Annotated in this window: 36 protein-coding genes and 1 pseudogene (2 of these 37 running past the window's edge); 23 read left to right on the forward strand and 14 right to left on the reverse strand. The window is 74.7% G+C overall.

Going from position 1 to position 57,671, the window contains the following annotated elements; translation table 11 throughout:
- Nucleotides 1-23, forward strand: partial view of a hypothetical protein gene (locus WMF43_RS36815; RefSeq protein WP_437672010.1) — the final stretch only. It extends 973 nt beyond the left edge of the window; 23 of the gene's 996 nt are visible here — the last part of the coding sequence; the start codon falls outside the window, past its left edge; it ends in the stop codon at nt 21-23.
- Between the two features lie 100 nt (nt 24-123).
- Here WMF43_RS36815 and WMF43_RS36820 read toward each other — a convergent pair whose 3' ends face one another.
- Nucleotides 124-1,209, reverse strand: coding sequence for an aldo/keto reductase (locus WMF43_RS36820; protein WP_437672012.1), 1,086 nt, complete (start codon nt 1,207-1,209; stop codon nt 124-126).
- A gap of 245 nt (nt 1,210-1,454) precedes the next feature.
- Here WMF43_RS36820 and WMF43_RS36825 point away from each other — a divergent pair, with 245 nt between their 5' ends.
- Both WMF43_RS36825 and WMF43_RS36830 read left to right on the forward strand, forming a co-directional pair.
- Nucleotides 1,455-1,910 carry an ABA4-like family protein gene (locus tag WMF43_RS36825; protein WP_437672014.1) on the forward strand — a complete coding sequence of 152 codons (456 nt, stop codon included), beginning with the start codon at nt 1,455-1,457 and terminating at the stop codon, nt 1,908-1,910.
- A gap of 277 nt (nt 1,911-2,187) precedes the next feature.
- Complete coding sequence (locus tag WMF43_RS36830; protein ID WP_437672016.1) at nt 2,188-4,020, forward strand: hypothetical protein; 1,833 nt, start codon at nt 2,188-2,190, stop codon at nt 4,018-4,020.
- 135 nt (nt 4,021-4,155) lie between these two features.
- Here WMF43_RS36830 and WMF43_RS36835 read toward each other — a convergent pair whose 3' ends face one another.
- On the reverse strand, nt 4,156-5,910 hold the full coding sequence (locus WMF43_RS36835; protein WP_437672018.1) for a glycosyltransferase family 39 protein: 1,755 nt from the start codon (nt 5,908-5,910) through the stop codon (nt 4,156-4,158).
- 301 nt (nt 5,911-6,211) lie between these two features.
- Here WMF43_RS36835 and WMF43_RS36840 point away from each other — a divergent pair, with 301 nt between their 5' ends.
- Both WMF43_RS36840 and glyA read left to right on the forward strand, forming a co-directional pair.
- Nucleotides 6,212-7,567 carry a dihydrolipoamide acetyltransferase family protein gene (locus WMF43_RS36840; RefSeq protein ID WP_437672019.1) on the forward strand — a complete coding sequence of 452 codons (1,356 nt, stop codon included), beginning with the start codon at nt 6,212-6,214 and terminating at the stop codon, nt 7,565-7,567.
- Nucleotides 7,564-8,835 (forward strand): serine hydroxymethyltransferase, encoded by a 1,272-nt coding sequence (glyA, locus tag WMF43_RS36845; RefSeq protein ID WP_437672021.1) that lies wholly within the window; start codon nt 7,564-7,566, stop codon nt 8,833-8,835. Before WMF43_RS36840 ends, glyA begins: the two co-directional genes overlap by 4 nt.
- A gap of 72 nt (nt 8,836-8,907) precedes the next feature.
- Here glyA and WMF43_RS36850 read toward each other — a convergent pair whose 3' ends face one another.
- A complete protein-coding gene (locus WMF43_RS36850; protein ID WP_437672023.1) occupies nt 8,908-9,744 on the reverse strand; it encodes a hypothetical protein in 837 nt (278 codons plus the stop codon).
- A 206-nt stretch (nt 9,745-9,950) separates the two neighbouring features.
- On the opposite strand from WMF43_RS36850, the gene WMF43_RS36855 reads away from it, so the two are divergent.
- Both WMF43_RS36855 and WMF43_RS36860 read left to right on the forward strand, forming a co-directional pair.
- Complete coding sequence (locus WMF43_RS36855) at nt 9,951-10,298, forward strand: hypothetical protein (RefSeq protein ID WP_437672025.1); 348 nt, start codon at nt 9,951-9,953, stop codon at nt 10,296-10,298.
- A 125-nt stretch (nt 10,299-10,423) separates the two neighbouring features.
- Nucleotides 10,424-11,059: a hypothetical protein gene (locus tag WMF43_RS36860; RefSeq protein WP_437672027.1), complete on the forward strand. Its 636-nt coding sequence runs from the start codon at nt 10,424-10,426 to the stop codon at nt 11,057-11,059.
- A gap of 148 nt (nt 11,060-11,207) precedes the next feature.
- Here WMF43_RS36860 and WMF43_RS36865 read toward each other — a convergent pair whose 3' ends face one another.
- From WMF43_RS36865 to WMF43_RS36875, 3 genes are all read right to left on the reverse strand, one after another.
- The gene (locus WMF43_RS36865) at nt 11,208-11,552 is read right to left on the reverse strand and encodes an HU family DNA-binding protein (protein ID WP_104984568.1); all 345 of its coding nucleotides are present in this window, start codon (nt 11,550-11,552) and stop codon (nt 11,208-11,210) included.
- A gap of 422 nt (nt 11,553-11,974) precedes the next feature.
- A complete protein-coding gene (locus WMF43_RS36870; RefSeq protein ID WP_437672028.1) occupies nt 11,975-24,208 on the reverse strand; it encodes a hypothetical protein in 12,234 nt (4,077 codons plus the stop codon).
- A 301-nt stretch (nt 24,209-24,509) separates the two neighbouring features.
- Complete coding sequence (locus WMF43_RS36875; protein ID WP_437672030.1) at nt 24,510-25,697, reverse strand: cytochrome P450; 1,188 nt, start codon at nt 25,695-25,697, stop codon at nt 24,510-24,512.
- A gap of 159 nt (nt 25,698-25,856) precedes the next feature.
- On the opposite strand from WMF43_RS36875, the pseudogene WMF43_RS36880 reads away from it, so the two are divergent.
- The 8 genes and pseudogenes from WMF43_RS36880 to WMF43_RS36915 all read left to right on the forward strand — a co-directional run.
- A pseudogene (locus WMF43_RS36880) lies at nt 25,857-26,876 on the forward strand (sigma 54-interacting transcriptional regulator); the annotation flags it as partial.
- Nucleotides 26,877-26,964: 88 nt separating this feature from the next.
- Nucleotides 26,965-27,084: a helix-turn-helix domain-containing protein gene (locus WMF43_RS36885; protein ID WP_437684164.1), complete on the forward strand. Its 120-nt coding sequence runs from the start codon at nt 26,965-26,967 to the stop codon at nt 27,082-27,084.
- A gap of 309 nt (nt 27,085-27,393) precedes the next feature.
- Nucleotides 27,394-27,930 carry a hypothetical protein gene (locus WMF43_RS36890; protein WP_437672032.1) on the forward strand — a complete coding sequence of 179 codons (537 nt, stop codon included), beginning with the start codon at nt 27,394-27,396 and terminating at the stop codon, nt 27,928-27,930.
- A gap of 191 nt (nt 27,931-28,121) precedes the next feature.
- A complete protein-coding gene (locus WMF43_RS36895) occupies nt 28,122-29,261 on the forward strand; it encodes a sensor histidine kinase (RefSeq protein WP_437672034.1) in 1,140 nt (379 codons plus the stop codon).
- Nucleotides 29,262-29,441: 180 nt separating this feature from the next.
- Nucleotides 29,442-33,452: a serine/threonine-protein kinase gene (locus WMF43_RS36900; protein WP_437672036.1), complete on the forward strand. Its 4,011-nt coding sequence runs from the start codon at nt 29,442-29,444 to the stop codon at nt 33,450-33,452.
- 468 nt (nt 33,453-33,920) lie between these two features.
- Nucleotides 33,921-34,544: a hypothetical protein gene (locus WMF43_RS36905; RefSeq protein ID WP_437672038.1), complete on the forward strand. Its 624-nt coding sequence runs from the start codon at nt 33,921-33,923 to the stop codon at nt 34,542-34,544.
- Nucleotides 34,545-34,736: 192 nt separating this feature from the next.
- Nucleotides 34,737-34,901 carry a helix-turn-helix domain-containing protein gene (locus WMF43_RS36910; RefSeq protein ID WP_437672039.1) on the forward strand — a complete coding sequence of 55 codons (165 nt, stop codon included), beginning with the start codon at nt 34,737-34,739 and terminating at the stop codon, nt 34,899-34,901.
- Between the two features lie 60 nt (nt 34,902-34,961).
- Nucleotides 34,962-38,882: a protein kinase domain-containing protein gene (locus WMF43_RS36915; RefSeq protein WP_437672041.1), complete on the forward strand. Its 3,921-nt coding sequence runs from the start codon at nt 34,962-34,964 to the stop codon at nt 38,880-38,882.
- A gap of 19 nt (nt 38,883-38,901) precedes the next feature.
- Here the strand turns inward: WMF43_RS36915 and WMF43_RS36920 are convergent, their stop codons facing one another.
- The 3 genes from WMF43_RS36920 to WMF43_RS36930 form a co-directional block, all read right to left on the reverse strand.
- Nucleotides 38,902-40,548 carry a sigma 54-interacting transcriptional regulator gene (locus tag WMF43_RS36920; RefSeq protein WP_437672043.1) on the reverse strand — a complete coding sequence of 549 codons (1,647 nt, stop codon included), beginning with the start codon at nt 40,546-40,548 and terminating at the stop codon, nt 38,902-38,904.
- Between the two features lie 97 nt (nt 40,549-40,645).
- Nucleotides 40,646-41,236, reverse strand: coding sequence for a terpene synthase family protein (locus WMF43_RS36925; protein ID WP_437672045.1), 591 nt, complete (start codon nt 41,234-41,236; stop codon nt 40,646-40,648).
- A 338-nt stretch (nt 41,237-41,574) separates the two neighbouring features.
- On the reverse strand, nt 41,575-42,483 hold the full coding sequence (locus tag WMF43_RS36930; protein WP_437672047.1) for a hypothetical protein: 909 nt from the start codon (nt 42,481-42,483) through the stop codon (nt 41,575-41,577).
- Between the two features lie 433 nt (nt 42,484-42,916).
- Here WMF43_RS36930 and WMF43_RS36935 point away from each other — a divergent pair, with 433 nt between their 5' ends.
- Nucleotides 42,917-44,632: a CotH kinase family protein gene (locus WMF43_RS36935; protein WP_437672049.1), complete on the forward strand. Its 1,716-nt coding sequence runs from the start codon at nt 42,917-42,919 to the stop codon at nt 44,630-44,632.
- A gap of 127 nt (nt 44,633-44,759) precedes the next feature.
- On the opposite strand, the gene WMF43_RS36940 is transcribed toward WMF43_RS36935, so the two are convergent.
- Entirely contained in the window at nt 44,760-45,530 is a 771-nt protein-coding gene (locus WMF43_RS36940; protein WP_437672051.1) for an SDR family NAD(P)-dependent oxidoreductase, read from the reverse strand.
- A 118-nt stretch (nt 45,531-45,648) separates the two neighbouring features.
- Here WMF43_RS36940 and WMF43_RS36945 point away from each other — a divergent pair, with 118 nt between their 5' ends.
- From WMF43_RS36945 to WMF43_RS36970, 6 genes are all read left to right on the forward strand, one after another.
- Nucleotides 45,649-46,560 (forward strand): LysR family transcriptional regulator, encoded by a 912-nt coding sequence (locus tag WMF43_RS36945; RefSeq protein WP_437672053.1) that lies wholly within the window; start codon nt 45,649-45,651, stop codon nt 46,558-46,560.
- A 75-nt stretch (nt 46,561-46,635) separates the two neighbouring features.
- Nucleotides 46,636-47,334 (forward strand): hypothetical protein, encoded by a 699-nt coding sequence (locus WMF43_RS36950; RefSeq protein WP_437672055.1) that lies wholly within the window; start codon nt 46,636-46,638, stop codon nt 47,332-47,334.
- Nucleotides 47,335-47,352: 18 nt separating this feature from the next.
- On the forward strand, nt 47,353-48,603 hold the full coding sequence (gene murE / locus WMF43_RS36955; protein ID WP_437672057.1) for a UDP-N-acetylmuramyl-tripeptide synthetase: 1,251 nt from the start codon (nt 47,353-47,355) through the stop codon (nt 48,601-48,603).
- Complete coding sequence (locus WMF43_RS36960; RefSeq protein ID WP_437672059.1) at nt 48,600-50,108, forward strand: PEGA domain-containing protein; 1,509 nt, start codon at nt 48,600-48,602, stop codon at nt 50,106-50,108. The genes murE and WMF43_RS36960 overlap by 4 nt, the downstream gene beginning before the upstream one ends.
- A gap of 108 nt (nt 50,109-50,216) precedes the next feature.
- The gene (locus WMF43_RS36965; protein WP_437672061.1) at nt 50,217-50,900 is read left to right on the forward strand and encodes a hypothetical protein; all 684 of its coding nucleotides are present in this window, start codon (nt 50,217-50,219) and stop codon (nt 50,898-50,900) included.
- A gap of 287 nt (nt 50,901-51,187) precedes the next feature.
- Nucleotides 51,188-51,718 (forward strand): hypothetical protein, encoded by a 531-nt coding sequence (locus WMF43_RS36970; RefSeq protein ID WP_437672063.1) that lies wholly within the window; start codon nt 51,188-51,190, stop codon nt 51,716-51,718.
- Nucleotides 51,719-51,730: 12 nt separating this feature from the next.
- Here WMF43_RS36970 and WMF43_RS36975 read toward each other — a convergent pair whose 3' ends face one another.
- Nucleotides 51,731-52,714 carry a DUF5050 domain-containing protein gene (locus WMF43_RS36975; protein WP_437672065.1) on the reverse strand — a complete coding sequence of 328 codons (984 nt, stop codon included), beginning with the start codon at nt 52,712-52,714 and terminating at the stop codon, nt 51,731-51,733.
- 327 nt (nt 52,715-53,041) lie between these two features.
- Between WMF43_RS36975 and WMF43_RS36980 the strand changes: the two genes are divergently transcribed.
- Nucleotides 53,042-55,240, forward strand: coding sequence for a TOMM precursor leader peptide-binding protein (locus tag WMF43_RS36980; protein WP_437672067.1), 2,199 nt, complete (start codon nt 53,042-53,044; stop codon nt 55,238-55,240).
- Between the two features lie 148 nt (nt 55,241-55,388).
- On the opposite strand, the gene WMF43_RS36985 is transcribed toward WMF43_RS36980, so the two are convergent.
- The 3 genes from WMF43_RS36985 to WMF43_RS36995 form a co-directional block, all read right to left on the reverse strand.
- Complete coding sequence (locus tag WMF43_RS36985; protein WP_437672069.1) at nt 55,389-55,817, reverse strand: VOC family protein; 429 nt, start codon at nt 55,815-55,817, stop codon at nt 55,389-55,391.
- A 183-nt stretch (nt 55,818-56,000) separates the two neighbouring features.
- Nucleotides 56,001-56,633 carry a glutathione S-transferase family protein gene (locus WMF43_RS36990; protein WP_437672071.1) on the reverse strand — a complete coding sequence of 211 codons (633 nt, stop codon included), beginning with the start codon at nt 56,631-56,633 and terminating at the stop codon, nt 56,001-56,003.
- 49 nt (nt 56,634-56,682) lie between these two features.
- On the reverse strand, nt 56,683-57,671 hold the 3' portion of the coding sequence (locus WMF43_RS36995) for a hypothetical protein (protein ID WP_437672073.1). Its footprint extends 574 nt past the window's final position; only the last 989 of its 1,563 coding nucleotides appear in the window; its start codon lies beyond the right edge, outside the window; its stop codon occupies nt 56,683-56,685.

The raw sequence follows: 57,671 nt of genomic DNA on the forward strand, positions 1-57,671 counted from the left end.
CCATCCCGCCCGACATCAACTGAAGCCGCCCGGCGTGGCCCGGCTGCGCGGTTCGGCTGCGCGGCCGCCCGCCGGAGGTCCCGGGGGGCGCCGCGCCGCGCGCGCCCGCGAGCAGGCCGGAGATCAATAACGCTCGCTGTCTTTCTGGGGCGCCATCGGCCACACGGGCGCGTCCTCGCCGTTCACGACCAAGCCGCCGTGGGTGAACACCCCGGTCATCTTCAGGAAGTCCGCGGGGAAGTTCAGCGTGGGGCGGGAGATCTCGTCGAGCGCCGCGACGTGCTCGGGCCGGAGCTTGACGTCGAGCGCGGCGAGGTTGTCGTCGAGCTGCTGGAGCGACCGGGCGCCGAAGATGGTCGAGCTCACCCCCGGCCGGCCCTGCACCCAGGCGAGCGCCACCCGGGCGGGCGTGGTCTCGAGCTCCTTGGCGATCGTGATGAGCTTGTCCACGATCGCATACGTGCGCTCGCCGAGCGCGCGCTCCACCCAGGCGCCCCGGTCGGCCTTCACCTTGCCGGCGTTCTCCCGGGTGTACTTCCCGCTGAGCGCGCCGCTCTTGAGCGGCGACCACGGCGTGACGCCGAGCCCCATCTCGAGCGCCATGGGGATGAGCTCTCCCTCGACCGTGCGCTCCAGGAGCGAATACTCGATCTGGAGGGCGATGAGCGGCTGCCACCCCCGGAAGCGGGCCGTCAGCTGCGCCTCGGCGACCTTCCACGCCGGCGTGTCGGAGAAGCCGATGTACCGCACCTTCCCGGAGCGGACGAGGTCGTCGAGCGCCGCCATGGTCTCGTCGATCGGCGTGAAGCGGTCCCAGCAGTGCATCCAGTAGAGATCGATGTAGTCCGTCTGGAGGCGCCGGAGCGACTGCTCGCAGGCGGCGATGAGGGACTTGCGCCCTGCGCCCCCGCCGTTCGGATCCCCGGGGTAGAGGTTGGAGAGGAACTTGGTGGCGATGACCACCCGGTCGCGCCGGCTCGGGTGGCGCCCGATGTGATCGCCGATGATCTTCTCGGAGTGGCCTCGCGTGTACGCGTTGGCCGTGTCGATGAAGTTGCCGCCGCGCTCGATGAAGCGGTCCAGGATCGCGTTCGACGTCTCGACGCTCGACCCCCAGCCGAGGTCCTCGCCGAAGGTCATGGCGCCGAGACAGAAGGGGCTGACGCGCAGGCCGGACCGGCCCAGGGTGATGTAGTGGTTGAGCGGCATCGGGTTCTCTCCTTGTGAAGACCGCGCGAGTCCGCGCGGGGTCGACCGGGAGGGTGCCACCGGAGGCGAGGAGGGCGAAAGGAGAAAGCATGTCGCGGCGCCACGGGATCCGGACGGTCGGTCCGCCTCCTGCCTTTGCGCGGGCGATCCGCCCCTGCCGCGCCGCCTCGCCGGCCTCGTGGCCCGCCCGGGCGGCGCGCGGCCTTTGCCCTCGCGGGGCGGTTCACCTACCCTGCCCGGCAGCCATGGACCTGGAGACGGTGTTCTCGATCTGCAATACGGCGGTCCTCCCCGGATGGCTGCTGCTCGCCTTCGCCCCGCGCTGGCGGTGGACGCAGCGCATCGCCGCGGGGATCGCGGCGGCGCTGGCGCTCGTGTACCTCATCGCGATCGTGCCGACCTTCGGCAAGGGCGAGGGAGGGTTCGGCTCGCTGCACGACGTCGAGCAGCTGTTCGCGCGCAGGGAGGTGCTGCTGGTCGGCTGGATCCATTACCTCGTCTTCGATCTGTTCACGGGCTCCTGGGAGGTGCGCGACGCCGCGCGGCTACGGATACCGCACGTGCTGGTCGTGCCCTGTCTGGTCCTGACGCTGCTCTTCGGGCCCATCGGCTTCCTCGCCTATCTGGTGCTCCGGGCCGCGCTGCGGCGCCGCCTGGATATCGAGGAGACGACCTCGGTCGAGGCGCCCGCGACCAGGTAGCGGTCGCGTCTGCCGGAGCGCGCGCGTCGAGGCGGGGAGATCATCGACCTTCCTTCAGCCTCCCCCCCGCCCCTCGACGCGGCGGAGGTCGGCGGCGGGGCTGGCCGAGGCCGGTGCGGCGCTTTCATCGCGCGTCCCGTCCGTCTAGGATGCCCGGCCGCTCGTCCCTTCGCGAGGGGCAGCGGCGTGAGCGTCGAAGATCGGAGCGCCCACAGCCCAACCTGCACACAGGTGGTCAATGAGATCGAGATCGAGTCGATATGGATCCGCGCTCGCCTTGAGCCTTTCGTTTCTGGCCACATCGGGCTGCGAGCTGATCACGATGCCCGATCGCAGCCTGATCAACGGGGACGGCGGGGCGGGGGCCGCAGGAGGCCAGGGCGGGGATGGCGGCGTCGCCGGGAACGGCGGCAATGACGCCGGCGGCGGCGGCACCACCGGCACGTCCGGCGGCGGCAGCGGCGGCGACGGCGGCAGCACCGGCACGTCCGGCGGCGGTGGCAGCGGCGGCGACGGCGGCAGCACCGGCACGTCCGGCGGCGGTGGCAGCGGCGGCGACGGCGGCGGCAGCGCGACCAGCTCCGCGAGCTCCGGCGGCGCCAGCGGCGGCTCCGGCGGCGACGGCAGCGCGACCAGCTCCAGCAGCTCCACGAGCGCCGGCGGCGGCGACACTGCCAGCTCCAGCAGCTCCACGAGCGCCGGCGGCGGCGACGGCGGCGGCGGCGCTGCCAGCTCCAGCGGCTCCAGTGGCAGCGGCGGCGACGGTGGCAGCGGCGGCGACGGCGGCTCCGGCGCCTCCAGCGGCAGCGGCGGCCCGACCTGTACCTCGGACGCAGAGTGCCCCGCGCCCGCGAGCGAGTGCGCCACGACGAGGTGCCTCGACGGCGCGTGCGTCACCACGAACGTAGACGCGGGCACGCTCGCGGAGACGCAGATGGACGGCGACTGCGTCACGCGGGTCTGCGACGCCGACGGCGCGGTCGTCGAGGTGGACCAGGACGACGACGTGCCCAACGATCGCAGCGAGTGCACGATCGACGCGTGCGTCGATGGCTCCCCGCGGAACGAGCCGGTCGAGGTCGGCACCGTGTGCTCGCTGCCCGACGGCGGCCTGTGCAACCCGCTCGGCGTCTGCGTGCCGTGCCTCGTCGACACGGACTGCCCGAGCGAGGTGTGCGTCGAGTACGCCTGCCAGGCGCCCAGCTGCACGGACGGGCGCCTGAACGGCGACGAGGACGGCATCGACTGCGGCGGCACCTTCTGCACGACCTGCGAGGCGGCGCCCACGGTGACCTCGGTCGACTACCCGGTCATCGCCCTCGGCGGCGCGCTCGTGCTCACGGGCACGGACTTCACCGGCGCGACGCAGCTCACCGTGGACTACTGGCCGCAGCCCTTCACGGTCGACTCCGACACGCGGATCACGATCCCCGCGCTCACGGGCGACATTCAGCCCGGCGTGCGCGACATCCTGGTGAGCCGGCCGGGCGCGCTGAGGTCGACGTTCCGGGTGACGGTGATCCGGCTGCAGATCAACGAGATCGAGGCGGACACGCCCACGACGCCGCTGAACGACGATCGCGAGTTCGTCGAGATCAGCACGGGCGTGAGGAATGTGAGCCTCGCCGGCTACACGCTCGTGCTCTTCAACGGCGGCCTCTCGGGCGATCCGTCGTACCGGGCGGTGGAGCTCACCGGAACGACCAACGCGGCCGGCCTCCTGCTCGTCGGCAACCCCGCCGTGACCCCTGAGCCCGCCGTGCGCTTCGACCCGGTCACCGTCTCCAACAACATCCAGAACGGCCCGGACGCGGTCGGCCTGTACCAGGCGCTGCCCGCGGCTTTCCCCTCGGGCACCCCGGTCACGGCCACGCACCTCATCGACGCCGTGGTCTACGGCGCCGGCCACGCGGCCGACGAGGGGCTCCTGAACGCGCTGATCTCCCGCGATCCCGAGGCGCCCGAGCGCGTCCAGGCCGACGAGGGGGACACCGGCGCGCTCTCGTCGACGCAGTCGATCCAGCGCTGCGCCGACGGCCTCCGCGACGGCCACGTCTTCCGGGCCGCGGCGCCCACCCCGGGCGCGGTCAACACCGTCCGCTGCCCTTGAGCCCGCGAGGCGCGCGGGGCGGCCCGACGGGCACGCCCCGCGCTGCCCGCGCGGCCGGCGCTCGGCGCTCGACCCTCGCGGCCGGCGCTCGGCGCCCGCCCCTCGCGGCCGACGCCCGGCGGTCGCCGCCGGCGCTCAGCGCTCGAGGTAGATCTCGAAATCCTCGATCATCACCGCGAGCTCGTAGCGATCCGCGAGCAGCCCCGCGAGCTCGGGGAACCCGTCCAGCGTGTCGCGCGAGTCGAGCCCGTCGCCGGTGACCGACGGGAACACGTCGCGGCGCTCGACCACGATCGCGGCCGGCCGGCTCGCGTCGAGGTCGCGCATCAGCGCGGCGCGCGCCTGCTCCCGGGCCCACGCCGCGCGCTGCGGGACGTTGTAGAGGTAACGCGTCGCCGGCGCGCGATCGGCGAGGTCGTAGATCACCGGCTCGAAGCCCCAGACGAAGATCGGCCGCTCCGGCGCGACCCGCTCGCGCACCCACGCGGCGACCGCGCGGTTCGCCGCGGCGTTCACGTCGGCGACCGACGCGAGGCGATCGAGCCGGCCCAGGTCCTCCGCGCCCGACGCGATCAGCGCGAGCCGCTCGGCGCAGCGATCGACGTAGAAATCGGCGAGATCCTTCGTCGCGGAGCGCGCGAACGCCGCGGCGACGAGCGACGCCCCGAGCGCCGCGGCGGCGAGCGCGCCGCGCCGCACGCAGCGCTGCCACGCCTTCCAGAAGCCCAGCGCGGCGAGCATCGCGGCGAGCGGCCAGGTCGCGCCGTAATGGTACGGGAAGAACTTCGCCTGCATCACCACGCCCGCGAGGTGCACCGCGATCACGCCCGAGAGCAGCGCCACGCCCGCCCGCTCGCGGCGATCCGGGTGCAGCGCGACCAGGCAGACGAGGCCGAGCGCGACCGGGCCGGAGTAACGCACGAGCCACTCGCTGACGCCGTGCCACGTCATCTCGAGCACGCCCGCGCCGCGCCACCCGAGCGCGGTGTAGTGCGGCGTGAAGACGAACAGCACCTCCCACAGGTCGCCGAGCGCGCCCCGCGCGGCGAACCAGGCCACGCAGGCGAGCACGGGGAGCGCGCCGCCCAGCGCGATGAGCAGGCCGGGCCGGAGCGCGGCCCAGAGCAGCGCGCGCGCCGCGCCGGCCCCGGGGGAGGCGCCGTCCCGCGCGCGCCCGAGGCCGAGGCGGCGGCGCGCGAGCTCCGCGAGCCCCGCGAGCGCGGGGGCGCCGAGCGCCACGGCGAGCACGGCGCCGCCGCCCGCGAGCGGGGGCTTGAGCAGCCCGGCGGCGCCGAAGAGCGCGCCGGACACGACCAGCGCGGCGGCCCCCGGCGCCGGGCGCGGCGCGCCGGCGCGGGCGCGCGGCGTGGCCGCGAGCAGCGCGAGCACGGTGAGCATGCCGCCGAACGACTCGGGCTGCGCCGTGTGCCAGAAATCGAGCTGGGCATGGACGAGCACGGCGAGCGCCGCGGCGACGACGCCGATCCGGCGCTCGCCGAAGGTGCGCCCGGCGAGCGACGCCATCGCGACGCACATGCCGGCGAGGCCGAGCACCTCGAGCGCGCGGATGCCCCACTGCGCCGGGCCGAAGAGGGCGCGCGCGAGCGCGTAGATCACGAAGATGCCGGGCGGCTTGAAGTCGAACGCGTCGCGGTAGGGCATGCCGCCCTCGAGCACCACGCGCGCGACCATGGCGTAGATGCCCTGATCGCGGCCGTAGCCATAGATCAGGATCTGCAGCAGCAGGAACGCGATGACCCCGAGCGAGAGCGCCTCGATCGCCGCCGCGCCAGGCACACGCGCCGGCATTGGAGCGAGGCGATCGCGCGCGGCCTCGCTGGGGGTGGCCCCGGGAGAGACCTCGGTCGCATCCGCCGCGACGTCACGCACCGGGGTCTTTTACCGGCTCGGGCATGGCAGCGTCTACGTAGGATTCCGGTCCTCCTGCTCCGGGGCGCCGCGGCGCCGGACCGCGCGGCCTCGCCGCGGCGGCCCCGGCGGCTGGCCGCCGGATGGGCCGGGCCGCGCCGCCGGGGCCTCGCCGGCGCCGCTCCAGCGACGTCCCGGCGAAGGATGCACGCCGGACGAACATGCGTCGTTGCCCTCGAGGGGCGGGAGGCGTATACGACCGTGCCGCCTTGCCCTGAGAAACGGGCGCTCCCGGCGGCGCGCGTTGGAGGAGCGAGAAGCGATGGTCGATGTTCGCATGCCGCAGCTCGGCGAGAGCGTGCTCGAGGGGACCGTCTCGAGGTGGCTCGTGCGCGAGGGCGATTTCGTCAAGCGCGAGCAGCCGCTGCTCGAGGTTGCGACCGACAAGGCAGACACGGAGATCCCGGCGCCGATCGCCGGCCGTGTCGCGCGGATCGCGGTGTCGGAGGGGACCGTGGTCGCCAAGGAAGGTCTGCTCTGCCAGATCGACGAGGCCGCGACCGAGTCCCAGGCAGCGCCCCAGCAGGGCGCGGCCCCCGCCGCCGCCGAGGCGCGGCCGCCGGCGCCAGCGCCGGCCCCGGCGCCGGGCAGCAACGGCCACGACGAGGGCGCCCGTCCGCTGACGAGCCCGTCGACGAAGAAGCTGGCACGCGAGGAGGGCGTCGACCTGCACGCCGTGCAGGGGACCGGCGAGCACGGCCGCATCACCCGCGACGACGTGCTGCGCGCGAAGCAGAGCGCGGCGCCCGAGCCGGCGCGCCAGGCCCCGAGCGCGAGCCAGGCGCCGGGCGCGAGCCAGGCGCCGGGCGCGAGCCAGGCGGCGGAGCTGTCGCAGCTCATCCAGGCGAGCGGCGGGTTCGTCCCGCCGGTGCCCGGCGTCGGGTTCGGCGCGTACAAGGTGCCGCCGTACACCCCGAAGCCGGGGGACAAGGTGGTGCCCTTCAGCCGGCGGCGCCGCATCACCGCGGATCACATGGTCTATTCCAAGGTGACGTCGCCGCACGTGGTGACGGTCGCCGAGGTCGACCTGCACGAGACGTCGAAGCTCCGCGAGGCGCACAAGGACGAGTACAAGAAGGCGGGCGTCTCGCTGACGTTCCTGTCCTTCATCTGCGCCGCGGCCGTCCGCGCGCTGCGCGAGCACCCCGAGTTCAACGCGCGCGTGCTCGAGAACTCCTACGTGGTGCTGCGCGACGTCAACCTCGGCGTGGCGGTGGACACGCCCGGCGGCCTCATCGTCCCGAGCATCAAGCACGCCGACGAGCTGGCGCTGCGCGGCATCGCGCGCAGCATCGACGAGCTCGCCGGGCGCGCGCGGTCCGGCAAGATCACGGCGGACGATCTCGCCAATACGACCTTCACCGTCTCGAACCCCGGCCTGAAGGGGAACCTGTTCGGCGGGGCGATCATCTCGCAGCCGAACGTCGGCATCCTCAGGATGGGCGAGATCAAGAAGCGCGTCGTGGTGGTCACGAAGGACAAGGAGGACTCGATCGCGATCCACCCGGTCATGTTCCTCGCGCTGTCCTACGACCACCGCATCATCGACGGGGTGTTGGCGAACTCGTTCCTCTGGCGCGTCACCGACATCCTCACACGCGGGGAGTTCGAAGTATGAGCGTGAAGAGCGACGTGAAGGGCCTGAGGCCGCTCGACGAGGTCGATCCGGAGATCGCCGAGCTCATCCGGAAGGAGGAGCGCCGGGAAGCGGACACGCTCCGGCTGATCGCGAGCGAGAACTACGTGTCTCGGGCGGTGCTCGAGGCGACGGGCTCGGTGCTGACGAACAAGTACTCCGAGGGGTACCCGCACAAGCGGTATTACGAGGGCCAGCAGCAGATCGACGTGGTCGAGGAGCTGGCCAAGTCGCGGGTGGCCAAGCTGTTCGGGGCCGAGCACGTGAACGTGCAGCCCTACTCGGGGAGCCCGGCCAACCTGGCCGTCTACCTCGCGTTCGCGAACGCGGGCGACACGATCATGGGCCTCGGCCTGCCCGCGGGCGGGCACCTGACCCACGGCTGGTCGGTGAGCATCACCGGCAAGTACTTCAAGAGCGTGCCCTACGGCGTGCGCGAGAGCGATCACCGCATCGACATGGACCAGGTCCGCGACCTGGCGCGCGCGCACCGCCCGAAGCTCCTCTGGTGCGGGACGACGGCGTACCCGCGCACGATCGACTTCGCCGCGTTCCGGTCGATCGCCGACGAGGTGGGGGCGATCCTGGCGGCGGACATCGCCCACATCGCGGGCCTCGTGGCCGGCGGGGCGCACCCGTCGCCGGTGGGCATCGCCGACGTGGTGACGTCGACGACGCACAAGACCTTCCGGGGCCCGCGCGGCGCGATGATCCTGTGCAAGAAGGAGCACGCGAGCGCGATCGACAAGGCGGTCTTCCCCGGCCTCCAGGGCGGGCCGCACAACCACACGACCGCGGCCATCGCGGTCGCCGCGAAGGAGGCGTCGGAGGACGGCTTCCGCGACTACGCGCGGCAGATCGTCGAGAACGCGAAGGCGCTCGCGCGCGCGCTGGAGTCGCGCGGCTTCCGGCTGATCACGGGCGGCACGGACAACCACCTCCTGCTGATCGACATGACCCCGAAGGGCGTCGCGGGGAAGCCGTACGCGCAGGCGCTCGATCGCGCGGGCATCGTCGCCAACTACAACTCGATCCCGTTCGATCCGCGCAAGCCCTTCGACCCGTCGGGCCTCCGCATCGGCACGCCGTCGGTGACGTCGCGCGGCATGGGCCCCGCCGAGATGGAGCGCCTCGCGGGGTGGATGGACGAGGTCGTCCAGCACGTGAACGACGAGGCGCACCTCGCCCGCATCGCCGCCGAGGTCGAGGAGCTCTGCCGCGGCTTCCCGGCCCCCGGCATCCGCGTCTGAGCGCGCCCCTCGCGCCCTGACCGCCGAGGACGCCCGGAGTGAACCTCCCGGCGTCCTCGGCGTTTTGTGGGGTCACTTCACGTAGATCTGGGCGGCGGCCACGCCGGAGCCGGCGGTCGCCTTGACGACGACCTTGGCGTTGATGCCGACGGGGAGCGACCAGCGGTAGCAGCTGCCCCGGCCGCCGAGCGAGGCGTTGGCGCCGGACGAGTTGTCCTGGGCCAGCACGGACGAGCCCATCGGGATCGGGGTCAGCGCGATGAGCTGGATGTCGAGCTCGGTGATCCCGGCGCCGACGCCGAGGATCGTGTAGCACTTGCCGGGCATCAGCTGGAACTGGTGCTCGAGGGTCTGGCCGGCGGTGAACTGACCTGCGATCGGCCCGCCTTCCTTCGTCATGCCCTGCGCCTCGTTCGCGGCGTAGGCGTTCAGCGGGATGGTCGCCGCGGAGGCGAAGTTCGGGTCGATCGCCGTGGCGCTCCCGGCGGTCGTCCCGCCGCTCGGCGCGGGCTGGCCGCCAGTCTGCCCGCCGGTCTGCCCGCCGGTCGTCTGGCCGGGGATCGGGAACGGCCACGGGAAGCCGCCGGGCTGCTGCGGCGCAGGCTGCTGCGGCGCGGGCTGCTGCGGGGCAGGCTGCTGCGGCGCGGGCTGCTGCGGCGCGGGCTGCTGGTAACCCGGCTGCTGATACCCCGGCTGCTGGTAGCCGGGCGGCGGGTAGCCCTGCTGATACCCCGGCTGCTGGTAGCCGGGCGGCGGGTAGCCCTGCTGATAGCCCGGCTGCTGGTAATAGCCGGGAGGCGGCTGGTTCGCGTAGTTCGGCGGCGCGGAGGCCTCTCGCTGTTCGTGACAACCAGCAGCGAGGGCTGCGGTGAGGACCATGGCTGGCAAGACGCCAATCGTACGGAGCAAAAGAACCTCCTCGAATTTCCGGCGGAACGGCGCGTTCATTCCCACTGACGGGCTCGCGACGCAACGGGTCCCTCGCAAGGAGCGCCCCGCGGCGATCCCCCCGGCGCCCGGTTGACCGAGCTCCGAGGTCGTCCGCCGGATGTCGCTTTGGACGTGCCACGCCCGCGCTTCATCGAGCCCCCCGGGAGAATGATGCGGCTCCTGCCATGATTTCCCGGATCCAGGGCGGTGAGCCGGGCTGGTCAGGAGACAAAAGTGAGGTAGCCTACGGCATGACCGACCACGGCTCCCGCGCGAGGTTCGCGCGTCCCGGAGAGTTTGTGCGGTGGTTTCTGGATCGGGAGATGCTGGCGAGCGCGGGCATGGGGCTCGCGCCGGACCGGGCGCGGCTGCACCTCGGGCGCGCGGTCGCGTTCCTGGAGCTGGGCATGCTGCGCGAGGCGCTGGCGGAGGCGAACTCGGCGGCGTACCTCGACGACGCGGTGCGGCCCGAGGCGCTGCTCGTCGCGCGGATGTGTGTCCTTCGCGAGCTCGCGGGCGGGCCCTCCGGCTGAGAGCGGCGGCCGGCGCCTCCTGCATAGCCCCCCGCCGCCGTCGGGTGTATGAGCGCCCGCGTGCATGGCTGTCTCACGACGAGGGGTCGCGATCCGCGGCCAAGCCGTGCGCGAGGAGGGCACGGATGATGGTGACGGGTAGGCTGCTCGGTTCAGCAATGCTCCTGGCGCTCGCGGCGGCGGCGCTGGGCTGCGGCGGCGGCAAGGAGCCGGAGTTCGCAGACGAGCCGCCCGCGGACGCGGGGCCGCCGCCGCAGCCGCAGCCGATAACGTCCGTCCCGCCCCAGGACGCCGGCGTGCCCACGCCGGCGGCGCCCACGACGGCGCCCTGCGATGGAGTCCAGTCGCTCGCGATGACCACGATGTTCCAGGGTCGCGCCCCGGGCGAGGCGCCCAGGATGCAGATGGAAGGGGCGCCCGTGTGCGGCGTGGTGCCCGAGGGGCAGACGGTCTCGGGGCAGACCTTCATGCTCCAGCCCGGCAATTGCTACACGTTCCTGGCGCAGGCGCTCCCGACGGTCACCGAGGTCGATCTCCAGCTCGAGCTCGACCTCAACGCGGGCGGGCAGCCGGCGCTCGCCGCCTTCAACCTGAAACCGGTGCTCGCCGTCGACTCGGACACCGGCCCGACAGCCGCCATCGGCGCCAAGCAGAGCTGCTACCAATGGCCCTTCCCGCTCCCCGGGACGGTCAAGCTGGTCGTCAAGGCGCGCACCGGCTCGGGGCCGGTCGCGGCGCAGGCCTACAGCCGCAAGAAGTGACCGCGGCGCGGGCCGCCCAGGCCACCTAAGCCGCGTAGACCTCGACGCGCCCCGCCCCTGGACGAACGCCCGTCCGGGGAGCGGGGCTATGGAGCAAGAACGGCCACGTCGCCGTGGCCGCTCTGCGCTCGCTGCGAGGACTGTAAGCTTACAGGAGCGCGTCCTTGATGGCCTTGATCGGCCGAGCGCGAACCGACTTGCTCGCCGGCTTGGCGGCGAACGTCATCGGCTGCTTGGTAAACGGGTTGATCCCCTGGCGCGCCTTCGTCGCAGGACGCTTGACCACCCGGAACTTCGCGAAGCCGGGCAGCGTGAACACGCCCGACTTCTTCAGCTCGCGATGACCGATCGAGATGAGGGACTCGAGGACGTTCTTCACCTGCTTGCGGCTCAGCTCATCACCGGCTGCTTCGGTGATGGCCTGGATCAAGCCGCTCTTGCTCAACGTCTTCTTCCCGCCGCCGCCGCCACCCGACGTCTTCTTAGCTGCCATGGCACTCTCCTCAGGACATGAGCTCGCGCGCGACACCTCGCCGCGCACAGCCTAAAGCGAGCCTTGCACACGACACCGGACAAAAAAAGACAAAAATGCGGGGGGAAATCGCGATTTTTGAGATCGGGCATCGCGCGGACCCCTGAAAGGCCGCGGCGGAGCGCCGCGACGGAGGGGGAGCGCGGCGCGTCGCACCGCCCGGCCGCGCCGCCAGCGCGGCGCCGCGGGGCGGCCCCGCGGCGCAAAAAAGCGAGGAAATACGCAGGGAATCGGGCGCTTCCGCGGCCTCCTCGGAGCCGCCTTGGGCGGCCGCGAGGGGCGCGAGTGCGACCCGGGCAGCGCGAGCGCACGCGGAGCGCCGCTTGGAGGGACGCGCGGGAGGCGCGGGAGGCGCGGGAGGCGCGGGAGGCGCCGGAGGGGGTTTAGCCGGCGCGGATCTCGTCGAGGAGCGCGCGGGCCGCCTCGAGGGAGCCGTCTTCGGAGACGGACTTGTCGAGCATCAGGCGCGCTTTGCGGCGGTCGCCGGCGGCGAGCGCCATCGATCCGAGGTGGTAATAGGCGAGCGCGCGCGCGGTGGGCGTGGTGCCGCCCTCGCTGGGCTCCGAGGCGATCTTCATCAGCGTGACCGCGCGGTAGGCGCGCGCGGCGAGCTCCTGCTCGCCGAGCTCGAGGGCGCGCTCGCCGACCTCCATGGCGAGCGCGCCGTTCTGAGGATCGTTCTCGAGCGCCCTCGAGAGCGCCGTGAGCGACTCGCGCGTGTTCCCCTCGGCGGCCTCGATCCGCGCGAGGCGGTGGTAGACGCCGCCGAGGAGCCGCGAGCGGCGGCCCTTGCTCGCCGCGATGAGCTCCGCCGTGACCGCGCGCGCCTCCGCGGGCTTGCCCGCCCCCGTCAGCGCGTCGACGAGCGCGAGGGCCACCTCGTGCTCCTCGGGTCGCAGCGAGCGCGCCTCCCGGAGCGGCGGGATCGCCTGCGCCGCGTCGCCGGCCTCGAGGAGCAGGCGGCCGGCCCTGACGAGCAGCGCGAAGCGGCCGGCCACGTCCGACGCGGCCGCGGCGTCCTCGAGCGCGATCGCGGCGAGCTCGCGGCTCGCGCCGATCTCGGCGTAGAGCGCGCGCAGGCGATCGCGGATCTCGGCGTGGCCCGGCGCGGCGCGGAGCGCGCGCTCGAGGCCGCCGCGGGCGTCGCCGAGGTGGCCCGCGCGCGCGCAGGCGCCGGCGAGGCGGAGCGCGGTGGCGACGAGGGCGTCGCCCTCCTCGAGCGCGATGAGCCGGCGGTAGACGGCGCTCGCGGCGTCCCACCGCGCGGCGGACTCCTCGAGGCCGGCGAGCGCCTTGAGCGCCGCGCGGTCCTTCGAGTCGGCGTGGAGCAGGTCGCCGAGGTGCGCGCGCGCGCGCTCGAGATCGCCCGCGCGCGCGAGGATCTCGGCCAGCCGGAGCCGGGTCGCGCGCGGCGTGGACGACGACGTCGACGTCGACGACGACGGCGACGATGCCGCGGGCAACGACGACGACGGCGACGACGCGGCGGCGCCCTCGCCCTCCGGCTCCTGCGGGGCGCCCGGCGCGGGCCGCGCGCTCGCCCGCGCGAGCGCGCGCTCGAGCGCGGCGACGAGCTCGCCCGCGTACTCGGCCCCGCCGAGCGCGTACGCGCGCTCGAGATCCGCGATCGCGCGCTCGTGCTGGCCGAGCGCCTCGTGGACCTCGGCCCGCGCGCGGTGGAGCCACGGGTCGTCGGGGCTCGCCTCGAGGGTCTCCGTGAGCGCGCGGGCCGCGCGGGCGTGCTCGCCCACGGCGCCGCACGCGTCGATCAGCGCGAGCAGCACGTCGCGGTCGCCCGGGGCGATGCGCAGCGCGCGCTCCAGGTGCTCGGCCGCGGCCGCGGCGTCGCCCGCGCGGTCGCGGAGGATCTCGGCGGCGCGGCAGAGGCAGCCGACGCGCGCCTCGTCGGTGCCCGCGACCTGCGCCTCCAGCACGTAGAGGTCGGCGAGCGCGTGCCAGGCCTCGCGGGCCGCGTAGCGCGACGCGAGCTCCTCGCGCAGCCGGTCGCTCGTGGGGCAGGCGGCGTAGCCGGCCTTGAGCGCGCCCTCGGCGGCGGCGTCGTCGCCGCGGGCGCCGTGCAGCCCGGAGAGCTCCAGCGCGATCTGGGCCGCCTCCGCGCCCTGCTCGATGCGCAGGAGCCGCTCGAGCGCGTCGATGAGGTCGTCGGAGCCGTCGCGCTTCCGGCCGAGGCGCACGAGGGCGCGGAGCACCTCGCGGTTCGCGGCGTCCCAGTCCGCGGCGCCGAGGTAGACGTCGCGCGCGCCCACGTCGTCGCCGCGCTGCTCGAGCAGGGCGCCGAGGCGCAGCGAGATCGACGCGATCGAGGCGACGTCCGCGCGGTCCTTCGCGGCGTCGAGCTGCAGCGCGAAGAGCTCGCCGAGCTCCTCGGTGCGGCCGGCCGCCTCGAGCATCGCGGCGAGCAGGATGGCGGCCTCCACCTGCGACGGGTCCTCGTCGAGGATGTCGCGGAGCTGGATCGCCGCCTGCTCCGGGGACTCCCGCGCGAGCAGGCGCGCGCGCTCGAGGCGCAGGGCGCAGCGCTCGGAGAGGTCGTCGACGAGCGGGACCGTCTCCTCGAGCAGCGCGGAGAGGCGCGCGGCGTCGCCGCTGCGCCGGTACACGCCGGCGAGCGGCATCCAGATCTCGCGCTCCGCGGGCTCGCGGCCGCGGAGCTCCTCGTAGAGGCGCGCGGCGCGCTGGAGGTCCTCGAGCGGGCCGGCGGCGAGCGACGCGGCGTGCAGGAGCAGCGCGCGCTCCTCGTCGGGCGACGAGGCGCGCGCGGCGCGCTCGCTGAGCCACGCGGCGGCCGCGAGATCGCCGGCCTCCTCGCGGAGCTCGGCCAGCGAGACGAGCGCCCAGGCCGCGCCGGGCGGATCGGACGAGGGCGGCCCGCCCGAGCCGACGCCCACGATGCGCTGCAGGATCGACTCGGCCTGCTCCCGATCGCCGAGCGCGCGGGCGGTGCGGACCGCCTCCTCGAGCACGCTCGGGCCCTCGATCTCCGCGAGCAGCAGGAGCGCGTCCACGAGGGCGCGCGGGCGCCCGCTCTGCCGGGCGAGGTGCTCGAACAGGCGGATCGCGCGCGGGCTGCGCGGGTCGGTGCGGAGCGCGTCGCGCAGGATCGCCTCGGCGCGGTCCGGATCGGCCCGGAGCTCGAGCGCCTCCTCGAGCAGCGAGATCGCCTGGTCGACCTCCGCCGGATCCGCCGCGAGCAGCGCGGCGAGGCGGTAGCGCGGGTCGGCGCGGCGCGAGACGGCGTCGGGGTCGGCGGCGCCGGGGTCGCCGGCGCCGCGCGCGGCGTCGGCGAGGGCGATGCGCTTGCGGAGGACCTCGGCCTGCGCGAGGCGGTCGCCGAGGCGGTCGTAGAGGGCCTCCAGGGAGCGCCACAGCTGCTCGACGTCGGCGCCCGCCTCGCCCATCGCCTGGGGCGCGCCGGCGGCGATCCTCGCCTCCGCGCGGCGGTACGCGGCCGCGGCGCGCTCCTGGTTCTCCGGCGCGAGCTCGAGGGCGCGGCCGAAGCGGAGCAGGAGCGCGACCTCGTACGGCTCGCCGGACGACCGGGCGACGAGCCGCTCGACGAGGTCGAGGTACCGATCGGCCTGGTCGAGGCGCCGCGCGAGCTCGAGCGCGGCGTCGTGGGCGGGGCCGGAGCCGGGGGTGAGCTCGAGGGCGCGCAGGCGGGCCGTCAGCGCGGGCTCGGGGCGGCCGAGCGGGCCTTCATAGAGCGACGCGAGCTCGCCGAGCGCCTCGGCGGCGGCGTCGGTCGGCTCGAGGGCGGGGCCGGCGAGCCGCGCCTCGAGGGCGCGCGCGAGCAGATCGTGCTGCCCGCGGGCGCGCAGCGCGGCGAGCAGCTTCTCGTGCTCCTGCTCGCTCTCGCGCGCCGCCTCGAAGGCGGACTCGACGTACTCGACCTCGCGCTCGGGCGCCCCTTGCCGCCGCGCGATCTCGCCGAGCGCGAGCAGGACCTCGGCCCGGCTGAACGAGGCGGCCGGGAGGCGGCCCAGGCTGGAGCGGGGCGGCATCGTGCTGCGCCGCCCGCCGGGCCCGTCGGCGTCGTCGCGAGGCCTGCGCGCGACGAGCAGGAGCGCGCGGTAGGCGCGGTGGGCGCGGTCGAGCTGGCCGTCCTCGAGGGCGAGGCCGGCGAGGCCGTGGAGCGCGTCGGGGTGCGCGGGATCGATGCGCAGCGCGAGGTCGAACTCCGCCATCGCGCGGGCGCGGTCGCCCGTGGCGAGGGCGACGCGGGCGAGCTCGTAGTGGACGAGCGCGCGCTCCTTCGGCCGGCGGCTGCCGAAGTCGGCGATGATCGCGCGCAGCTGCGCGGTCGCGTCCTCGCTCCGGCCCGCGGCGGAGAGGGCGCGGCTCCGCGCGAGGCGCAGCGAGAGGTCGTCCGGGGCGAGCGAGATCGCCTCGTCGAACAGCGGGATCGCGGCGGCCGGCGAGCCGCCGCGCGTGAGGTAGAGGTCCGCCGCCTCGCGGAGGAGCGCGAGCCGGGCGGGCGCGTCCTCCGCGCGCGCGGCGTCGCCCGCGACGAGCTCGGCCAGGGCGACCCACGCGCCCGACGCGCGGTACAGGTAGGCGAGCCGCTCGCGGATCGGCGCGGGCTCGGCGGCGCGCGGCAGCGCCCGCTCGAGGGCGGCGCGGGCGCGGTCGGGCTCCCCGGCGGCGAGGTACGCGTCCGCGAGGCGGAGCGCGGCCTTGTGCAGCTCGTCGGCCGGCGCGCCCGCGCAGAGCCGCTCGAGCACCTCGGCGGCCGCCGCGTGCTCGCCGCGGCGCGCGAGCAGCCGGGCGAGGGCGTCGAGCGCCCTGGCCGAGCCGATCTCGGCGGCGCGGCGGTAGCTCGCGACCGCGCGCTCGGGCTCGCCGAGCTCGTGCTCGGCGAGCGACGCCGCCTCGAGCCAGAGCGCGGCGGCGGGCGGGACGTCGCCGGCCGCCTCGCGCGCCGTCGCCTGCTCCTCGCGCAGCAGCATGAGCTCGCGGTGCAGGCCGCCCTCCTCGAGCAGCGAGGCGAGCTTGTCGATCGACGGGGCGTGGCCCGGGCGCTCCGCGAGGTTCTCGCGGAGCAGCGCGATCGCCTCGTTCGTGCGCGGGGTGCGCGGTGTGTTGGAGAGCAGCTCCGCGGCGTCGTACCGGAGCGCGACGCGGCGCTCCGCGTCGCCGGAGACCTCGATCTGCCGCGCGCGCAGGCGCACGAGCTCGTCGCGCCGGGACGCCGCGCGGAGGAGCTCCGCGAGGCGCTCGCCGGCCGGCTCGTCCGTCGGGTCCTCGTCGAAGAGCCCGCTGTAGAGGGCGATCGCCTCCTCGGGCTCCGCCGCCTCGGCGGCGACGCGCCGGAGCCGCCGCTGCTCGGCGGGCGCGAGCGGGAGCGCGGCGCCGCGCCGGCCGAGCGCGACGATCTCGGGCCTGTCGCCCGCCGCCTCGAGCATGCCGATGAGCGCGTCGATCGCCCACAGCGCGGCGCGCGCGGGCGGCCACGCGGCCGGCTGCGCGGGCTCCGCCTCGCCGTCGCCGAGGCGCTGCACGGCGCGCTCGAGCAGCTCCTCGGCGATCACGCGGGCGTGCGCGGCGTCGCCCGCGTCGCGCGCGGTCTCGACGGCCTCGCGGTAGAGGGCGAGGTCGTAGCCGGTCGCGGCGGCGAGCCGGAGCAGGGTGGGCACGAGCGAGGGCCCGCGCCGGTGCCGCAAGAGCTCGACGAGATCGAGCAGGATCGCGCTGTTCCCGGGGTCGTGGACGAGCGCCTGCTCGAACGCGCGCTCGGCGGCGTCGCCGTCCGCGTGGGCGTCGCGGTGCCAGCGGCCGACGCGGAAGGTGAGGTCGCGGAGCGTGGCGGCGGGCACGTCGCCGCGGCGCTCGAGCGCGGGGAGCGCCTCGGCGAGCGTGTGCCAGCGGCCCGCGACGTCGGCGAGCCGGAGGAGGCCCTCGGGCGGCTCGGTGCCCGGCGACAGCAGGAAGGCGCGGAAGACGAGGTCGAAGGCGCCCGCGCGGTCGCCGCCGCGCTCCTCGAGCAGCGCGGCGGAGGCCTTCAGGATGGCGACCCGCTCGGCGTCCGCCTCGGCCGCGGCGAGCCGCGGCTCGAGCAGCCCGACCTGCCCGCTCCAGTCGTCCGCGGCGGCGCAGATCTCGAGCAGCGCGCTCACCGTCGCCGAGAGGGCGCCGCGTTGCTCGGACGAGGCCGGATCGACGCGGCGGAGCAGCTCCGTGAGGCCAGCGCGGGCGGACGCCGCGCCCTCGTCGGCGGGCTCGACGGCCCCCGCGGCGTCCGCGAGCTCGGCGCGCGCGCGAACCTCGGCCTCGTGCGCGCGGCGGTAGCCGGCGACGGCGCGCTCCCACGCGAGCGTGCGGTCGCGGTGCACGTCGCCGAGGCGCCGGAAGAGCTCCGCGCTGCGCGCCGCGCCGCCGGCCGCGGCGGCCGCGGACGCCTCGACCTCGAGCAGCGCGACGAGGTCGTCCCAGCGCTCGGCCCGCGTGTAGAGCGCGGCCAGCGCGTCGCCGCTCTCCGGGTCGGGCGCGAGCTCCTCGCGGACGCGGCGCCACGTGGCGATGGCCTGCTCGGGGTCGCCGAGCTCGCGCTCGAACAGGCGCGCGACGCGCCCGAGATCGCGCCGGGCGCCCTCGCCGCCGCGCGCGGCGGCGCGGCGCTCCAGCACGGCCGTGAGCTCCCGGAAGCGCCCGCCCTCCTCGAGCAGGGCCGCGAGCCCGTCGAGCGCCTCGAGGTCCTCCGCGTCGTCGGCGAGGCGCGCCGAGTACGCCGCGATCGCCCGCGCCTCGTCGCCGAGCCGCGACGCCGCGAGCCGCGCGAGCTCGCCGAGCGCCGCGCGCCGCGCCGCCGGGTCCTTCTCGAGCGCGGCGAGCGTGTCGAGCACGTCGCAGCGCTCGGCCGCGCGGTCGCCCTCGGCGAAGAGCCGGTCGAGCGCGCGGGCGGCGCCGAGCGCGGCCTCGGCGTCCCCGTGGCGCTCGGCCAGCGAGAACAGCCGGCGGAAGAGGGCGATCGCCCCGTCCGCGTCGCGGAGCCGGTCGCGGCGGAGCAGCGCGGCCTCGCGGACGAGCGCGAGGGCGAGCTGCGGTCCCTCGGCGCGCGGCTCCGCCGCGGCGAGGACCTCGGCCAGGCGGTCGTGCCGGCCGAGGCGCTCGGCGAGCTCGGTGAGCTCGGCGCGGTCGGCCTCGCCCTCGGGCCGCTGCTCGACGAGCTCGGCGAGCCGCGCGAACGCGCCCGGCTCGTCGCCGAGGGCGTCGCGGCGGAGGCGCACGATCTCGCGCAGCAGCGCCGGGCGGTCGTCGACGTCGGCGCCCTCGAGCTGGACCTCGAGCACGCGCACGAGGTCCTCGGGCCGCGCGCCCTCGCGGTGGTGCTTCGCGAGCAGCACGGCCGACCGCTGCCGCGCCGCGCGCGCGGCGAGCGCGGAGGCCTCGCCGGCGGGCGCCTGCTCGGGCGGGATCGCCGCGAGGATCCGCTCGAGCAGCGCGAAGGCGGCGCGGGGCGCGCCGGGCGCGCGGGCCGTCGGCGCCGCGTCGAGGAGCTGCTCGACCACGGGCAGCGCCGCCGCGGCGTCCCCGACCCCCTCGATCCAGAGGAGCGCGATCCGCTCGCGGAGCCGCTCCGCGTCGTCGCCGGAGAGCCGCGGCAGCTCCGCCGTGAGCAGCTCGATGAGGGGCCGGTGCTTGCCGTGCCGCTCGTAGAGCCGCTCGAGCGCGGCGCGGGTGCGCGCGTCGTCCTGCAGCGGCAGGAGCTGCTCGAGGTACCGCATCGTCCGCTCGCCGTCGCCGGCGAGGTCGCGCGCGACGGCCGCGGCGTCCTCGAGCAGGTAGACGCGCTCATCGGCCGCCGAGGTGCGCTCGAGCATCGCGTCGTAGAGCGCGAAGAGGTCCTCCCAGCGCTCGGCCGCGTTGTAGGCGAGCTTGAGGCGCTCGAAGCCCCAGAGGGAGCCGGGCACGAGCTCCACGAGCCTCCGGAGCAGCGCGAGGGCGGCGTCCGGCGCGTCGAACCACTCCTCGTGGTGCTCGACGGCCCGCCGGCCGATTTCCTCAATGATCTCGGGCGCTAGCGCCACGCCCGCGGCCGGGTCCTCTAGCGCCGCCGCGTACGCGGCCGCGACGCGCTCGGGCTGCTTCGCCTTGCGGCCGAGCTCCTCGAGCCGGTCCCAGAGGGAGAGCTCACCCGGCAGCTCGGCGACCGCGCGCAGCGCGAGGTCGAGGCCCCGCGCGACGTCGTCCTCGCGGTGGTCGAGCAGGCGCTCGAACCAGCCGCGCCGGACGGCGGCGCTCGCCGCGGCCGCCAGGCTGCCGGCGGGGCCCGTGGTCCGCGGTGCGGGGGACACGGGGGGCGCTTCCGGCGCGCTCGCGAGCAGCGTCTCGAGCAGCGCGACGCGCGCCTCGGGGTCGTCGATCGCGTCGCACGCCCGCTCGAGGAGCAGCGCGGCGCGCGCCTGCGTCTCGGGCCGCGCGAGCGCGCGCTCGGCGATCTCGAGCACGGCGGGCTCGATCGTCCCCGCCTCGATCGCGGGCGCGATCGTGTCGAGCGCCTCGGCCGGCCGGTCGAGCTGGTCGAGCAGGAGCGCCGCGAGCTCCACCTCGAGCGCGACGCGCGCGCTGCCCTCGCTGCGGTCGCGGCGCGCCGCGAGCACCTCCGCCGCGCCCTCGTGGTCGCCGACGTCGGCGAGCAGGCGCCCCCGCGCCGCGAGCGCGTCGTCGTTGTCCGGATCCACCTCGACGAGCCGGGCGTAGAGCGCCGCGGCCGCCGCGCGGTCGCCGATCTCCTCCTCCCACGCCGCCCACGCGGCGAGCGCCCGCGCGCGCTCGCCCTCGGGCGCGCGCTCCGAGAGCAGCGTGAACAGCCAGCGCCGGTCCACGCGCCGCGCCAGCGTGTCGGGGCTCTGCGCGAGGAACGCGCGGAACGCCTCGACCGCGTGCAGATCGAGCCGCGCGGCCGCGGCGCCCTCGTCGCCGCCATGGCGCGGCGCGAGCAGGCGCCGGTGGACGGCGGCGGCGTCGTCCTGCCGGTCGGGATCGGCGGCGAGCACGCGCGCGAGCGCGGCGTCGATGGCGTGGACCTGCGCCGCCGCCTTGTCGGCGAGCGCGCTCCCCTTCCCTTCGGCTTCGGCCCGCACGCGCTCGCGGAGCGCGGCCGCGGCGTCCACGAAGCGCGAGGCCGAGCGCGCCTGGGTCGCCGCGAGCTCGAGGATCGCGAGCTCGCGGAGCGCGTCGTCGGTGCTCGGCGCGGTGTCGATCAGGACCTCGCACACGGCGGCGAGCCGGTCCCAGGCCCCCTGGCCGCGGTAGAGCGTCGCGAGGCGGGAGGCGGCCTCGCGGTGCTGCGGCGACGCCGCGAGCACGCGCTCGTAGAGCTTCTGCGCCCGCTCCGGGTCGGCGAGCGGCCCCTCGGCGAGCGAGGCGGCGCGCTGCCATGCCGCGACCGCGGCCGCGACGTCGCCCTGCGCCGCGCCACGCTCCACCGCGTCGCGCTCCGCCGCGCCCTCCGCCCCGCTCTCGGCGTCGCCGTTCGCGCGCGGCGCGGCCTCGATCCCGAACGCCGCCAGATCGCCGAGCCGCTCCAGCCAGAGCGCCTCGTCCTGCGGGTCGGCCGAGGCGGCGATCCGCCGCTCGAGCACCTCGCGCAGCAGCCCCGCGTCCCCGGCGGAGAGCGCGAGCGCCTCCATCGCGGAGAGCGCCGCGTCGGACAGCGCCGCGCCGCTCGACAGGATCGCGCGGTAGTGCGCGGCCGCGCCCTCGGCGTTGCCGCCCTTCGCGGCCGCCTCGGCCATGCGCAGCTCGTGCGCGACGCGCTCCTCGGGCGGCGCGGCCGGGAGCCGCTCGGCGAGCGCGCCGTAGAGCGCGTCCCACGCCCCGCCCGCCGCGTACGTCTCGAGCAGCGCCTCGTAGGCCGCGGCGTCGCCCGGGTCGTCCGCGATCGCCGCGCGGTACGTCGCGGCCGCGCCGGCGAGGTCGCCGAGGTCGCGGCGCTGGATCGTCCCGACCGCGTGGAGCAGCTCGCGCCGCCGCGCCGGCGGGCACGGCTGCGCGAGCGCCTCGCGGTAGAGGGCGAGCCGCTCCTCGGGGCTGCCCTGCTCGCGGAGCAGCGCGTCCACCCGCTCGATGAGCTCGCGCGACGAGGGCTCGAACGCGAGCGCCCGCCGGTAGAGGGCGAGCGCCTGCGCCACGTCGCCGCTCGCGAGCAGCGCCTCCCCCGCGCGCCGCGCGAGGTGCGACAGCGCCGGGCTGTCCACCGCGCGGTCGCCGAGCGCCGCGGCGAGCACCGGCGCCCGGCGCGCCGACTCGCTGCCGTGATCCGTCAGCCGCTCGACCTCGGCGACCCACCGCGCGATCCGGCCGGGCGCGGCCGCGGCCGCGAGCGTCAGCCCGCGCGCCGCCAGATCGAGCGCCTTCTTCGGGTCCCGGAGCTCGCGCTCCGCCAGCGAGGCCGCCTCCTCGAGCGCCGCGAGCCGCCCCGCCGCGTCGGCCGGCGCCGGCGCGCTCGCCCCCGGTGACCACACGACCGGCGCGATCTCCGCCCGGGTCTCGAGCACCCGGAGCAGCAGCGGCGCCGCCCCCTCCGCGCGCGCGATCGGCTCGAGCACCGCGCACGCCGCGAGCCGCTGATCGTCGGTGAGGATCAGGTGCGCGCTCTGCCGCGACGGCGCGGGCTCGGCCCCGCCCGGCGGCGGCCCCAGCATCTTCTCCACCGCGAGCCGGCTCGGCCGGTCGGTCGGATCGAGCGCGAGCGCCGCGCGGTACGCCGCGATCGCGCCGGCCGGATCGTCGAGCCGCGCCATGCGGATCGCGCCGACGCGGGCGAGGATCGAGGCGCGCTCCGGCGCGGGCGCGAGCTCGGCGTCGGCCTCGAGCAGCGCCTCGAGCTCGGCCCAGCGCCGCTCCTGCTCGAGCAGCGGCGCGAGCCGCGCGTGCGCCTCGCGCGACGGCCCGAACGCCGCGAGGTAGCGGCGGAAGGCGGCGATGGCGGCCGGCGCGTCCGGGAGCCGGGCGCGCAGCTCGGCCGCGCGGAGGGCGAGCGCTCGCGCCGCGCGGCGGTCGGGCTCCGCCTCGGCGCGCCGCTCGAGCACCCACGCGAGGCCCTCCTCTGGCCCGGCGGCCTCGTACAGGCGCTCGAGCGCGGCGAGCGCCTGGGGCTCGCGCGACGAGCCCGCCTCGGCGAGCCGGCGGTAGGCCGCGATCGCGCCCGCCGGGTCGTTGAGCTCCTCCTCGTAGAGCCGCGCGAGCCGCTCCGCCGCGGCCTCGCGCGCCTCGGCCTCCGGCTCCACCGCGACGAGCCGCTCGAGCGCGCCGGCGAGCCCGCGCGCGTCGCGCTCGCGCTCGCAGAGCTTCGCGAGCCCGCGCGCCGCGCGCCGCACGGCCGCGGGGTCGGGCTCGCCCTCGAGCGCCAGCTGGAACGCCGCGCGCGCCTTCCGCCCGTCCCCGAGGTCCGCGTGGAGCTCGCCGAGCTCGGCGGAGATGCGCGCCTTGAGCGGCCGATCCTTGGCGCTCGACGAGGCCCGCATGAGCACCCGCGTCGCGTCGGCCCGCTTGTCGAGCGCCGCCGCGAGGGCGAGGTAGCGCTCGCGCACGACCTCGTCGGCCGGGTCGACCGCGAGGATCTGCTCCGACAGCGCGAGCGCCGACGTGAGGTCGCCGATCTTCTGGAAGTAGAGCTCGACGAGCCGCCGCTGCACCTCGACGCGGCGCGGCCCGCGGAGGTTCTCGATCTGGAGGGACATCATCCGGGCGGCGTCCTGGGGCCTCCCGAGCCGCACGTACGCGGCCTCGAGCGCCGCGGCCGCGCGCGCCACCACGGTCTTGCGCCCGAGCAGGGCCTCGCCGGCGCGGAAGGCGGCCTCGTGGCCCGGGTTCGCCGCGAGCACCTCCTCCACGTGCGGCAGCGCCCGCTCGATCTCCTTGAGCGGCCCGCCGTAGAGGTCGATGAGCCGCGTGCGGATCTCGAGCGCGTCGGGCGGCTGCGCGTCCGCGGCGAGCGCCTGCTCCAGCATGCGCGCGATCTCCTGGAGCCGCCCGGCCTGCGCGTAGCGCGCCTCGAGCGCCCAGCGCGCCTCGGAGTCGCCCGGATCGAGCCGGAGCATCTGCTGGAGCAGCTTGATCGCGCGCTCCTCCTCCTTCCCGTCGGCCTCGATGAGCATGAACGCGCGCCGGAGCAGCGCGACCTGCTCGCCGCGGTCGGCGCGGCTCGCCGCGGCGAGGGCGTAGAGATCGGCGAGCTTCGGCGGCTCGTTCGCCTCGACGAGGATGCGCTCGAGCCGGAGGAACGCCTCCCGGTGGGACGGCAGGGCGGCGAGGGCGCGCTCCAGGTAGGGCCGGGCGCCGCCGGGATCGCCGAAGAAGTCGCCGAGGAACTCGGCGGCGTGCACGAGGACCTCGGCCTGCGCGGCCGGCGGGAGCATCGTGAACCGCCGCTCGCCGGTGAGGCGCTCGTACGCGAACGCGAGCTCGGAGAAGCGGTCGTCGCGCGCGGCCCCCTGGTGGAGCTTCGCCCACAGCTCGGGGTGCGGGCTCCCCTTCGCCGCGGCGGCGACGAGCACGTCGAGCGCGGCCCCTTCGTTGTCGATCCCCTGCTCGAGAGCGGCTTCGAGGGTATCGATGCGGAACGAGACGCGCGCGCCCTTCGTGTCCTGCTGCATGGTTCTCCCGGACCTCAGCTGCCTTTGGGGCGCGATCCCGGCGTGCCGGCGCTGCCCTCGACTCTGCGCCCGCAGTCGTCTGCGAGCGCCGCCCAAGGTAACAGGAGCGTTTCCCAAAGTGGGCTCGTGGATCGAGGGCGCACCGCGGTCGCGGCGCGCCTCATCGCCACGAGGCGCCGTGATCGCGGCGGCGCGCGAGCGCCTCGCCGCGACGGCGTCGAAGGGGCGACCAGGGAGGAGGTTCTACGACATGCCCCCAGCCGCCGCCGCCCGCTGTCCGCTCACGCCGGCCTGAATCCGCTCACGCCGGCCTGAAGCGGAGCGGCAGCGACACGGGGCCGCGCACGGTGAGCGTGCGGTTGTACGGGATCTCCCCCGGCGCGCGGGTCACCTCGCGGATCCTCGGGATCAGCACCTCGAGCGCGACCTTGGCCTCCATCCGGGCGAGCGCCGCGCCGAGGCAGAAGTGCGCGCCGTGGCCGAACGTCAGGCTCGGCTGCCCGCGGTGGAGCTCGAAGCGATCGGGATCCTTGAAGTGCAGCTCGTCGCGGTTCGCCGATCCGACGAGGGCCAGCACGAGCGATCCCGCGGGGATCACGGCCCCGGCCAGCGCGACGTCCGACGTCGTGAGCCGGGGGACGGACTGGGTCGGGCCGTCGTAACGCATCATCTCCTCGACGAACTTCGGGATGAGCTCGGGCGAGGTGCGCAGCCGCTCGAGCTCTGCCGGGCGCTCGGCGAGCAGGAGCATGGCGCTGCCGAGGAAGTGGGTGGTGGTCTCGAGGCCGCCGCCGAGGAGGCTGACGAGCAGGTCGATGATCTCGCGGCCGTCGAGGGGCTTGCCGCCCGCCTCGGCGCGGGTGAGCTCGGTCGCGAGGTCGTCCGCGGGCGAGCGCCTGCGGGCCTCGATCACCTCGGCCATGCAGAGGTCGAGCTCGGCGATCGTGGCGCGGACGCGGGCGGCGTGCTCGGGGCTCGCCGGCTCGGGCGTGACGGAGAGCAGATCGTCGATCCACCGCTTGAAGTGCGGCTCGAGCGCGTGATCCAGGCCGAGCAGCTCGCAGATCACGAACGCCGGCAGCGGCGCCGCGACCGCGTCGATGAAGTCGACCTCGCCGTCGAGGCGCGCCGCGAGCCGCTCGCACAGGGCGCGGGTCCGCTGCTCGACGCGCGCGATCGCCGGCGCCCCGAAGGACCGGCTCACGAGGCCGCGCAGCCTCGCGTGGTCCGGGCCATCCATGGCCAGGATCGAGCTCGCGAGCGGGTTGTGCCCGACCCACGCCGGCTGCCACGCCGCGCGGAACCCCTGGGACGAGAACCGCTCCGGGCTGCGCAGGACCGCGACCACATCGGCGTACCGGCTCACCGCCCACATCCCGCCGGGATCCACCTGGCAGACCGGCGCCTCGCGGCGCATGGCGGCGTAGGGCGTATAAGGATCCGCCCGGAAGGCGGGCGTCATGATGTTCACGCGCTCGTTCTCGTTCATGTGAGTCATGCGAGCAGACCTCCGGGAGCGCCCCAGAGCACGCGCCGGGCCCGCGCCCGGGACGCTGGTTCCCGCGCGGGATCCGGCGCGCGCGCGCCGCGCCTCCGCGCCCGCCGGTCAAGGTGACCGGTCTACCCTGTCAGCTTGAAAGGTCGCCGCATGCGCGCAGCCGATCTCGAACTCTGGAAGCTGCTCGACGTCGACGCGCAGGAGGGCGTCGTCCGCTTCGCCGGGGAGCGCGCGGTCATCCTCGACGCCGGGGCGATCGGGATGCTGCGCAAGGAGCTCGTCCGGCTCGTGGGGGCCGCGGGGGCGCGCGCCGTGCTCACGCGCTTCGGCGTCGCGCACGGCGCCCGGATGGCGGAGGCGATGGCGTCCCGGCTCGCCTGGGACAGCGACGCCGAGCTCCACGGCGCGGGGGCGCTGCTCCACACGCTGCAGGGCTTCATCCGGCTCGCCCCCGGGGACAGCTCGCCGCTCGCGTCGGGCGGCGCCACGCTGCTCTCCTCGTACGAGGCGGAGCAGCACCTCCTGCACCTCGGCCGCGCGGAGGAGCCGGTCTGCTGGATGCTCGCCGGCATCGCGAGCGGCTACATGAGCCGGGCGACGGGCGAGGAGATCTACGTCGTCGAGGACCGGTGCATCGGCCGGGGCGACGCCGTCTGCCATTTCCGGGGCCGGACGCGCGCCGCGTGGGGCGCCGCGATCGAGGAGCACCTGCCGTTCTTCCGCGAGGGCGACCTCGACGCGTCGCTGCGCGAGCTCGTCGCCGCGCGCGCGGCGTCCGAGCGCGCGCTGCTCGCGCGGGCCCGCGCCCTGCCCGCCGCCGCGCCGCGGGGCGAGCCCCTGCCCGCGCTCGTCGCGGAGAGCCCTGCGATGCAGCGCGCCCTCGAGCGCGCGCGGCGGGTCGCGCCGGTGGACTCCACGATCCTGCTCACGGGCGAGAGCGGCGCCGGCAAGGAGCGGGTGGCGCGGCTCATCCACGACGCGTCGGCGCGCGCCTCGGGCCCGTTCGTCGCGGTCAACTGCGCGGCCATCCCCGAGGCGCTCCTCGAGAGCGAGCTCTTCGGCCACGCGCGCGGCGCGTTCACGGGCGCGACCTGCGACCGGGCCGGCCTGTTCGAGGCGGCGCGCGGGGGCACGCTGCTGCTCGACGAGGTCGGCGAGATCCCGCCCGGGATGCAGGCGAAGCTCCTCCGCGCGCTCCAGGAGCGGCGGCGTGCGCGAGGAGCCGGCCGCGCGCACGCTCGAGGAGGTCGAGCGGCGCGTGATCCTCGCCGCGCTCGATCGGCACGGCGGCAACCAGGCCCGCGCCGCCGCGGAGCTCGGGATCGGCGCGTCGACGCTGTACCGCAAGCTCAGGAGCTACGCGCGCGGCGCCGGGTAGCGGGCGCGATCCGCTCGCCGAGCTCATCGGCCCTGCCGCGCGCTCGTTGGGACGTATCCCATGATGAACGCCTGTCCTCGGCGACGGGCACAGTCCGGCACAACGGACGCCGCTCGAGCATGATCCCGCGCGCCGCGCGGGCGCATGAGCCCCCACCAGCAATCGTGTCATCGCCGGTGGGCATGCCCATTGCAATTACCGACGAGGGCCGCTGTCGTCGGCGCGGCGCTCCTCGCGACGCTGCTCGGCGAGGCTGCATGTGAGGCACAAATATTCAACCCTGGTTAAACATCCAGCGAGGCTATCATTATGCGATTCATCAGCGTCTTCTCGGCCTCTGTGCTCTTCCTCCTCTCGGCTTGCGCCCCGCTCGACGAGGGCTCGGATCTGCCCTCGAGCGGCGACGCGCAAGGCGCGGCGATCGACGGCGACGCCGCGGCCAGCGCGCAGCGCCTCGAGGCGCCTGCGCTGCCCGGGTCGGAGCTCGCTCCGAAGGGTCCGATCGGCGAATGGATCTCGCGGTCGTGTGGGACGCGGAAGTACGCGCGCACCCTCCGCTTCGATGCCGACGGGAGCTTCCTGGGGCAGGATCTCGTGTCGCCCTGCCCGCCGGACGTCGTTTGCATCTGGTCCGGTATCGTGTCCACCAGGGGCACCTACAGCGTGGATGACGACACGATCCTCCTCTCCATCCTCCACCACGGGGGTGGCCCGGCCGCCCCCTTCCCGACCGAGCTCGGGATCGACGCCGCGACCTCGGCGCCGGTGGAGGAGGACGCCGAGGGCAACACGTGTGTTTACGAGCCCCACATCGAGCGGGGCCCCAGGCCGCGCCCCCGGGGGTAGCTGTCCCGAGGGGGCCCGCGCCGTCGAACGCCGCGGGCGGGCTCCACGCCGCCGCCTCGTGGAGGCAGCGCGGATCGTTCAGCGAACATGGACAGGGGTCTTCCCCGCCTGACGCCCAGAGCCACATCCCACACGCCAAGCGCGCCTGGCCGCTTGCAGGGCCTACCTGGCGGGGCCAAGACTCGGCGCCAGTGGACCTCCCCGTCCAAGAGCGCTGTTCGACGTCGCGCGCCGTGCGCTACGGGGTAGCCCTGTGCTCCGGCACGGTCGCCCTTCTCCTCGCCGTCAGGATCCCTGCGGAGTGGCCGCTGAAGCTCCCGCTTATCCTGTTTTACGCGCTGCTGATCATCGCCAGCGCGTGGGTCGGCGGGTTCTGGCCGGGGCTCCTCGCCACGGGGTTCTGCACGCTCGGGGCCAGCTACTGGCTCGAGCCGCACGGGTTCTTCCAGATCAGCCATCCCGCCGACCTCGCCGGGATCGTCCTTTTCCTCCTGCTCGGGTCGGTCCTCAGCGCGCTCGGCGAGCGGGTACATCAGTCGATGCGACGCGAGCGCGCCTCGCGCGAGCGGGCCGAGACGTCCGCCGCGGTCGAGCGCGCCGCCGGGCAGATCCGGGAGGACATGCTCGCGATGATCGCCCACGATCTGCGCGATCCGCTCGGCGCCATCGCGCTGAGCGCCGAGGTGATCTCCAGGGCTTCGGCGGCGGGAGCGAACGAGGAGATATCGCGACGCGCGGCGCTCGTCCGCCGGACGGTTCAGCGGATGAACGGGCTGCTCCGCAACCTGCTCGACACGACGTTGATCGAAGCCGGAGGACTGTCGCTCGACATCTCGGCCGAACCTGCGGAGTCCTTGCTCGCCGAAGTGGCCGAGATCCACGCCGACGACGCGAGGGCGAGGAACATCCAGATCCGGTACGAGGCTCCGGCAGGGCTCCCGCACCTGCTGTGCGATCGCGACAGGATGCTTCAGGTATTCACAAACCTCGTGAAGAACGCGCTGAAGTTCACGCCGAACGGCGGGCAGGTGACCGTATACGCCGGTGTGTCAGGCGCATTCGTGCGGTTCAGCGTCGCGGACACCGGGACCGGGATCGACGCGGACAAGCTACCTCGCATATTCCAGCGCTACTTCAGCGAGCGCCGCACGCAGGGTGGAGGCCTCGGCCTCGGCCTGTTCATCGCCAAGGCCATCGTGGAAGCGCACCAGGGCACGATCGAGGTCGACAGCAAGGCGGGACAAGGAGCGACGTTCTCCTTCACGGTGCCTGCCGTCGAACGAGCCGACGCCAGGGCACCGGCAAGCCCGAACGTGGCCTCGACGCGTTGATCGCCGCGGTGAGCGGCGGGCTGCACCTCTCCCGGGGGGCGGCGGGCGCCGCCCTCGAGCCCTCGCAGCCCCGGCGGTCACAGGCCGGCGCTGAGGGACCAGGCCGCGGACGCGGCGGACGCGCGCGCCGACCGGGCAGCGCTCACGTAATGCCGGGCCCCTGGCCCTATACTCCGCCCCATGAGCAGCACCCTCCTGCGCCAGGCGCCGGCGGATCCCTCTCTATGGCCCGACCCTTCGGCGCCGGTGGGCACCGTCATCGCAGGCCGCTTCACCCTGGAAGCGCTCGCGGGCCGCGGCGGCATGGGGACCGTCTACCGCGCGACGGACGCCCTCGGCGGCCGGCGCGTGGCCGTCAAGCTGCTCCACCCCTCGCACGACGCGAGCTCCCCTCGCCGCTTCGCGCGCGAGGCCGAGCTGCTCTCCGCCCTGCGCCACCCCGGCATCGTCGCCTACGTCGCCCACGGCCGCTCGGAGCAGGGGCCGCCCTTTCTGGCCATGGAGTGGCTCGATGGAGAGGACCTCGCCCGGCGCCTCGCGCGCCAGCCGCTGAGCCTCGCGGAGACGCTCTCCCTGCTGCGCCACGCCGCCGAGGCCCTCGCCGAGGCCCACGCCCGCGGCATCATCCACCGCGACATCAAGCCCTCCAACCTCTTCCTCCGCGACGGCCGCCCCGAGGGCGTGGTGCTGCTCGACTTCGGCCTGGCCCGCCACGCGCTGCCCTCGTGTGTGATGACGGGCAGCCAGACGATGCTCGGCACGCCCGGCTACATGGCGCCCGAGCAGGCCGCCCAGCAATCCGAGCTCACCCCCGCCGCCGATATCTTCTCTCTCGGCTGCGTCCTCTACGAGTGCCTCGCCGGCGAGCCTCCGTTCCGCGCGCCCCACCTCGTGGCCGCCCTCGCCAAGATCCTCTTCACCGAGCCGGCTCCCCTGCAAAAGCTCCGCCCCGAGCTGCCCGACGTCTTCCAGGGGCTTGTCGACTCCATGCTGGCCAAGGAGCCCTCGCGCCGGCTCCCGGCGGCCAGGGACCTGCTGGAGGCGCTGGAGGCGCTCCGTGCCCGCCTCGAGGCGGCCCCGGGCGCCTCCGCGCCCGAGGACGCGCCCCTCCCCAGCCTCGCCGGCCAGCAGCTCGCCACCGTGCTGCTGGCCGCTCCCCGCGTCAGGTCGGCGGAGGGCGCCTCCGCGCCGCCGGACTCGCGCGTCGCGCTGCGGGACGCGCTGCGGACCCTGCTCGCCCCCCAGGGCGCCAGGGTGGAGCTCCTCTCCGACGGCACCCTGGTCGCCGCCCTGGCGGCCTCGTTCGGCTCCGCCACCGACCCGGCCGCCGTCGCCGCCCGCTGCGCCCTCTTCCTCGTGGAGCGCTGGCCCGAGGCCTCCGTGGTGCTCGCCACCGGCCGCAGCAGCCTCGACGCGCACCTGCCCGCGGGCGAGGCCATGGACCGCGCCGGCCAGCTGCTGCTCCAGGTGGAGCGATGCCCCGCGGCGGATCCGGCCGCCCCGGTGCTGCTCGACGAGGTGACGGCGGGGCTGCTCGGCCCCGGGTTCCAGCTCGCGCGGCCCCCGTCCGGCCTCGGTCTGCACCTGCTCGGCGAGCACCTCGGCGCGGACGAGTCCCGCCCGCTCCTCGGCAAGCCCACGCCCTGCGTGGGCCGCGAGCACGAGCTGGCCTTGCTCGACATGGCCTTCGCCGCCTGCGTGGAGGAGCCCGCCGCGCAGGCGGTCCTGGTGACGGCCCCGGCCGGGACCGGCAAATCCCGGCTGCGCCACGAGTTCCTCCGCCGCCTGGAGCGCCACGCGCAGCCGCCGCTCGTGCTGCTCGGCCGGGGGGACCCCATGAGCGCGGGCTCGGCGGACGGGCTCCTGGGCCGGGCCCTGCGCCGGCTGTGCGGCCTCTCGGACGGCGAGCCGCCCGAGGAGCGCCGGGCGCGGCTCTCCCGGCGCCTCTCGCAGCACCTGCCGCCGGCGCAGGCCCAGGGGATCGTGGAGTTCCTCGGCGAGCTCTGCGGGGTCCCCTTCTCCGCGGAGCACAGCCCGCCGCTGCGCGCCGCGCGCGGGGAGCCGCGGCTGATGAGCACCCAGGTGGAGCGCGCCCTGGTGGCGTTCCTCCGCGCCGAGTGCGCGCGCCGCCCGGTGCTGCTCGTCCTCGAGGACCTGCACTGGGGGGACCCGCTGAGCATCAAGCTGCTGGGCGACGCGCGCCGCGAGCTCGCCGAGCAGCCCTTCATGGTCCTCGCCCTGGCGAGGCCCGAGGTCAAGCAGCTGCTGCCCGCCTCGTGGTCGCAGCGCGTGCAGCAGGTGCCCTTGCGCGGGCTGAGCCGCAGGGCGAGCGAGCGCATGGTGCGCGAGGTGCTGGGCCCCGACGTGCCCCGCGCCGTGCTCGATCGGCTCGTGGAGCAGGCCGCCGGCAACGCGCTGTTCCTGGAGGAGCTCATCCGGGCGACCGCCGAGGGCCGAGGCGAGTCGGCGCCGGAGACGGTGCTCGCCATGCTCCATGCGCGCCTCGGGAGGCTCGAGCCGGAGGCCCGGCGCGTGCTGCTCGCCGGGAGCTTCTACGGCAGCACCTTCTGGTCCGGCGGCGTGTCGGCGCTCCTCGGCGAGGAGCTCTCGGGCCCGGACCTGCGGCGATGGCTGGAGCAGCTCGCGGCGCTGGAGTGGATCGAGCTGCAGACCACGAGCCGCTTCCCCGCCGAGGACGAGGTCCGATTCCGCCACGCGCTCGTGCGGGACGCGGCGTACGGGCTGGTGCCGGAGCACCTCAAGGCGGCCGGGCACCGGAGGGCCGCGGACTGGCTGGAGCGGCGGGGCGAGGGCGATCCGCAGGTGCTGGCCGAGCACTGCCGGATCGGCGAGCAGCCGGAGCGCGCCGTTCATTTCTACACGCGGGCCGCCGAGCGGCTGTTCGATCGCGACGACATGCAGGGCGCGGAGCGGTGCCTCCAGGCGGCGCTGGCGCTCGGCCCCCGGGGAGACGCCCTGGTGCAGCTGCGCGCGCTCCAGGCGGCCACGGCCTTCTGGCGGGACGATTTCGCGACCATGTACGCGGTGGGCCGCGCCGTGCAGCCGGAGATGAAGCCGGGCGGCGCCCGGTGGTGCAAGCTGATCGACGGCCTGAGCCTCGGCTGCGGCCTGAGCGCGCAGGCGGAGTACCTGTTCAGCCTCGGCCGGCTGCTGCTCGGCACCGAGCCGGAGCCGGAGGCGCGGGACGCCTATTACCTGTCCCTCTGCTTCATGGGCCTCATGAACGAGTACCTGGGCGCCATGGCGGAGGCCGAGGCCTGCCTCGATCGGCTGGACCACACCGGGCAGGACGTCATTGCCCGGGACGGCGTCGTGCGCGGCTGGCGGGCCATCGTGTACGGCTTCCGGTCCCTCTACCTGACGGAGGGGCCCTGGGAGGCGCTCGCCTGGATGAGGCGCGCCGTGCGGGCGTTCCGCGAGGTCGGGGCGGAGCGCGGCGAGGTGGCGGCGATCGCGTGGGAGGCGCAGGCGCTGCTGGCGCTCGGCGATCACGGGGGAGCGATGGAGCGGGTGCGCCACGGCATGGCGCTGGCGCTGCGGGTGTCGCCGCGCTTCGGCGTCACCTTCGCCCAGCGGAACCTGGCGAGGATCCTGGCGGCGAGCCCCGAGACGGCCCACCGCGAGGAGGCGCAGGCCCTGGCGCTCGGGTGGGCGGAGGGCCGGACCGGCAACCGGGAGCACATCGGCTACACGCACCTGATCCTGGCGGAGATCGCGGCGGCCCGGGGAGCGCTGGGCGAGGCCGAGGCGCAGGCCCGCGAGGCGTGCGAGGTGATGGCGCCCTTCGCGCCCTTCCTGTCCGAGGCGCGCGAGAAGGTGGGCGCCCTGCTGCTCGCCCAGGGGCGCGCGGCCGAGGCGCGCGAGGTGGCGGAGCTCGCGCTGCGGGAGCTCGGGGCGGTGGGTGAAGGAGGGATCGCCAAGGTGGGTTTGCTCGTGGGCCTGGCGGACGCCTGCTTCGCCGGGGGCGACGCGGCCTCGGGCGAGCAGGCCTTGCAGCGGGCCGTCCAGTGCGTGCGATCCCGCGCCGAGGCCATTGCGGAAGACGCCGTTCGCGAGCGCTTCCTGCGGCAGGTGCCTGCCAATGCGCGCGTGCTGGAGCTCTCGCGCCAGCGCTTGGGCGAGGCCGCGGTGTCGCTTGTTCCTGGGAGAGGACGACACCGAGAGCGTTGACAGACAGGTTCGCGCGGGGGGAAGAGTCCGCTGCAGAGGACCGGGTCCGCTACAGGAGACACGGCCTGCCGCGCGTTCGTCCGTTCTCGCGGACTGGCGGAGAGCGCGCTCACCGGAATGCCTCTCATCGGTCTGGCACGACAGTTGCCGAGCCCGCGCTCCACGACGAGCAAGGAGGCTCTTCCAATGCTTCGACCTACCATCGCAACCAGGAAAGTCATGATGAGACGCTTGCTGACGATACCTGGTTTGCTGCTTCTGCTATCCGCATGCGGATGCACCGTCCCCGAGGAAGACGACGCCGCCGGCACGGAGGTCCTGGGGGTCGCAGAGTCCGCGTTGTATGTCTGCGACGGCTCCCTGGACTGTCCCATGGGCTTCTATGTCGCTCAGTATTCCTGTGGCGGCTCCTATGAATACGGCTGTGGGGTCGGAGGGGATCAATGCACGGACCCGAACATACGCAACGTGCTCCGCTGCATTGACATCCCCGACGGAAGCGACGGCGAGGCGATTAGCCTATTCACCGCCTGCGGCATCAACCTCGACTCGACACCTTACCACTACCCCAGCTCGTACTCCTACAGCAGCGGCTGCAGCCAAAACCTGTACCTGTCGAGCACCACCCAGGCCAACCGAATCCGTTACGCTAGGTACCCCAGCCATGACATCAGCTACACCAGCTGCGGCCGCGACTGCCGCGGCGGCGATTACGTCCTCGGCTACGGATACGCTTCCGGATGCAACCTTGACACCAGCAGCACCTCGACCGCGTACAACAGCGTCAGTTGCAAGCAGGTCGTCAACAGCTCAGCCAGCGTGTGCGGCATCGTCTCATGCCCGAGCAGCCGGCACTACGTGAGCAAGTACGAGAGCAAGACGAGCTGCTCCATCGACGGCCAGGCCTCGTCGGAGCCGAATCAGACCACGTGCATCGTCCCCACGAGCACGACGACCTCGCTCTACGCCTGCGGCGACACCTGCCCGGACGGCTTCAGCATCCAGAGCTTCAGGTATTCCGAGGGCTGCCGCCCCTCCAGCGCCGCGTCCACCAGCGAGAACAATCAGGTCCACTGCGTGAAGAGCATCTAGCGCCAAGAGGGAGCGCGCTACAGGTTCACGGCTTGAACCTCGTGATCTACGGCGCGCTTCTGGAGTGCCGGCTCGACGACCTCATGAGCATGATCCGCATCCGCCGGCGACGGACGCATGAAGATCGCTCGGCCGTGGAGCAACGGACGTCGCCTGGGGATGACCCTCTTACGAATGCCGCCAGGCTGTGGGTTGAGGTTCCCCGCAGACCGCGTCCTGCGCGGGAGGCGGACCAGCCTCGCCGCGCCCGATCAGCACGGCGACAACCAGGCCCGCGCCGCCGCGGAGCTCGGGATCGGCGCGCCGACGCTCTACCGCGAGCTCAGGAGCTACACGCGCCGGGTAGCGGGAAAATGAGCTAAAGTCCTCCTCGCCCGCACCCCCTTGCTCCTCGCAGCAGCTCAGGGCGCGCCCGCCATGCACCTCGGATCTTCCCTCGCGGATCGCTTCGTGATCGAGCGCCTGGCCGGCCGCGGGGGGATGGGCGAGGTCTACCGCGGCCTCGACCGGAGCACGGGGCAGCCCGTCGCGATCAAGGTGCTGCGCGGGGGCTGGGACGCCGCCGCCGCGCGGTTCGCCCGCGAGGTGATGGTCCTCGCGCGGATCGACCACCCCCTCGTCGTGCGCCACGTGGCCGAGGGCGTCCTCCCCTCGGGCGAGCCTTACCTGGTCATGGAGTGGCTCGAGGGCGAGGACCTCGCGGCGCGGCTCGCGCGAGGGCGGATCAGCACGGAGGACGGCGTGGCGCTCGCCCTGTCCGTCGCCGAGGCGCTCGGCGCGCTGCACGCGGGCGGCGTCGTCCACCGCGACCTCAAGCCGAGCAACATCTTCCTCGTCGGAGGGCGCCTCGATCGGATCAAGATCCTCGACTTCGGCCTCGTCCGCGTCGAGGCGCTGACGCCCATCACCGCCTCGGGGACGCTGCTCGGGACGGTGGCGTACATGGCGCCAGAGCAGGCGCGAGGCGCGAGGCACATGGACGCGCGCGCGGACGTGTTCGCGCTCGGGTGCGTGCTCTTCGAGTGCCTGACGGGCGATCCGCCGTTCGCGGCGGCCTCGGCGGAGGCCATCCTGACGAAGATCCTGTTCGAGGAGACCCCGCGCCTCCGCGACCGGATGCCCGCCGCGCCGCCCGAGCTCGACGCGCTGCTCGCGCGCATGCTCTCGAAGCAACCAGACGACCGGCCGCGGGACGGGCGCTCGGCCGCCGCGATGCTGCGGGCGCTCGGCGTGGCGCGCGCGCCGGACGTCGGGCTCGTCGGGCTCCGAGACACGGAGGAAATGCCGGGCGCGCTCGCGCTCGCGAGGACGACGGAGATGGCGTGTGCGCCCGGACCGCCCGCGCTGACGGACATCGAGCAGCGGGCCGTGGCGGTGATCCTGATCGGCCCGCCCGTGCAGGCCAGGGGCGCCGAGCAGGTCGATGAGGCGGCGCTCGCGGGCGAGGCCGCCGCGCACGGCGGAGCGCTGGAGTGGCTGCTCGACGGGACGGCGGCGGTGCTGCTGTCGACCGCGCAGGTGGCGACGGACCTGGCCGCGCAGGCGGCGCGCTGCGCGCTCCGGCTCGGCCAGCGCGCGCCGGGCCGGCAGATCACGCTCGCGATCGGCATGGGACAGGGCGCGGCGCGCGCGCCCGTGGGGCCCGCGATCGACCGGGCGGCGCGGCTGCTCGGGGAGGCGAGGTCGATCGCGGAGGGCAGGCCGCGCGCCCTCATCGCGCTGGACGGGGCGACCGTGGGGCTGCTCGACGCGCGCTTCGACGTGCGCGACGACGGGGGCGCGCTCACGCTGCTCGGCGAGCGCGACGTGGCCGACGCGCGGACGCTGCTCGGCGGCCGGACGCCGTTCGTGGGCAGGGAGCGCGAGCTCCGCATGGTCGAGGCGCTCTTCCACGACTGCGTCGAGGGCGGCGAGGCGCACGCGGTGCTGGTCACGGCGCCGCCCGGCGTGGGCAAATCGCGGCTCGGGCGGGCGTGCCTGGAGAGCGTGCGCGCGCGCGGCGAGCCCACGTCGGTCTGGGTCGCGCGCGGCGAGCCGCTCCGGACCGGGTCGTCGTTCGGCATGCTCGCGGGGCTCATCCAGAGCGCGTGCGGCGTCCGCGGCGGCGAGCCGCTCCCGACGCGGCAGGAGCGGCTCTCGGCGCGCGTGGCCGAGCGGATCGGCGCGGGCGACCGCGCGCGGGTGACGGAGTTCCTCGGCGAGCTCATCGACGCGCCCTTCCCGGACGAGCGGAGCGCGCCCCTCCGGACGGCGCGCAGGGACGCCCAGGTCATGAGCGAGCAGGTGCGCGCGGCGTTCCTCGACCTCATCGCGGCCGAGTGCGCGGCGCGCCCGCTCCTGATCCTGCTCGATGACCTGCACTGGTGCGACGGCGCCACGGCGCGGATCCTCGACGTCGCCCTGCGCGAGCTGCGGGACCGGCCGCTCTTCGTGCTCGCCCTGGCCCGCCCCGAGGTCCACGACCTGTTCCCGGAGCTCTGGGCGAGCCGCCGGCTCCAGGAGATCCGCCTGCGGGAGCTGCCGAGGAAGGCGGCCGAGCGCCTCGCGACGCACGTGCTCGGCGGCCGCGCGGGGGCGGCGACGATCGAGCGGCTCGTGCGGCTGTCCGCGGGCAACGCGTTCTATCTGGAGGAGCTCATCCGCGCGACGGCCGAGGGCCGGGGCGAGGACCTGCCCGAGACGGTGGTCGCCATGGTGCAGTCGCGCCTCGGCGCGCTCGCCGACGAGGACCGGCGCGCCCTGCGCGCGGCGAGCGTCTTCGGCGAGACGTTCTGGTCGGGCGCGGTCGCGGCGCTCTGCGGCGGCGCGCCGGGCGTCACGGGCCGGATCGAGGCGCTCGTGGAGCAGGAGCTCCTCACGCGGCGCGAGGACAGCCGCTTCCCGGACGAGCACGAGTACACCTTCCGCCACGCGCTCGTGCGCGAGGGGGCCTACGCGATGCTGACCGACGCGGACCGGTCGCTCGGCCACCGGCTCGCGGGGGCGTGGCTCGAGGCCCACGGCGAGCAGGACGCCCCGCTCCTGGCGGAGCACTTCGAGAAGGGGGGCGACGAGGAGCGGGCGGCGCGCCACTACCAGCGCGCGGCGCTCACGGCCCACTACGCGGCCGAGTCGGCGGCGGCGGTCGCGTACGCGCGCCGGGGGCTCGCGTTCCGCGTGCCGGACGACCTGCGGATCCAGCTCCTCGGGGCGCTCTGCCAGTCGCTCCTGTGGCAGCTGGCCCGGGTCCCCGCCGCCGTCCCGCAGGCGAGGGAGCTGATGCAGATCGCGCCGCGCGGGAGCGTGCCGTGGGTCCACGGCCTGAGCGTCGTGGTCTGCGGCGCGCTCATGGAGGCGCGGCGCGAGGAGTTCATGCACATGCTCCACCTCCTCCAGGGCACCGAGCCGTCGCCCGACGCGGCGGACGCCTTCGTGCTCGCCATCAACATCGGCGTCCACGCGCTCGACACCCTCGGCATGATCAAGGAGGCCGACGCGCTGCTCGAGCGGCTGACGGCGCTCCGGGACGCGCTCGGCGACGGGGAGCCCGCGGTGGTGTGCAACTGGCACGGCATCCGCGGGCTCCGGTGGGCCTGCGCCCGGGAGGAGCCGGCGACGGCGCTCCTCCACGCGGAGGAGGCGATGGTCATCGCGCGGGCGCTCGGCCACGGGAAGTACTGCACCTTGCTCAGCGCCATCGCGAGCATGAACCGCTGGCTCATCGGGGCCGCGGAGGCCGCCGAGCGCACCCTCGTCGGCATGCGGGACGACGACGTGGGCATGGCCTCGTCGTTCCGCCCCTTCATCCTCGCGTGGCTGCTCGCGGATCGCGGCGCGCTCGCCGACGCGCGCGGCTGGGCCGAGGGCCTCGTCGCGTCGGGGCAGGCGAAGCGCCTCCCGCAGGACGAGGGCCGGGGCCGCTGGGCGCTCGCCGAGGTGCTCCGGCGCGCGGGGGAGCTCGACGCGGCCGGCGCCGAGGCGCAGGCGGCGCTCGAGCTGCTGCGCGCGGCGTGCCCGATCGAGGTGCCCGGCGTGCTGGCGACGCTCGCTGCGGTGCGCCTCGCGGAGGGGCGGGCGGCCGAGGGCGCGGCCCTCTGCGAGGAGGGGCTCGCCCGGACCCGGGCCATGGGCGGCTGCAGCCTGTTCTTCCGCGCGGCCTTCCTGCGCCTCGTCCACGCCGAGTGCCTCGAGGCCGCGGGCGAGCGCGAGGCCGCGCGCGCCGCCGTCGCGGAGGCGAGGCGGCGCGTCGTCGCCAACGCGGACAAGATTGCGAGCGCGGAGCACCGGGCGAGCTTCCTCGAGAACGTGCCCGAGAACCGCCGGACCCTGGCGCTCGCGGCGCAGTGGCTCGACGCATGACGCGCGTCACAGTCCTCGCTCACGGCGGCTTCGAGCCCGGCCGGGGCTCGTCGGCGCCGCCGCGCCGCCGCGTCAGGCCGAAGGCGCGGACGAGCTTGTAGGCGTGGGAGCGGGCGAGGTCGAGCTTCGTCGCCGCCTCGGCCACGTTCCAGCCGTTCTCCTCGAGGGCGGCGCGGAGCAGCTCCGCCTGGAAGCGGCGGGTGGCCTCCTGGAAGGTCAGGTCCTTGTAGGGCGCGATCGAGACGGCGGGGGCCGCGGCGGCGCCCTCGGGCGCCGCGACGTCGCCGGGGAAGAGGTGGCGCCGCTCGACCTGGGAGACCCCCTGCGCCGCGGCGCGGATGGCGGCCGCCTCGACGGCGTGGGCGAGCTCGCGCGCGTTGCCGCTCCACTCCGCCGCCTCGACGGCGCAGAGCGCGTCGACGCTGAGGTGGACGCTGGGCAGCCCGTGGGTCTTGCAGGCCGCCGCGCAGAAAAACTCGGCGAGCAGAACGATGTCCTCGCGGCGCTCCGCGAGCGCGGGCAGGCGGATCGGCAGCACCTGGAGGCGGTAGAAGAGGTCCTCGCGGAACTCCTTGCGCTGCGCGGCCGCCTTGAGATCCACGTTGGTCGCGGCGATGACGCGCACGTCGGCGCGGACGGGGCGCGTCGCGCCGAGGGGGTAGTACTCCTTCGACTGGAGCAGCTGCAGCAGCTTGGCCTGCGCCGAGGGCTTGAGCTCGCCGATCTCGTCGAGGAAGAGGGTGCCCTTGTCGGCGGCGGCCACCTTGCCCTCGACCTTGCGATTGGCGGTGGAGTGCGCGCCGGGCAGGGCGCCGAACAGCTCGCTCTCGAGGAGCGCCTCGGGGAGCGCGGCGCAGTTGAGCTCGACGAAGGGGCCGCGCGCGCGCGGGCCGCTCTCGTGCAGGGCGCGGGCGAGCTGGGTCTTGCCGGTGCCCGAGGGGCCCGTGAGCAGGACGGTGACGTCGAGCGGCGCGGCGACGGCGGCCTGCGACAGGACGAGCGCGAGCGCGGGGCTCTTGCCCACGATGGAATCGGCGCGCAGGGCGCGCCGGAAAGGGAGGGTCGGGTCGGCCTCGTCGCGGCGGCGGAAGCGCAGCATGAGGCGATCGGCGAAGGGGGCGAGGTGGCGGGCGAAGGCCTCGACGCGTCGGCGATCCTCCTCGTTGAAGCGATCCTTCTCGATGCGGTTCTGGAGGTAGACGACGCCGAGCGGGGGGGCGCCGGCGGGGGAACGGACGCTGATCGGGGCGCAGATCACGGCCTCGATGCGGTTGCGCTCGACGCTCTCGTTGGCGCGGAAGCGCGGGTCCTGGAGGGCGGAGACTGTGATGATGGTGCGGCCGGTGGCGAGGGCCTCGGCGATGACGCCCCGCGAGAAGGCGGCGCGGATCTCCGCGACGTCCTTGTCCTGGCAGCCGTGGGCGACCCAGAAGGGCGGCTCGCCGCGGGCGTCGGGGTCGGCCGCGATCTCCACGTACCCCCTGAGGGCGCCGGTGATCTGCACGATCAGGGCGAGGGCCTCGGCGAGGAACGGCTCGATTTCCTCGGTCTGGCCGAGCTCGAGGAGCTTGCGATAGAAATCGCGCTCCTGCTCGACCCGATGCGCGGCGCCCGCGGGAGGAGAGGGCGCGGCCGGGAGGGCTTCGTCATCCCGAGGAGGAGGCATGTTGTTTGGATATCCGGAACACGGCCCCGCGTGAAGATCCGAAGGGGGCGAGGGCTCGGGCCCTCTTGAGCCTACCGTCGCCAGGAGAGCCTGCGCCCTACTCCGCTCCACGAGCAGCGCCATCCTCCGTCGGGCTCCGGCGGGTCCATCCCCGTGGCTGCGCGCTGCGCAGCTCCAGGAACGGCGAATCCGACGAGCGGTAGCGAGAGCTCGACAGCGAAAAATCGACGTTGCCCACGATCCAGGCCTTCATGCCGTCGACGTAGGCCTCGGCTTGGCGGTCGAGAGCTGGTCCCCACGAGGGGATGGCTCGCTCGATCTCGAGGAGCCGATCGACGTCACGGTTGACCATCGACACGATGGCCTGCACGGCTTCCTCGAAGCGCACGCCCTCGTTGGCCATCAGGACGCGCACCAGATTGCAAGGCGCGTCGTTCCACAAGACTTCCTTCTGGTACGAGAACAGGTCGTTCACGTACGCCGTGTGACGCACGGTGAGCCGCGCCGTATCTCTCCATGCGGATGTGCGCCTCGCTGCCCCCCTGCCGCTTTCGCGGCGAGGCTCATCGGGCGAGCAGGATCGCGCTGCGCGGCCGCGTTCGCGGCGCCCCCCGGAGAAGAGGGGCTGTCGGCAGAGGCGCGCGGTGATGACCGGTGCCGGAGAGCAACCAGAGTGCCAGCGCGCCATCGGATCTCGCCGGCTCGATCTCGCGAGATCGAGCCGGCGAGAGCGCCCCTCGCGTGAACGCGGCGTCCGCTCCGCCGGACTCCGCTCCAGCGGACCGAGTCCGCTCCAGCGGACCGAGTCTACGCTACCGGACGTCGTCGGCTGTCCGCGGCCGGTCCGAGCCCTGCCCGAGCCGCGCGCGCCTCGCCTGCGCGTGGGCGCACATCGCCATCGAGGACGGGCGGGGCAGAAGGTCTGGAGTCACAACCCGGGCGACATCAAGCGCGCTTTACGGCGCGTTTCCCGGTTGATGGTGTGGAGGGCAGGACGCGCCGGCGTCCGTCATCACCCGCCGGCGATCACAGGCAGGTGCAGAGGGAGTCCCCCGGGGCGCACCCGCACTCCTTCGCGGCGCCCGGCGCGGGCTCGCCGCGCTGGGACGCCGCCTCGGCGGCGGGAGCGGGCCTCGCCTGCGCCTTCTTGGGCGCCTCAGGGTACTTCACCGCGGCCCCGGGGGTCCCGGGGTACGCGCGCAGCGGAACGGCGCCTGTCCTCCCGGAAGGCCCGGTGTCAGCCTCCGCGGCTGCGGGCGCCGCCGGCCTGGGAACGTCGCCGGTGAACACCTGGGGCTTGCTGACGACCTGCCCCCGATCGGCCCACGGCGCCATTGCGCCAACGACGACGCTCGGCTCGGACTCCGGCGCAGCCTGCTCCTCATAGACCATGTCGCCCATGGTGACGCTCCGCGAGGAAGGGCACGAGTTCACGCCGGCGAGCGCCGCGCCCGCGGCGAGGACGCCGCTCCCCACGGTCGCCAGCGCCAGGTTGCGGACGCGGCGGACGCGCGCGCCGACCGGGCAGTCGGCCGTGATCACCGTCCCGTCGGCGCGGCGGTAGAGCCGTATACACGCCCCGCCCGCGGCCTGCCGGATGAACTGCTCCGCCTCCTCGCGCGGCATCTCCGACAGGTTGTAGACATGCTTCTGGCATTGACCACAGAAGCGCACCCGGTCGTCGCCGGCCATCTCCTCCCAATCGGCGGTGCACGGGCTCGCGACACGCACGTTGTCGAGCAGCGGGAGCGCCCGCCGCGCCGCCATGCCGTCGAGCTTCCGGCGCACCGCCTCGAGCTCCTCCTCGATGCGCCGCTCGTCCTGCTGCAGCGCCGAGAGCTCCGCGGTCTTCTGCTTCACCGCCGCGAGCTCCTCGGCGAGCAGGTCGTGACGGGCGTTCAGGGCGTCGAGGTCGTCTCGGTAAGGTGTGGGCATGGCGGCTTGGACACTCCTTGCTGCGAGCGCTTGGTCCGACGCCAGCCGGCGGCCGGCTGGCTGCGTCCAAGTTTCGCCCTGATTGGTCGGACAGGCCACTCGAGAATGAGCGCGGAGAGGCCCGACGCTGGCGCCGCGCCGCCCAGCGATGGGCCACCTCGAGCCGACGTGGACGCCGCGCGCCACGCCGCATCGCGACGCTGGCGCACACGGACGCTGAGCCTGGGCAGTGTGCCAGGCTCTGATCCTCGTGTCATGAGGGGGCGAAGGCCACACGTCCACGCCCGCGGGGCCGAAGGGAGCCGCTCCCGCAAAACCCCTCCTCGGATCTGCGCGGCTCACCGGGCCCCGGGGCACGTTGACAGCGCGACCACAATTTTCACCCTGGACGGTACGCTTCTTGCAGCTGGCGTGTCCCGGAAAGGTCACGTGTATGTCCAGCCAGCTACCCTCTCCTGCTTCTGTTCGGTCATGGTCGTCCCGCACGCGAGCGATCTCGCTGTTTGCCCTCCTCGCCACCCCGTCTGCCGTCTTCCTGGCGGGCTGCGCCGATGAGCCGGACAACTATTACACCTTCAACTACCAGTATACGAACGGGGAGGGCGGGGCCGGGGGAACCGGCGGCGCCGGGGGAGCCGGCGGCGCCGGCGGCGGGCCCGGAGAGGAGTACCCGGGAGCGCCCGTCGCGGACACCGAGGTGGCCGATCTCGCGATCGACGTCTTCGGCGCCGTCGGCAACCGCTACTGGTTCGCTGTCTCCGAAGAGCAGCTCGAGCTCATGAACGAACGGACGGGCGGCGTCGGGATCCCCATCGCGCAACCGGCGTTCGGAGACATCTACTCACCGACCGGGGAGGACGAGACCTTCGTGGACCACCTGTGGGTGACGACGGCCGGCGCCGCGGGCAAGACGGCCGACTACGGCAAGGTCCAGGTGGGGGTCGTCGGACAGTCGACGATGCGGCCCTGGACGAAGCGCACCATCCCCAACCTCAACATCGACACGGACGAGTTCGTCGAGAAGCAAAAGCTCGGCGGCCTCGAGCACCTGCGCTTCAACAACGGCCAGGTCGGCAGCATCTTCCGCGAGCGCCTCACGCTCGAGCTCTATGCTCGCCTCGGCTACCCGGCCCCCCGGGCCAGCTACGCCTGGGTGTCGAGCAATGTCTGGGGCGCGGAGGTGTCCATCCCCTACATCGTGGTCGAGCGTTACAAGAAGGCGTTCTGCGAGCGCCTCGAGGACAAGCTCGGCGGCGGCTGCGCCAACATGTGGGAGTTCGCCGGGGACTTCGCCGGCGCTCCCCCGCCGGGCGGCGGGATCCCGCTCCCGATCGACGTGAGGCCGATCGGCGGCAGCGTGTTCGACGATCCGGGGAACTGCCAGCTCAAGACGTGCGATAACACCCGCGTGAAGGAGCTCGAAGAGGTGATCACCGGCATGCCGCCGGGCGAGGGCTTCAAGGGCGCGCTCGAGGGCTGGATCGACTGGCCGGCCTTCCACCGCTTCCAGTGCCTGTCGTGGGTGCTCGCCACCGGGGACGACGCGCTCCACAACAGCAACAACGTCGTGCTGGTCGAGCGGGCCGATGGGCTGTTCCAGTACCTGCCGTACTCGGTCGACATCAGCCTGGGGCAGAGCTGGTATCCGCTGGTCCCGCTGCCCGGCGCGAACACGCTGGCGCGCGGGTGCCAGAGCGACCCGGCCTGCTGGGCCGACACGATCGCGACGTGCGAGGACGTGATCGAGGACTTCACCGCGCTCGAGCCCAACGCGCTGCTGAAGGGCATCTACGATCAGCTGTCGGACGAGGGCATGCTCCGCTCGGGCGACGAGGAGCGGTACGAGTCGCTCGACGCCTGGATCACCGAGCAGCTCGCGTTCCTGCCCGTGGAGCTGGAGAGGAACCGCGAGCAGCCGCAGTTCTGCGTCTCTCCCCAGATCGATTGCGGCGGCTACTGCGGTTATCCCCAGGACTGCGGCTGGGGCGGCGGAGCGGGCGTGGGCGGCGGAGCGGGCGTGGGCGGCGGAGGCACGGGCGGCGCCGGTCCGGGCGATGGGGACACGGGCTCAGGCGGCGCGGGCGGAGCTGCCGGTCCGGGCGATGGAGATACGGGCTCAGGCGGCGCGGGCGGTGAATCGGGGAACTGACGTCGGGGATGGCGCCTCACGTCGCGCGCCCGGCGGCGCGGGTGGCGTCGACGGCACGGCCTGACGGCGCCCTCCACGGGAGGACGGCGCTCACGCGCCTGCCAACCGCCGCCAACCGCCGGGCCCCTCAGAGCATCATGCCGCCTGACGCCTCGATGCGCTGGCCGTTGATCCAGGCGCTCTCGGGCGAGAGGAGCAGCGCGACCACGCCGCCGATGTCGTCCGGGAGGCCGACCCGGCCGAGGGCGGTCTGGCCGGCGACAATCTTGTTCAACGCGGCGTCGTCGCGCACGGCGCCGCCCCCGAAATCGGTCTCGATCGCGCCCGGCGCGAGCACGTTGACCGAGATCTTCCGCGGCCCGAGCTCCTTCGCCATGTAGCGGGTGAGCACCTCCACGCCGCCCTTCATCGCGGCGTAGGCGCCGTACCCGGGGAAGGTGAACCGCGCGAGCCCCGACGAGACGTTGAGGATCCGCCCCCCGTCCGCGATGAGCGGCAGGAGCTTCTGCGTGAGGAAGAACGTCCCCTTCAGGTGGACGTTCATGAGCGCGTCGAACTGCTCCTCCGTCGTCTCGGCGAAGCTCGCGTGCACGCCGATGCCGGCGTTGTTCACCAGGTAATCGAGGCGATCGCGCCCGAAGCGGCCGGCGAGCTCCGCCTTCACCGCCTCGGCGAACGCGCCGAAGCCGCGCGTGTCGGCGACGTCGAGCGCGAGGGCCGCCGCCTTGCCCCCCTTGGCCTCGATCTGCTTCACCACGTCCGCCGCCTCGGCGGCGTTGCCGCGGTAGGTGATGAGGACGCCCACGCCGCGATCCGCGAGGTGGAGCGCCATGCTCTTCCCGAGCCCGCGGTTTCCGCCGGTGATGAGGGCGACGGTGCTCTGCTTCGATGTGCTCATGGTCGAGTCCTTTCGATGGCGACGCGGCCGCGCGCCGCTGTCTGAGGTAGTGAATAGTCAGCCGTTCCCGGTTGAGAAAGGCCCAGGGTTCCGACACACTGTTTCGCCAGCTGAGACAATGAGCGTCGACCTGGAATCGCTGAAGATCTTCGTGAAGGTGGCGGAGCTCGGGAGCTTCACGCGGGCCGGCGAGCACCTCGGCATGCCCAAGGCGCGCGTGTCGCTGCGGCTCAAGGCCCTCGAGGCGGAGCTCGGCAGCCGGCTCCTCCAGCGCTCGACGCGCGTCGTGCGCCTCACGCCCGACGGCGAGGAGCTCCTGCCGCGCGCGCGGCGCCTCGCGCTCGAGGCCGACGAGATCGGCGGGATGTTCCAGGCGGCGAGGGCCATGCGCGGGCGCGTGCGGATCGATCTGCCGGTGAACTTCGCGCGCGACGTCATCATCCCGCGCCTGCCCGAGCTGCTCGCGCAGACCCCCGGGCTCGAGGTGATCCTCAGCACGACCGATCGGCGGGTCGAGCCGCTCCGCGAGGGCTTCGACTGCGTCCTGCGCATCGGCGCCCCGGGCGACCCGGGGCTCGTCGGCCGCAGGCTCGGCGTCCTGCGGATGATCAACTGCGCGAGCCCGTCCTACCTGCGCGAGCACGGCACGCCGCGCCGGCTCGAGGATCTCGATCGGCACCTCGTCGTGCATTACTCGTCGACGCTCGGCGCCGAGGCGCCGTCGTTCGAGTACCCCCACGACGGCGGCTACCGCGAGCGGCCGATGCGCAGCATGGTGACGGTGAACAGCGCCGACGCCTACCGCGCGGCGTGCGTCGCGGGGCTCGGCATCATCCAGGCGCCGCGGACAGGCATGCTCGCCAGCATCACCGCGGGCGCGCTCGTCGAGGTCTTGCCCGCCCTCACCTGCGCGCCCATGCCGGTCTCGCTCCTCCACACACACGGCAGGAGCGTGCCGCGCCGCGTGCGCGCGGTGATGAGCTGGATCACCGAGGTGCTCTCCCCGCACGTCGACGCGCCCGACGGCTGACCCGCAGGCCGCCAGCGCCGCCAGCCGCGCGCTCGTGGTAGAACGGGCGAGCCCTTCGCCGACACGGAGCCCTTCATGCACCTGGATCGCTCTCGCTTCCTGCTGCTCGTCACCACGATCGCCGCCGCGTCGTGCGCCTCGGGCAGCGAGGCCCCGGGCAGCCCCGCGGCGGGCTCGGGCGGCGCCGGCGGCGACGGTGCCCTGGGCGGCGGCGGCGCCGGCGGCAGCGGCGGTGAGGCCGCCGGCGGCAGCGGCAGCGGCGGCGGCGGCGCCGGCGGCGGCGAAGCGGAGGGCGGCGGCGGTGCCGGCGGCGGCGAAGCGGAGGGCGGCGGCGGCGCCGGCGGCGGCGGCGGCGGGGTCTGCGACGACACGGTCGGCTCGCCCGGCATCTGCGCGACCGACTGCGAGGGCGAAGGCGCCTGCCCGGCCGTCCTCGCCTTCCTGAAGCCCGGGGTCGCCGAGGGCCTCGTCGTGTGCCTGAACGCGCTGGACCCCGACACGTGCACGCGCTCCGGCGACGTGGACGGCTGCGTGCGCGGCTCGCTCGGCGCGTCGTGCCCGGACAGCTCGGCGGACGACGACTGCGCGCGCCTCGCCCCGCTCTGCGAGAGCGACGCCGCGGACGCCGCGTGGCTGGAAGGCTGTCACGACGTGCTCGACGGCCTCACCGAGGAGGGCCGCCGGCGGATGATCACGTGCGCCACCGAGGGCGGCTGTCAGGACCCGTATCCCTCGGACCTCTCGTTCTGCCTCGACTCGATCGACGCCTTCTGACCCGGCGGCTCCGCGCGCATGTGTCCCCCGCCCCTCTCCCCGCCGTGGGCGGGCCGGCTCTTCACGGTGGGCGTCACCGGCACCAACGGCAAGACCACCACGACGACGCTCGTCGCGGCGGCGCTCGCGCGCCTCGGCGGCCCGGTCGCGCGCGTCACGACGCTCGGCAGCTTCCTCGACGACGAGCGCCTCGACGTCCCGTTCGACGCCGCGGGCTTCGTCGAGACGATGCGGCGGTGCCTCGAGCGCGGCGGGCGGCGCGCCGCCATCGAGCTGACGAGCGAGGCGCTCTCGCTCGGCTTCGCGCGGGCGTGGCCGTGCCGCGTCGGCGTGTTCACGAACCTCACGCGCGATCACCTCGACGCCCACGGCAGCGCCGAGCACTACCTCGCGAGCAAGGCGCAGCTCTTCGTCCACCTCCCCGAAGGCGGCGCGGCGGTCGTGAACGGCTGCGACCCCGCGTCGTCCCTGCTCGAGGAGGTCGTCCCCGGCGGCGTGCGGGTGCTGCGGTACGGCGCCCCGTCGCGCGGCGAGGCGCGCGCGCCGCTCGACCTGCTCGCCCGCCGCGTCGACGTCGGCTGGGGCGGCACCCGGATCGCCCTCGAGGCGAGCGCGCGCTTCGGCGCGGCGCCGCCCGAGCTCTGCACGCGCGCCATCGGCGACGTCTTCGCCGAGGACGCCCTCGCCGCCTTCGCGGCCGCGGTCGCGAGCGGCGTGCCCCCCGCCGAGGCCGCCGCGGCGATCGCCGCCGCCGCGCCGCCGCCGGGCCGCTTCGAGGTGGTCGCGGAGCGGCCGCGGGTGGTCGTCGACTACGCGCACACGCCCGACGCGCTCGCCCGCACCCTTGCCGCCGCCCGGCGCCTCGCCGCCGGCCGCCGCCTCACCGTCGTCTTCGGCGCGGGCGGCGGCCGCGACCGCGAGAAGCGCCCGCTGATGGGCGCCGCCGCGCGCGCCGCCGACCGCGTGGTGCTCACGAGCGACAACCCCCGCGGCGAGGACCCCGCCGCGATCGCGGCCGCGATCCGCGCCGGGCTCGGCGACCACGGCGACGTCGCGGTCGAGCTCGACCGCGCGCGCGCGATCGAGGGGGCGGTGACGTCCGCGGCCGAGGGCGAGGTCGTGGTCATCGCCGGCAAGGGGCACGAGGTGGAGCAGGTGATCGCGGGGGAGCGACGCCGCTTCTCGGATCGCGAGGTCGCCCGGGCCGCGGCGGGGCTAGATCCACGGCCCGCGATGTTCCACGCCGACCACCCCCGGGGCACCCCGTGAAACCCATCCCGCACACCGCCGCCCTCCTCGCCTCGCTGCTGCTCGCCGGTCTGCCCCTGCCGTCCGCGTACGCCCAGCCAGCGCCGGTCGCGCCGCACGGCGGCGCGCCCCCGCCGCCGCCCGACGTGATCGCGGAGGCCGGCGAGCTCGAGATCCGCGGCGGCGAGCCGGGCGCGCTCGTCACCATCGACGGCCGCGGCCGGGGAGAGCTCCCGTCGCCCCCGCTCCGCGTGGCGCCGGGCGTGCGCGCCGTCCGCATCTACAAGCGAGGGTTCGCGCTCTTCGAGGAGCTCGTCGACGTCGAGGGCGGGCGGCTCGCCACGCTCGAGGCGCGCATGACCGAGCTCCAGCAGGCCGGCACCCTCAAGATCGTCGAGCCGCGCGGGCGCCGGGCCGACGTGGTGATCGACAGCGCGATCGTCGGCGCCACGCCGTGGGAAGGGCCGCTCGCCCCGGGCAGCCACACGGTCATTTTACGCGGCGACGGCAACACCGGGACCGAGCCGGTCGCCGCGCTGGTCCGGGAGAACGAGGTCACGTCGCTCACGCTCGCCGTCGAGGAGCTCGGCGCCGAGCTCCGCGTCGAGCCGACGCCGCCCGGGGCGATGGTGGCCGTCGACGGCGTGATCCTGGGGCGCGGCGCCTGGTCCGGCGGGCTCCGGCCGGGCGCCCACGAGATCGAGGTCGGGCTCGACGGGTGGGTCCGGCGGCGCGCGCGCACCAGCCTGGCGCACGGCGAGGCGCGGACGTTGCCCGTCGCGCTCTCGCGCGATCCGGACGCGGCGCGCGGCGGCCGCCGCGAGACGCAGACCCAGCTCGAGCTCCGCGCCGGCCCCGCGGTGACGCCGTCGTTCGGCGGCGGCGTGGCGGGCGCCTGCAGCGGCGCGTGTGACGCTGGCCTCGGCGTGGGCCTCCAGGCGGGGCTCAGGCTGACGTACCAGCTCCCCTCGGCGCTCGTGTACGGCGTCGAGCTCGGCGCCCTCCACCTCGGCCAGCGCGTGGCGGGGCGGCCGACCTCCGCGACGCCGCGCGACCTCCCCCCGAACCCCGGGCTCGCCGACGACGACCTCGCGCTGACCGCCGTCCTCTTCGGCGCGTCGACCGGCCTGCGCCTCGGCGAGCAGCGCCCGATCTCGCTGAACCTCGGCCTCGGCGGGCTCGTCGGCTCCGTCTCCGCCGCGCGCCGGGGCACCTTCCGCACGGTGCCGCGCCCGGATCACGACAGCGCCGATCCGTACGAGGTCGACGTGTCGCAGGGTCACCTCGCGCTGTCGCTGTATGCGGCCCCCGAGGTGCGCGCCGGCCTGATGCTCGGCGAGCGCCTGGAGGTGTCCGTGGGTGTCCAGGCGATGCTTCTCTTCATGATCACGCAGGCGACCTGGGACCCGGGGCGCAGCACGGTGACGGCCGCGGGCGACGGCGCGGCCACGTTCCCGGCCGACCGCCTGACGGGGCGAACGCTCCTGACGTTCACGCCCAGCCTCGCACTCCGGTACAGGCTCTGACTAAGGTTCTCCCCCGCCGCCGGGGCGGCCGCGCGCCGCGGGCCGCCGGCTGCGGCGCGCCGACTTGTGATAGTGCTTGTCCTGCCCGGGGGGGAGAAAGCCATCATCATGTCCGAGTCGAAGCTCGCCGCGCCGCAGATGGTCATCGATAGCCGGATGCTCTACTCGAGCTGGGTCCCTGCGGATCCGGACGCCGCCGCCGCGCTGCTGCCGAAAGGGATCAGGCCCGCCGCGAACAAGGCCATTTACATGAACCAGTACGTGGTCGACAGGCCGGAGCAGACCTCCGGCTTCGGGGACTACTCGCTGACCTACCTCGGCCTGGATCTCGCGGACCACACGACGCCGGACGGCTCGGCCCCGGCCCGCTTCTTCACGCATTACTTCAACTCCTCGGAGCTCGTGCGCCGGTACGTGGCCGAGCGCGGCGTGCCGGCGTCCCCCGGGACGACCACGCTCGAGCTGCACGGCAGGGAGCTCGTGGCGACGACGACGGTGGACGGCGTGCCCATCATCCGGACGACGGCCCGCGTGGGCAACAAGATCGCGACGGTCGCGCGCGGGCACCTCACCTACGTGACGAAGGTGGGAGATCGGCTGGTGGCGGGCAACTACCCCTTCATCGCGGACATGGCCGATCCCTACGAGCTCCTGTCCATCGAGTTCCTCGCGAAGGATCACCCGGTGTACGCGCTGCGGCCCGGGAGCCCGCTGGAGGTGGTGAAGACCGCCTCGTGGCACGCGCCGCGCAGCTCGTTCGTCTATCCGGGCGGCGAGCGCGACCTCCTCTGACGCGCTCCCGGGGCGCCCAGGGCCAAGCGGCGCCCGGCCCCTGCGCGCGCGCCGGCCCCCGGCGCGCGCGCTCCCCTCTCTACGCTTTCCCTCCGCGCCCGCCGCGCCGCCGCGGTACCTCTTCTCTTCGCTCTCGCCGGACTCCCCTCTCGCCACAATGCCTCTTTCTCGGGCTTCGCGTCGGGCCGGGCGCGCGGCTCGATCGTGCACAATGGCGCGCGCGGTACGCGCGTTGCTCCGAGGCCCCACGGCCGCGAAGGCGGCCGCACCTGGAAGGGAGAGAAGGAATGAACCAACTGACTCGATTCGGGGCCCTCTCGGTTGTCCTGTCGCTCGTCGTCTGGGCCGACGGCGGCGCGTCCGCCGCTCCGATACCTGCCGCCGTGAGCAGCAAGGAGCTCAAGGATCTGACGACCGCGGACGTGGAGTCGACGTGCCAGTCGCTCACGGCGCGGGTGAAGCTCTCCAAGGAGGACGCCTGCGAGCTCGCCGGCGTCGTGTGGTCCGCTTTCGGGCAGACGTGCGCCTCGGTCAAGGAGAAGTGCATGAACGAGCCCGAGGAGACGCGCGACAGCCAGGCCGCGGACACGAGCTGCCTGCCCGCGGCCGAGCTGCGCGACGGCTGCACCGCGACCGTCGCCGAGTACGAGGTGTGCCTGCTCGCCCACGCCGATCGGCTCCGGGCGCTCACGTGCGACTCCGCCCTGAGCTCGCTCGAGACGCCGGTTCAGGCGTGCGAGGTCGTCATGCGGAAATGCCCGGCGCTCGCCACCTCGCCCGAGGACGACGAGGGGGGACAGGGGTCCGATCAGCCCTGAGCGCGGCGGCGCTCACTTCCGGAGCGACATGATCGTCCCCGCCTCGGTCGTGTGCGCGAGGTTCGCCCAGTAGACGTGCTCGTCGTCGAGCGCGATGGCGATCGGCTGCGCCAGATCCGAGGCCAGCGTCTTCGGCTTGCCCCCCTCGAGGCGCACCCGCATCACGGACCCGTTCTCCGCGTCCGTCGAGCCCATGTTCGTCCAGTAAACGTGCTTGTCGTCCACGGCGATGCGGAAGGGGGTGTGCTGCCCGTCGGCCAGCACGGCGAGCCCCGTGCCGTCGATGCGCATCCTCATCACCTTTCCGTCGCCGGCGCCCGTGCCCATGTTGGCGAAGTAGAGATACCCGGCGCGCACGGCGATACCCGTCATCCCCGGCGCCACGTCCGCCGGCGGGATCACCTGCGTCGCCGCGCCCCCCGCGGCCGGGATCTTCATCACCTGGCCGCCGGCGAAGTTGGTCCAGTAGAGGACGTGATCGTACAGGGCGATCCCGGCCGGGTTCTGCTCCGTCGCGAGCGTCGTCACCGGGCCGCCACCCACGGGCACCGACATGACGTTGTCGGTCATGAAATTGTAGAATGAAACGAAGTACACCCGCTCGGGGTCGACGGCGAGGGTCCCGAGGTATTGCATGTCGGGCACGAGCACCGTCGGCGCGCCGCCGGTCTTCGCGATCTTGCGGACCGATCCGCCGCCGGAGAAGCCGTAACACGTCCAGAAGACGTGGGTCGCGCTCGCGGCGACGCCGTTCGGCTGGTATTCGTGCGGCGCGAGCACGACGGGCGCGCCGCCGCATTTGTCGAGCGCCATGATGGCGCCGCGGGGCGGCGAGAGATCACGCGCGGCGCGCTCGACCGGCGGGCGCAGGTGCTTCGTGGCGGCCGTGTCGAAGAACGGATCCTCTCCGTAATTGGACCAGTAGACGTGCGTTGCGGTCGCGGTCATGCCGTACGGCCGGTTCTGGTTCGACGCCAGGATCTTCGGTTCTTTCATTCTGTCGCTCCGTTCGCAAAGCCCCGGAGGACGGTACCGCCCCGCGGGGGCTCCGGGAAGCCGGCCCGGATGCGCGCAATCGAGGGGCCGCGGCATCGATCCGGGCGGCGGCCGGCGAGGGGCGCGCGGTCAGCGGGCCGCGGCGCGCGGTCAGCGCGCGGTCAGCGCGCGGTCAGCGCGCGGTCAGCGCGCGGTCAGCGCGCGGTCAGCGCGCGCTTTGTCATGGCGCGCCGCCGGGTTAGGCTGCGCCGCGCCGGAGGTGGTCGGCGCTCGCGGCGGGCCGCGGAGTCGCCGCCGCGGCCCGGCGGACGCCCGCGTGGAGGCGCAATGAACCGGGTCCTCTGCTTCAAGCGACACCTGCGCGCCGAGCGCGCAGGGGACGATCTCGTGCTGCTCCTCGGCGAGCGCGAGCAGTTCCTGCTGAGGGGCCGCGCCTACGCGCTGCTCGCGCCGCTGCTCGACGGCCACCGCACCGTGCTCGAGCTCATCGCGGCGCTCGCCGATCGGATCTCCGCGGCGGAGGTGGCGTATGCGCTCTCCCGGCTCGAGGAGCGGGGCTACCTCGTCGAGGCCGCGCCCGGCGAGCCCCCGGAGGCCGCCGCGTTCTGGGAGGCGGCCGGCGTCGACGGCCGCGAGGCGGCGCGCCGCCTGGGCGACGCGGCGGTGGCGGTGCGCGCCGTAGGCGGCGAGGACCCGGGGCCGCTCTGCGCGGCGCTCGCCGAGGCCGGCCTCGCGCTGCGGGACGACGCGCCGCTCTGCGCGCTCGTCGTCGGCGACTACCTCGATCCGGCGCTCGAGCGGTGGAACCGGGAGGCGCGGGCCCGCGGCGTCCGCTGGCTGCCGGTCAGGCCGTCGGGCGCGGCGGCGTGGGCCGGCCCGCTGTTCCGGCCCGACGGCGGGCCTTGCTGGGCGTGCCTCGCCGAGCGGCTGCGCCACAACCGCCCGGTGGAGCGGTTCGTCCTGCGGCGCACCGGCGCGCGCGGCCCCCTCACCCCGCCCCGGGCCGGGACGCCCGCGAGCCTCGGCGCCGCGGCGCGCCTCGCCGCGCTCGCGCTGGCGCGGGCGATCGCGTCGGGCGATCGCGGCCCGCTCGACGGCCAGCTGCTGACGTTCGACCTCGCGCAGCACCGCGCGGAGGCGCACGTGGTCGTGCGGCGGCCGCAGTGCCCCGAGTGCGGCGATCCCGGGCTGGCGCGCCGGCGGATGCTCGATCCGGTCGCGCTCGCGCCGCGGCCGAAGCGGTTCACGGACGACGGGGGGCACCGCACGCTCACGCCCGAGGAGACGCTGGCGCGGCTCACGCCGCAGATCAGCCGGATCACGGGGGTGATCAGCAGCTCGGGCCCGCTCGGCGGCGCCGACCACCCGCTGCGCCCGGTGTACGGCGCCTCCTACGCCGCGTGCCCCGCCGCCGAGGCGCCGACACCCGACGTGTTCGAGCGGCGCGGCAACGGCAAGGGCCGCACCGCGGCGCAGGCGCACGCGAGCGCCCTCTGCGAGGCCATCGAGCGCTACAGCGCCGTCTTCCAGGGCGACGAGCCGCGCCGGTCGGCCCGCCTCGCCGACCTCGGCGACGAGGGCGTCCACCCGGCCGCGCTGCTCGGGATCAGCGAGCGGCAGTACCGCGCGCGGGACGTGTGGAACGCGCGCATCGCGGACCCGTCGCACCACCTGCCGCAGCCGTTCGACGAGCAGGCGGAGGTCGACTGGACGCCGGCGTGGTCGCTGACACACGACCGCCGGAGGTACCTGCCCACGGCGTACTGCTACATCGATCCTCCGAGGGCGTCGGACGGCCGGTTCTTCTCCTTCAACACGAACGGGCACGCCGCCGGCAACTGCCTGGAAGAGGCCGTGTTGCAAGGGTTCCTGGAGCTCGTGGAGCGGGACGCGTTCGCGCTCTGGTGGTACAACCGGGCGCCGCGCCCGGGGGTGGATCTCGCGGGCTTCGACGAGCCCTACCTCGCCCAGCTCGAGGCGCATTATCGATCGCTCGGCTATCGCGCCTGGGTGCTCGACCTGACCACCGACCTCGGGATCCCTGCCTTCGCCGCGATCGCCCGGAGCGCGCAGGGCGAGCGGTGGTCGGTGGGGTTCGGGTGCCACCTCGAGGCCCGGCTCGGCGTGCAGCGGGCGCTCACCGAGCTGAACCAGCTGCTCGCCCTCGAGGGCCGCGTGCCGGCGCCGTGGGACACGTCGGCGCTCGGCGACGCGGCGTTCCTCCTGCCGGACGGCGCGGCGCCGACGCGGACGGCGCGCGATTACCCCGGCGCCGCCCGCGACGATCTCCGCGACGACGTGCTCTTGTGCGTGGAGCGCGCGGCGCGCGCGGGCCTGGAGACGATCGTGCTCGATCAGACGCGGCCGGACACGGGCCTGTGCGCGGTGAAGGTGGTCGTGCCCGGCCTGCGGCACTTCAGGCCGCAGCTCGCGCCCGGACGGCTGTACGACGTGCCCGTGCGCCTCGGCTGGCTGGAGCGGCCGAGGGCCGAGGAGGAGATGAACCCGGCGCTGCTCTACATGTAGACCAGCGCGCCGGGCGCCGACGAGATGTAGACGAGCGCGCCGGGCGCCGACGAAATGTAGACGAGCGCGCCGGGCGCCGACGAACACGCAGGCTGTCGACGAGCGCCCCGGCGCGCGTCGAGCGGGCGCGCACCCGGGTCACGCCACGTCAGAACGTGATGCGAATCGCGTCCGCGCTCTTCTTCCCCGGGCCGTGATAGACCGCCTCGATGTTGTTGCCGTCGGGGTCCAGCAAGAACGCCGCGTAGTAGCCCGGGTGGTAGTTGCGCTTGCCGGGCGCGCCGTTGTCCTTGCCGCCGGCCGCGAGCCCCGCCGCGTGGAACCGCTCGACCGCGGCGCGATCCGCGGCCTGGAAGGCGAGGTGGACGCGGCCTGTCCTCTCGCCCGAGGCGGCGGGAGAGTCGGCGGTGGACACGAAGAGCTCATCGGCCCAGAAGAAGCCTGGCCCCTCGCCGCCGAGCGGCACGCCGAGCGCGTCGAGGACGGCAGAATAGAACCGCTTGCTCGCGTCGAGGTCGGCGACGACGAGATGGATGTGATCGACGAGGCGACCACGAAAGATTTCCTGGACTTGCATGGGCGAATCCTTCCATGAGCGACGCCAAGGCAGCAACCGCGGACGCCATGGGGCCACTCTGGACGGAACTCGCCGAATTCGCTCAGGAATACGTCCGCCCAGGCGCGGTTCCCGTCGCCCGGGTCGAGGGCCGGCTTCTCCAGGTCGATCTCGACCATGCGAGCGGCGCGCCGTCGCGTGGTCTTACGATTGCGGCGAGCCGCTCTGGCCATTGCAACGGGCGCGCGCGCGCTGGTATGCCGGCCGCGCGGCCAGCCGCTCCTGGTAGGCGGCGAGGCTGTCCGGCAGCGTCTTGCCGAGCGCGCCGCGCCAGATCCCGAGCGCGGTGCTCATGGAGATGTCGGCGAGCGTGAGATCGTCCCCTGCGATGAAGTGACGAGCGCCGAGCGCGCCGGCCGCGAAGCGCAAGGCGTGCTCGAGGCGCGCCTCCTGCCGGAGCACCGACCAGTTGCGCTTGTCGGCCTCGGGCGCGCCGAAGTGCGCCTCCATGAGGGAATTCAGGCCCGCCCCGATCGTCGCCTCGCCGAACACGGTCAGCTGCATCACGCGCGCGAGCGCCGGATCGTCCTTGGCGGGCAAGAGGGGCGTGGGCCCGTATTTCTGCGCGATGTAGAGCATCATCGCGACGGACTCGTTGATCGCCACGCCGCCCTCGTCCTCGAGGAACGGCACGGAGCCGAGCGGGTTCAGCGCGCGATAGGCCTCGCTCGGCGGGAAGGAGACCATCTCGACCTGGTACGGCAGGCCCATCTCCTCGCACTGCCACATCGCGCGCAGCCCGCGCGCCCCACGCGCGAAGTTGTGGATCGTGATCATCTTCGGCCTCGGCCGCGGTGTGTACCATACTCGCGCTTCAGGGACGTCTTCACCGGCTGCGCGGTCCCGGATCGATCGCGAACCAGCGCGCCAGCGCGCGCTGGACGTCGAGGTTGTCGGCCTCGCGGAGCGCGTCGCAGCGGCCGGGGTGGAGCCCGAGGCGCCCGCATGCATCCAGCAGCGCCAGGTGGACCGCCCAGGTGACCTGCGGCGGCCCGGAGAGCAGGGGGAGGAGCGCCGCGATCTCCCGCCGAGCGCGGAGCTCCGCGAGGGCGCCGAGGGCCCCCACCTGGACCGAGTCGCGCGCGTCGTCGCGGACGAGCGCGAGCAGCCGAGGGATCGACTCCGCCGCTTCGGCGTGCCTGACATAAGCGGCCAGGGTCTCCGCGGCGTGGGTGCCTGTCGTCCCCGGCTCGGCGAGGTGCTCCCACGCAACGGGCGCCAGGGCCGGGTCGGGCGAGAGCTGGCCGAGCCAGTACATGGCGCTCTTCCGGACCATGAAGACCGGATCGCGGGTGAGCCCGAGGAGCGCCTCGCGTTCGCCCCAGGCCGAGAGGAGCTCCGAGGCGCGGTCGCGGATCCATGGATCGGGGTGCCCTGCCAGGAACGGGGCGAGGACGCCGCGATCCGCGGCATACCGCGCCGAGCGGGAGCGGTCCGGAAACCGGCGCTTCTTCTCGGCCCAGGGGTCGTCGAGATCGGTATACAGCGCGATCAGCGCGTCCGTCGCGAGCGCGTCGTCCGCCGCGCCCTCGGCGTCGAGCGCGAGGAGCCGCGCAGGCGCGGGGGCGTCCACCGGGGCGCGGTCGCCCTCGTCCGGCACGTCGAGCAGGTGCCGGACCGGCGCCATCCATTCGAGGAGGAAGCGCCGCTCGGCCGGGCCGGCGTGGTCGAGCGCGCCCCGGAAGCTCTCGTCGCGGAGCGACGAGGCGCAATGGACCGCGGCGGCGCGCACGCCTTCGTCAGGGTGGCCGCAGAGCGCAGCGACCGCGCCGAGGCAGCGCCGGCTGGGGTAATAGACGAGCGCGTTCAGCGCGG

Origin of the sequence: Sorangium sp. So ce131, from assembly GCF_051519095.1 — a bacterium.
Classification (GTDB): Bacteria; Myxococcota_A; Polyangia; order Polyangiales; family Polyangiaceae; genus Sorangium.

What these genes read in the sequence shown, in the direction of transcription:
- WMF43_RS36820 (WP_437672012.1), bottom strand. Translation starts at nt 1,209, where the DNA reads ATGCCGCTCAACCACTACATCACCCTGGGCCGGTCCGGCCTGCGCGTC.
- WMF43_RS36825 (WP_437672014.1), top strand. Translation starts at nt 1,455, where the DNA reads ATGGACCTGGAGACGGTGTTCTCGATCTGCAATACGGCGGTCCTCCCC.
- WMF43_RS36840 (WP_437672019.1), top strand. Translation starts at nt 6,212, where the DNA reads ATGGTCGATGTTCGCATGCCGCAGCTCGGCGAGAGCGTGCTCGAGGGG.
- glyA (WP_437672021.1), top strand. Translation starts at nt 7,564, where the DNA reads ATGAGCGTGAAGAGCGACGTGAAGGGCCTGAGGCCGCTCGACGAGGTC.
- WMF43_RS36855 (WP_437672025.1), top strand. Translation starts at nt 9,951, where the DNA reads ATGATTTCCCGGATCCAGGGCGGTGAGCCGGGCTGGTCAGGAGACAAA.
- WMF43_RS36860 (WP_437672027.1), top strand. Translation starts at nt 10,424, where the DNA reads ATGATGGTGACGGGTAGGCTGCTCGGTTCAGCAATGCTCCTGGCGCTC.
- WMF43_RS36865 (WP_104984568.1), bottom strand. Translation starts at nt 11,552, where the DNA reads ATGGCAGCTAAGAAGACGTCGGGTGGCGGCGGCGGCGGGAAGAAGACG.
- WMF43_RS36870 (WP_437672028.1), bottom strand. Translation starts at nt 24,208, where the DNA reads ATGCAGCAGGACACGAAGGGCGCGCGCGTCTCGTTCCGCATCGATACC.
- WMF43_RS36875 (WP_437672030.1), bottom strand. Translation starts at nt 25,697, where the DNA reads ATGAACGAGAACGAGCGCGTGAACATCATGACGCCCGCCTTCCGGGCG.
- WMF43_RS36890 (WP_437672032.1), top strand. Translation starts at nt 27,394, where the DNA reads ATGCGATTCATCAGCGTCTTCTCGGCCTCTGTGCTCTTCCTCCTCTCG.
- WMF43_RS36900 (WP_437672036.1), top strand. Translation starts at nt 29,442, where the DNA reads ATGAGCAGCACCCTCCTGCGCCAGGCGCCGGCGGATCCCTCTCTATGG.
- WMF43_RS36915 (WP_437672041.1), top strand. Translation starts at nt 34,962, where the DNA reads ATGCACCTCGGATCTTCCCTCGCGGATCGCTTCGTGATCGAGCGCCTG.
- WMF43_RS36920 (WP_437672043.1), bottom strand. Translation starts at nt 40,548, where the DNA reads ATGCCTCCTCCTCGGGATGACGAAGCCCTCCCGGCCGCGCCCTCTCCT.
- WMF43_RS36925 (WP_437672045.1), bottom strand. Translation starts at nt 41,236, where the DNA reads ATGGCGCGCTGGCACTCTGGTTGCTCTCCGGCACCGGTCATCACCGCG.
- WMF43_RS36930 (WP_437672047.1), bottom strand. Translation starts at nt 42,483, where the DNA reads ATGCCCACACCTTACCGAGACGACCTCGACGCCCTGAACGCCCGTCAC.
- WMF43_RS36935 (WP_437672049.1), top strand. Translation starts at nt 42,917, where the DNA reads ATGTCCAGCCAGCTACCCTCTCCTGCTTCTGTTCGGTCATGGTCGTCC.
- WMF43_RS36940 (WP_437672051.1), bottom strand. Translation starts at nt 45,530, where the DNA reads ATGAGCACATCGAAGCAGAGCACCGTCGCCCTCATCACCGGCGGAAAC.
- WMF43_RS36945 (WP_437672053.1), top strand. Translation starts at nt 45,649, where the DNA reads ATGAGCGTCGACCTGGAATCGCTGAAGATCTTCGTGAAGGTGGCGGAG.
- WMF43_RS36950 (WP_437672055.1), top strand. Translation starts at nt 46,636, where the DNA reads ATGCACCTGGATCGCTCTCGCTTCCTGCTGCTCGTCACCACGATCGCC.
- murE (WP_437672057.1), top strand. Translation starts at nt 47,353, where the DNA reads ATGTGTCCCCCGCCCCTCTCCCCGCCGTGGGCGGGCCGGCTCTTCACG.
- WMF43_RS36965 (WP_437672061.1), top strand. Translation starts at nt 50,217, where the DNA reads ATGTCCGAGTCGAAGCTCGCCGCGCCGCAGATGGTCATCGATAGCCGG.
- WMF43_RS36970 (WP_437672063.1), top strand. Translation starts at nt 51,188, where the DNA reads ATGAACCAACTGACTCGATTCGGGGCCCTCTCGGTTGTCCTGTCGCTC.
- WMF43_RS36975 (WP_437672065.1), bottom strand. Translation starts at nt 52,714, where the DNA reads ATGAAAGAACCGAAGATCCTGGCGTCGAACCAGAACCGGCCGTACGGC.
- WMF43_RS36980 (WP_437672067.1), top strand. Translation starts at nt 53,042, where the DNA reads ATGAACCGGGTCCTCTGCTTCAAGCGACACCTGCGCGCCGAGCGCGCA.
- WMF43_RS36985 (WP_437672069.1), bottom strand. Translation starts at nt 55,817, where the DNA reads ATGCAAGTCCAGGAAATCTTTCGTGGTCGCCTCGTCGATCACATCCAT.
- WMF43_RS36990 (WP_437672071.1), bottom strand. Translation starts at nt 56,633, where the DNA reads ATGATCACGATCCACAACTTCGCGCGTGGGGCGCGCGGGCTGCGCGCG.